This is a genomic window from Cellulosilyticum ruminicola JCM 14822, assembly GCF_001311925.1.
GTDB classification, from domain to species: domain Bacteria; phylum Bacillota; class Clostridia; order Lachnospirales; family Cellulosilyticaceae; genus Cellulosilyticum; species Cellulosilyticum ruminicola.
Genome location: NZ_BBCG01000009.1, coordinates 57148 through 98555, shown reverse-complemented (window position 1 = coordinate 98555; position 41408 = coordinate 57148). Strand labels below are relative to the sequence as shown.

The window sequence follows — 41408 nt, the reverse complement described above, 5'->3', positions numbered from 1 at the left end:
AATGCAATATTAAAGGCGAGAAATTGACTATAATTTCAAAATAATATATAATTTCAAAATAATAAGAAAAATTAATTATATATAAAATAAGGGGTGGTGAGGAATGAAGTCAATAATAGGGACATTAGGGCCAATGGGAACCTGTAGTGAGTATTGTGCAAATTATTTTATGAAACAAAATAATCTAGAGGGTGAATTAATTTTATATACTACATTTGAAGAGGCTGTTGAGAAATTAAAAGAGTCGGAAGTTCAATATGTGATTATTCCATCGGCGTATGTAAAGTTTGCGAATATATTATTTAGTAACTTAGATAAAGTTAAAATTACTAGTTCTTTTATATATAACACACCAGGTCTCGTAATTGCAGTAAAGGGAGAAGGAGAATCAGAAATCAAACGTGTTGCAACACATCCTTCACCAAGTAATTTGGTGAAAATTAGTTTTCCAGAAGCTGAGATTATTTATTCTACAAGTAATAGTAAATCTGCACAGATGTTAGTAGATGGAGAAGTGGATGCAGCATTAACTACAGAAATTTGCATGAATAATTATAAATTAAGATGTATCAAAAACTTTGGGGTAGTACCTATGAGTTGGAATGTATTAGAAAGGATAGATCAAAAGGTGAATTTGTTTAAATGTGTTTCGATAATTAAAAAGTTTGATAATGGAAATATACAAGAAATCGTTAAATTAGAAGATGATGAAATCATCATTAACAAAATAGGAGCAGATTCTAGATTTGCTGGTCATTCCCATTTAGAAGCACAAGTCGTGTATGGTTTAAAAGGGGCATTTATATTAGGGGTAGAAGATGAAAAAATTAATATAAGTGAAAATAGCATTTATTATGTAGGCAGCAATCAAAGGCATTCAGCAGATCCGTTTACAGAATTTTATTCTATTGATATCAAAGAAATGAAAGAGCAAGAAGCAAATATAACTACAGAAAAACAAGTTAGAGAAGATGAAACCGAAATAATAAAAACTTATGTAACAAATAAAATTATTACAAAGATACAACCTAAATTAGAGGTGGTAGATATTTTCTTGGAAAAGGGTGAGTATATTTTTTCATTAGGAAATATGGCTATTAGTGGGGAGAGTCAGCAGCTTTTGGATCCATTAAAGGTATATGTTTGTCCAAAGTCACAGTTCTACAAAGTGATTTGTGATCAGGCAGATTCCTCTCTCTATACAATTAGAGTTTTAGAAAGAGGTGAATAGCATGTCAGAATATGAAGTGACTGGAGGAGAATTGGTTATAAAGGAGCTTGTTAATTTAGGTATTACAGACATATTTGCACTTGTAGGAAATCAGGTATCACCTATATTAGTTAATGCGCAGCAATATGGGCTCAATGTGGTTTCAACTAGACATGAACAAGGCGCAGTACATATGGCAGATGGATGGGCTCAAGTGAAAAGGCAAACAGGGGTAGCAGTCGTAAGCGGCGGGCCAGGATTTACAAATACGATTACAGGAATTATGAAAGCGTATTATGCAAGGACTCCATTATTAGTTATTACTGGTGCGGTGGTTACAGCTAGCAAAGAACAAGGGGTATTACAAGATGTGGATCAGTTAGCAACTATAAGTAAATATACAAAGTGGAGTAAGACTGTTCCTACTACAGAACGTATCCCTGAATATATTTCTAGAGCCATACAAATGGCTAATACAGGTAGAAAAGGCCCAGTTGTTCTAGAAATTCCTATTCATATTTTAAAAAGAACTATTAATATATCAGATTTAGTGATGCCTAATGATTTTGCTAATCGTGGCGTAATGCAGGCTACAAATGAGCAAGTTTTACAATTATTAAAGTTAGTACAAGAAAGCAAGAGACCTGTTGCAATCATAGGGGATGAAGCTTACTATTCATACGCAAAAGAGGAAGTTATAGAATTTGTATATCAATTAGGCATTCCGACTTATACCATTAATAAGGCGAGGGGAATAATAGCTGATACGAATCCAGTTTGTATGGGGGCTGGACGTGTAATCGAAGGAGGACCACAGCTTCTAACTTATAAAAAAGCAGATTTGATTTTAGCAATAGGGGTTAATGTAGATTATCAAATGGGGCAATTTAGTCCATTATATTTTAACCCAGAATGTAAGTTTGTGTGTATGAATGAAGTAGAAGAAGAATATGCCATTACAGGAGCAAATGTAGATTTTGCTGTATTAGGAAATATTAAAGCGAATTTAGCATTAGCTAATAGAATAATAGATGCACACGAGATGACATTTGATTATGAAGGATGGCTAGCAGAAGTACAGTTAAGTAGAAAAATGTTTTTCCAAAACTTGGCTAAGGAAAAGAATGTAGATGTAGAAGGACATTTAAACGCGTTCAAAACTCTTCAATTCTTAAATCAGTACATGGCTGAAGATACAATCCTTGTCATTGATGGTTCTAACGCTATGTTTTGGGCTACATTAATGCTTAATTGCATAACAGAAGGTCAATTAATTATCGGACCAGATGGTCAATATGGACCTATGGGAACGGGGGTGGCTTTAGCTGTAGGGGCGAAGGTTGCTAATCCAGACAAAAATGTCATTTTATATACTGGTGATGGTTCATTTGGATTTAATCTAATCGAACTAGATACACTTAGAAGAACTGGTCTTACTATGAAGATCTTTGTTCATAATGATAGTACATGGGGATTATGTAAGAGTACACAAAAGTTACTTTATGATCATTTAGGTGCTACAGATATTCAAGATGTAAGATATGACTTAATTGTAGAAGCTTTAGGTGGTCAAGGCTTTACAATTGATAATCAGGAAGACTTTGAAAGTAAAGTAGCAGAAAACTATACCAATCAAGTAACAAGTTGTTTCAATTTAATAATGGATGAAGATGATTATAGCCCAGGTACAACATGTTTTAATGAAAGTTTAAGTAGGCAAAAATAGCGATTAAATTAGGTGAAAAAATGTTTATTTTTAATGATGAAGAAATGAATCTATATAAGCAGATTAAAGATGTAATAAATCAAAATTATGAAACATGGCAATCGTATAGTGGATGTTCCCAGCAAATTATGAGAACTTTTGCTAAAGAAGGGGTAAATGTAGCAGATTTTCAAAAAGTTATACAGCATAAGAAGCTTGATGTGATGGGCATGACAATTATGATTTATGAAATCGCTAAATTTAATCCTTCATTAGCACATAAAATAGCAACCACTAATTTTGGATTTTGTTATCCATTAATCAAGTATGGAACAGATGAGCAAATGAGTTTGTATTTGCCTTCAATAATAAGTGGGGAGCGCGAAGGTGTCTTAGGCTGTAATGAAAATGCTACAGATGTACGTTCTATTTTATATAAAAAAGAAGATGCATTCGTTGTGAAAGGTAGCAAGACAATGTTAACCAATGTTAGAGAAGCAGATTACGCACTGACGTTAGTAACAAGCGGAGAAGCTGCGAAGGATTTGGTGAGCAATACATCTAATATGAGTGTAGTTATTATAGAGATCAATCATCAAGCAGTAAATCTTGGAGAAACTGAAGTAACTATGGGTCTTAATAAGCTTAAGATTGCAGACATGGATATACGTGATTATCCTATAACACCAGTAAATATATTAAAAGCATTAGGAGAAGGTGGCAACATTATCATGGATACAACAAATCTTATGCGTCTTTCTAATGCAGCTATTAGTCTTGGCATTTGTGAAAATGCTTATAATACTGTGCATAAGTACTTTAAGGAATATGGCAAAGAAAAGTTAGAAAATTATGAGTTAATACAATATGAACTAGCCCAGATGAAAGCAGACATAGAGTGGCTAAGATTAGGCGTATTTTATTTAGCAAGATTATTTAGTGGTGATAAGAAGCGAGATTTATTACCTTGTAGTGTAGTTAAATTACAGGTTACTGAAAATGCTAAAAAGATATGTAATAAGTGCATTGAATTAGTAGGTAGGACAAGTTGTTATGATGAAAACATATTAAGTCAGGCATTTAGAGACATTCGAATTATGACAATCTTAGGTGGACATACAAGTAAGATTAAAAATTATATTAGTTTAAATTTTTATAGATAAATGGAGGGGAGAAGAAATGTATCAATTAAATGAAGAACAAAAAGAATTAAAGAAATTAACAAGTGAATTTGTTAAAAACGTAGTAGAAGATGGAGCCAATGAAAGAAATAATACAAATAGCTTCTCAGAAGAAATTTTTAAACAAATAGGGGAGATGGGATATCTCGGCGTTACAATACCTGCTGTATATGGTGGATGTGAAATGGATTATGTGGCTAGCACAATTATTATCAATGAAATTGCTAAATCTGATGCTTCATTAGCACACTTAGTATCTTGTTGCAACTATACATTGTACCCCTATTAATTTATTTGGTACAGAGGCACAAAAAGAAAAGTATATTAAAGCATGTGCAACAGGAGAAAAAATGGGGGCACTTGCATGTACAGAAGCAACTATAGAATGTCATACTACGGTTAAAATAGACGGCGACAAAGTTTATTTAAATGGTACAAAATCTTTTGTAACAGGCGGTAAATATGCAGATTATGCCATTGTTATGGCTACAACTTCAGAAGAAGGACCAGAGATGGAACGCTTAACATTTGTGATTGTGGATTTAAAGAATACATTAGGTGTAACTATTGGCCAAGAACAAACGACAATGGGATTAAATACAATTAGTTTAGTTGAAATCAACTTCAATAATGTAGAGTTAACAAAAGAAGATATTTTAGGACCGGTTAATGGCGGTGGAAAGGTTTTATTAACTTTTGGTACTTATATGAGACTTGGGGATTCTGCTATTGGATTAGGTCTTGCTGAAAGAGCATATAGTGAAGCATTAGAATATGTAAAAGTTAGAACTTTTATGAACCAACCTTTATTATATTTACAAACAGTACAACATCAACTTGCACAGATGAAAGCAGATTTAGAGATGATGAGATTAGCAGTATATTATGCTGCAGAAAAGGCATCAGAAGGTAATATGGCAGCAGGCTTATGACAACAATAACTAAACTTAATGTAACAGAAAAAGCAAATGAGATTTGTGATAAGTGTCTACAGTTATTTGGTGGCTATGGCTATGTAAAAGGTAATACAATAGAACGCTTATATCGTGATGTTAGAGGAATGACAATTACAGGTGGTCACTCAGAAAAAATGAAGATGGTTATTAGTAAATTTTTATAGGAGTTATTATCCTTAAGCCAAGAAATGAGGCTGAGTAAATCATCGGTAAAAGTAGAAAACTGCTTAGTTTGATAGGTTGTAACATTATTGGAGTTAGTAGTGGCAAGCGTAGCGACAACAAATTTTTTGTGAACGTCTATGCCACAACAGATAGGATATGCAATTTTAAGCATTTAAACACTCCTTTAGGCAAAAAAGTAAAGTAAACAATCATTGACTGAATACTTAATAATAAACAAGGCTTTGCTTATGCAAAGATTAGTGTACGTGCTTAATGGCACAATTATTTGTACTTGGATAAAGTATTCGGCACATGTTAAGATACGGGATTTCCCGTAGAAGAATCGTTAATTCTCCTCCCATGCCCTGTAGTATAATTGTTTACCTACTAAAAGTATTGCCAAAGGTATAGGGGCTTAAACATTTTTTATGAATTTTTGTGCCTTGAGCATAGCGAAAGGAATGATAGTTAAGATGAAAATAGAATTTAAAAAACATATGAGAGAGGAAACAGAAAGGTTATGTAGTCGTATAAAAACTGTAACAACACAATTATTAAAAAAAGATGGCGTTGTTGTAGGATTAAGTGGCGGTATTGACTCAGCGCTCACAGCTACATTATGTGTGAAGGCATTAGGGAAAGACAAGGTATTAGGTGTGATTTTACCAGAAAAGGATTCAAGCCCTGAAAGTAAGAAATTAGCTGCAGACCTTGCTGAAAAACTAGGGATTAAGTATGTTGTTAATGAAATTACACCTACATTAGAAGGGCTAAATATTTATAACAGCATTTTAGAAGTGATTAGAAAATATTATCCAGATTTCACAGAGGATATGAAATATAAGATTATATTACCTAATAAATTATTAACCAAACGTATGCTTAATCTATATGCACTTGTCATTGAGGATTCAGAGGGTAAAGAAATATGTAGGAAACGACTTGGTTATTATGATTACAAGAAAATTAGTGCTGCATTAAGTGTTAAGTTAAGGATTAGAATGGTCAATCTATACTATCAAGCCGAATCAGTAAACTATGCGGTAGCAGGAACTACCAATCGTTCAGAATATGAACTTGGGAATTTCTGTAAATATGGAGATGGCGGTGTAGACTTTGAAGTCATTGCACATTTGTATAAAACAGAAGTATATCAGATGTCAAAATATAATGAGATAGATCAGCGCATCATTGATAGACCACCATCACCAGATACGTGTAGCGCATTTGTAACAGATGAAGATTTCTTTTTCTCATTACCTTTAGAATTACTCGACAAATTACTATATGCATATAATCACTATTCAGTAGAAGAAACAGCACAGATATTAGAACTAGAAGTCGCTCAAGTAGAGAGTATCTTTAAGGATTTTACTAATAAGAAGAATAATACAAATTACTTAAAGGAAATGCCAATAGCATGCATTGAAATAGAAAATTGAGGTGATGAAATGGACAAGGATATTAAAGTCTGTAAGAAATGTGTATTAAATAGTAGCTTCCCAGGAATTAGTTTTTCAGAAGAAGGTGTATGTAATCATTGTAACTCACCTAGGAAAGAAAAAGAGAAAGTAGAAATGATTAGAGAAGATACAGAAGCTAAATTCTTAGAACTTATTAAGAAGTTAAAGCAAGATAGAAAAGATACAGGCTATGATTGCTTATTAGCTTTCAGTGGTGGGAAAGACAGTACATATACATTAAATCTTTTAAAGAATAAATACGGCTTAGAAATATTGACTTATACATTTGATAATGGTTTCTTATCAAATCAAGCTAAGGACAATATTAAAAATATATCAGAGAAGCTTGGCGTTGATAATATTATTTTTGAACCACGTATAGATTTATTAGGACAAATGTTTATTAATGCGATTAAAAATGAAAATATGTATTCTCAGGCCGCATTAATGCGTGCATCAGCAGTTTGTACAACCTGTATTAATTTTATTAGATATCATTTACTTAAAGTATGTATAGAGAAGGATATTCCGATGATGATTTTCGGTTGGGCACCAGGTCAAATCGATCAACGTTCAGTCATTATGCAACCTAATAAACGATTTTTACAAAAAGCTCAAGAAGTATTTACGAATGCCCATCAAACAGTTTTAGCTTCACATATGGATAAATATTTGTTAACAGCTAAGGCATATGATTCAGAAGATATAAGCATACCATACTTTGTAAATCCTTTGATGTTTAACGAATATGACTTTGACAAGGTACAAAAGACAATTCTTGAATTAGGCTGGAAATATCCAGATAACACAGATGCAAGTTCAACGAACTGTTTATTAAATACATTAGGTAATTATGTCCATGAAAAGAGATATGGTTATAATCCTTATAGTGAAGAAATTAGTGAACTCATAAGAGAAGGTAAGCTTACAAGAGAAGAAGGATTAGATAAATTAAATAAGCAAACGAATAGGCAAGTATTAGAAGCTTGTTTAACTAAGTTAGGAATAAAGGAGGATGACATATGCTAATACATGAAGTCTTAGAAGAAAGTGCTAGTATATTCAAAGATAAACCTTATATTGTGCAGAAGAATAATAGTTTGTCTTTTGAGGCTTTAAATGAAACAAGTAAATGTATTGCAAGTCGATTAAAAAAGGAACATGACCAGCAGTTAATGGGAATCTTTGCACCTAACTCAATCGCGTATATATGTTGCTATTATGGCATTATAAGAAGTCATAATATTGTAGTTGGTATTAATACAAGGAGTAAGGCCAATAATTTATGTGATTTTATTAAGCAAGGCATCACTACATTGTTTGTAAGTAAGAACTATTTACAAGAAGTTTATCATATTGAGCAAAGCGTATTAAATGATGTGGAAGTTTATGTGATTGATAGTGAAGAAACAGATAAAGATGGACCTATTGAAATCAAATCTTATAAAGCACTTTGTGAGCCACTTGAAAAAGATTATGAAGAAGGTGAAATGAGCCCAGAAGATACAGCACAAGTTATTTTTACATCAGGCACTAAGGGAACACCAAATGGAGTTTGCTTAAGTCATAATAACTTACTCGCCAATATGAAACAAATAGTATCTCGAATAGACATTAAAGAATCAGATAAGATGCTTGTAATCATTCCTTTTTATTATTCATATGGTAATTCACTTATTTTAAGTCATCTTGAAAGAGGTGCAAGCTTAGTTCTTAATGATAATTCTTTATTACCTTTATTTATACTAAATGATTTAAAAAATCATAAGTGTACAAGCATTGCAGGAGTAGCATCTAATTTCATTATGCTGCTTAAACGTTCTAAGTTCTTAGAAGAAGACATACCAAGTTTAAGATATGTCACTTTAGCAGGGGAACCTGTATCTGACTGGGTATTAAAACAACTTGATAAAAAAGAATTAGATATATATGTGATGTATGGTCAGACAGAAGCAACAGCACGTATTTCTATACTTAGAGCAAGTGAATATAGCAAGAAGCCAGGTTCTGTAGGCAAGCCATTAGATGGTGAGGTGATTCGCATTGTAGATTCAGATAATAATGTACTGCCAAGTGGGGAATTTGGTGAAGTCATTGTATCAGGACCTAACATTATGAAAGGCTATTTAAATGATCCAGAGTTTACAGCAGAAAAGATTAAAGATGGTTTCTTGTATACAGGTGATTTTGGGGCATTAGATGAAGAGGAATATCTTTATATTAAAGGTAGAAAAGATGAAATGATTAAAGTAGGGGGAGAACGCATCTTCCCAATTGAGATAGAAAAAGTCATTTTATCACTTGAAGGTGTAAAGGAAGTTGGCGTAATAGGTGTACAAGAAGCCAGTGAAGATAAATTAAGTCATTACTTAGGTGCATCTATTTATGCATTTGTAGTACCAGATAAAGAATTGCAAGAAAAGCAGGTCATTGATTACTGTAAAGAAAGATTAAGCATACATAAGGTGCCTCACAAAGTTGTTTTTGTTGAGAAACTTACAAGAACAGCTACTGGTAAGTTAAAGAGAAATCAATTAATGACGTTAATGAGTGGAGAATGATTATGGAAATTATAAAAGTACATGAATCAGAAATTGCGTTATGGTGTGAACTTTGGCATGTGCAGGAAATGGCATTGCATACACATTTTATACGTAGTATGTCCAATCAGTATTTTAAGGAAAGATATTTAAAGGCTGATTTGAAAGAAGGATACTGCATTAAGGTTGAAGGACGGATAGTAGGTTTCTTTGGCGTACAGCATGAGCAAATAGATGGGCATACAGCTCTCGTATTTAGTGATTTTATCATTGATCCTAAATATCGTATGAAAGGTTATTTAAAGGAGACAATTCAGTGTTTATTAGATGGTTTTTTTGAAAATATTGATCTTTTTATATTTTTCCCTATTAACCGTGAGGCAATGATTACTTGGAAGTTTGCATTAAGACCTAAAATAATTCAAAACATTAATAGTTGGTGCATTGCATTAAATAAGCGGGATAAGGAAGTAGACGTTTATTTAGAGGTTCAAGAGATAAGTCAGTGTAAGGATTTGTGGTTGTATAGTGAAGAAGAATATTATTGCAGGAAGATTGTAAGTCATAAGCAGCCAATGGGGGAGTTCATATATAGAGAAATAGTACATAATGGCAAAAAAGGGGCAGAAATAGTTCGTTTAAATAGTCTAGAAATAAATAGGATAGAGGAAGCATTGAATATCGTAAGTGCTTATTTATACGAAGAAGGTTATGAATATATGTTGATTAAGGTACATGAGGGTGCTAATGAGTATTTTGAAAAGTTACCTCAAAAGGATAAATACTTAGAGACTAAGTATATGTTTGTTATAGAAAATAATCAGGCACATCATGCAGAATTAGAAAAGTTATATGGTGCATTAGGTGAACCATATGATTTGCCAAGAACAGATGAAGTAATTAAAAAATTTTATAATGAGGAGTAATGAAATGGAGAATACTATAAATCAAATTATGGAATTTATTAAGGAACGTTTTTTAACAGAAGAGACAGCTAGTAAATTAACACCTGATACTTTGTTATTAGATGATCAAATTATCGATTCATCTGGAATTTTAGTTTTAATCATGTTCGTGGAGGAAACATTTAATATTCAAATAGATGATGTGGAATTAGTACCAGAATCATTTAATACCATTACAGCATTAGCCAATTTAGTAGAAAGCAAAAGAGGATGGTAATATGCAAGAAATAATTAATAAGGATATTTTGCCTTATATAAATAAAGAAAATTGTATGCAATCTATCTTTGAAGCATTAGGGAAAGATGATTTATTAGGTATTTCTAGTCGTGCATATAATAGACAAGATCAAGAACTTTTAGAAAAGCATAAAAAGATGATTAAAACTTTAACAAAAGTTAATCTAAGTGGCTTATTAGTAAGCTATTTAAGCCAAGGTTGGATTATTGAATGCTTACAGAGATTAAAGACCAATGATTATCATGAAAAAGCATTAGAACAATTAAAATCAGGTGAAAAAATAGGGGCATTCTCATTAACAGAGCCAGCTAATGGTTCAAGTTACAATAGTATGCAGACCACATCAACTGTAGATGAAGAAGGCAGATGGACCATAAGTGGTGCTAAGAACTATACAAGTAATGGCGGAATTGCAGATTACTTTTTATTAGCTACACGAACAGTACCAGATAATAGTATTAGTCTTTTTTTATTAGAAAGAGGTATGGATGGATTTAAGATTGAGAAGAAAAACAGTTTTTTAGGAAATCAAGTAGCTGAAATCTCATATTTAACTTTTGATTGTAAGCAAATTTCAGATAAATATTTGTTAGGGCGTAAAGGAAATGGATTATTTATGCTGCCTATGTGTTTGAAATTTGAACGTATTGATCTAGCATTATACGCGACATTATTAGCTGAAACGATTCTAGAAGATACTATTGCATTCTTAAGTCATAGAGGTAGTGTAGAACAAAGAATCTTAGATTACCAAGTTGTACGCCATAAATTAGTGGATATGCAAAGTAAGATTGTGATGATGAAACGATTTGTAGAAGGAACTATGAATCAAATTATGGCCAAGAAAGAATGTATGCAAGAAATTTTAATTTCTAAGATTAATGCCACTGAAATGGCACAAGATGTAATCTTGCAATGTGCTAAGTTATGTGGCGGCTATGGATTTACTGAGGAGAGTCATATAATTAGTAGCTTTAACGATATTGTAGGATTAACTATTGGTGGTGGCGCCAATGATGTACTTCGTAATGCACTATATAAATATATTGAACGTGTAGAGAAGAGTATAGGGGGGCAAAGAAATAATGAGTGCGAATTATAAAGTTGATTTTGATATTGCAACAAACTTTGATAAAGAAATGATTGATGTACTTGCTAAATATGATGCATTTAAATGGGTTTATGGAAAATTTAATAATGATATTGTAGGTGGAGGAAGACCATCTATTAGACTACCATTTATTTCATGGCAGGAGTTAGAAGAATATATTAATTATTGTCATGCACATAACATTAAGTTTAATTATTTATTAAATGCATTATGTTTAGGTGGCAAGGAATTTAATAAAGAATTCCATACGAGTGTTGTAGAACTATTAACAAAATTAGTTGAGATTCACATAGATGGTGTAACAGTTGCATCACCTTATTTATGTCAGATTGTAAAATCATATTTCCCAGATCTTTTCGTTTCTATTTCTGTATATAACAAAGTTGATAGTTTAAATCAATTAGAATACTGGAAAAACATTGGTGCGGATGAAGTAACATTAGATCAACGTGTAAATAGAGATTTTGGAAAATTAAAAGTGTTATTTGCTTATGCCAAGAAGCTTGATTTAAAATTACGTTTAATAGGTAATAATACATGTCTTCATGAATGTCCATTCCATGGCAATCATGCAGTAACACATAGTCATGGTTCAAAGAGTGATGAAAAGTCTCGTGTATTCCATTTAGATTATCAAGTTATGAACTGTAATTTAATTAAAATTAAAGATCCTAGTAAAATTATATCTTCAGATTGGATTAGACCAGAAGACCTTGTATATTATGAACAACTTTGTGAAGAAGTGGGATATGACAAGCTTTCTATTAAACTTACCGAAAGAGGAAGAACAACGCCTTGGCTTATCAGAGTGCTGAAGCTTATGCCAATAGACATTATGATGGCAATTTAATTGATATATTAAATTATGTAGGTAAAGGTAACATGTATGGTAAGTTACATGATGAACAGCTCAATGAAGAAATCGAAAAGGGTGGATACAATAAAGAACGTATCACCAATTATAGACAAGCTATTTTCTATGAATTACCGTACATTGATAATAATAAATTAGATGGATTCATAAAGAAATTCATTACTCATTATGATTGCAATGATAAGGTATGTAATCACACAGAAGATAGTGAAACGGCATGTACATATTGTAGTAAATGGGCGAATAAGACAGTAGTCTTCAATGAAGAGGCTAGAGAACGTGCAATTGTAAAAGCAGAACAAGCATTAAGTGACGTAAGTTCAAGTAGAATCTTTTTCAAGGAGGAAGAATAGTAGTATGAATATAGCATTTATAGGCATAGGTGGCGTTGGTGGATATTTTGGAGGTAAATTGTCACAAGTGACTGACAAGGAGACAAGAAAATTATACTTTATTGCAAGGGGAAATCATTTAAAAGCGATACAGGAAAAGGGATTATTATTAAAAACCAATAAAGAGGGAGATTTCAAGTGTGCGCCTTATTTGGCTACAGATCATATAGATGAATTACCTATGTTAGATCTTTGTTTTATATGTGTTAAAGGATATGACCTTGCTAATGTATTAGTACAGTTAAAAAATAAAGTAAATGAAAATACAATAATCATTCCGCTTTTAAATGGGGTAGATATTTATTCTAGGATTAGAAACGTTATTCAAACGGGAACTGTATTTCCTGCTTGTGTTTATGTAGGAACGCATATCAAGGAACCTGGCGTTGTTGAACAAAATGGCGGTGCATGCACAATCATTTTGGACCAGATCCAAAAAATCCTAAAGTAAATGGGGAAGAAGTGTGTAAATTATTAGATGAGGCACATATCAAATATAATTTTACTCAGGAACACATTAAGGAAATATGGCAAAAATACATATTTATCGCAGCATATGGTATGGTTACGGCAAGTGAAAATAAAACATTAGGTCAAGTATATGAAGATGCTTCAAGTAGTGAAAGAGTACGTGGCATTATGAAAGAGATTGTTACAATAGGTCAAAAGGAAGGGGTAGATTTAACGAATGATATGATTGAAACATCTTATCAAAAGGCAACTAACTTCCCTTATGAGACTAAAACTTCTTTCCAAAGAGATTATGAAGCAAAGAGACCTGATGAAAGAGAATTATTTGGTAAAACAATTATTGATTTAGCGCAGAAACATCAAATCGCAGCACCATTTATTACAGAGGTTTATAGTTTAATTAATAAAAATACAATATAGGAGCTGAAATAATGAAAAACGCATGGTCTGGTTTTAAAGGAAGATTTTGGGGAAAGGTATTTGCATCTCCTTCATTAAGATTTATATTTGGATTTTATATTTTTTCAAATAAACATACACGTATGATGAAAAAAGAAATCAAAGTAAACTTTAAAGGCAATACAACATTAGTTGATTTAGGCGCAGGTTCAGGATACTTCACATCAATAGCTGCTAAAACGAATCCTAATGGAAAAATTATTGCAGTTGATTTATCAGATATGATGATCAATCGTTTAAAAGAAAACTTAAATAAAAAAGGCTTAGGTGCTAATGTAACAATTAAGAAAGAACAGATTGAACATACAACGATAAAAGATAATTCAGCAGATGTGATTATTTTATCTAATGTACTTCATGAATTAATTGATCCTAAAAATATCGTAAATGAAATGAATCGTATCTTAAAGAAAGGTGGCATTATTTTAGCAAGTGAGTTTATAGATAATCCATTTGGTAGAAAGTTCTTAAGCCATCATGATAATGAAGTACATGGGCCTTATAGTGTAGAAGAAATCCAACATTATTTTGGGAAATGTGGCTATTTTAGAGAAGTTAAAATTGATACAGATACCAATAGAATCTTAGCAATTATTAAGAAATAAGGAGGGAATATTTTGAGCGAAGAAGTAGGTATTTCATATAGTGATTATTATTTACCTGAGCGATTTGTAAGTACATATGAATTTTATTCATCACTTGAGAATTTCGTCCTTCCTGAAGGATTCGAAGACTTAGAAGCTTATTGCAATAATTTTTATAAGCAAAGAAAGATTAAAGGGATTTACATTAATGATAAGAAAAACGAAGTTGACATTTTTGTGGACTTAATTAGTAAATTTTTTGAACAAACCAATGTAAAACCCGATGAAATTGATCTGATCATTTATACAAAGACTGTACAATTAGGTGAAAATAGTGTGAGCATTCCTTATTATATGCAGAAGAAGTTTGATATGGTGAGTGCGACTGTTTTTAATCTTGAACAAACTTGTGGTGCAGCGTTAACAAGTATGCAAGTTGCTGAAAGTATGATTCAATCAGGAAGGTATCGTTCAGCATTAATTTTATCATCTAGTATGGTAAAGAACATTGAAAAAAGAGATGTAAAATTAACTTTAATCAGTGATGGTGCAGGACTTGTTTATGTTGAGAAAAAACCAAAACGTTTTGTAATAGATGATTATTTATCTCACACAACAGGAAGCTATACCTATAGTATAGATAGCTTTACAAAGCGTGGAAATTATCGAGAACTTATGAAGTATTTAAATAATGGTGCAGAGACTATCAAACAATTAATCGCACAAAATCAATTAACAATGGATGATATTAAAGTTATATCACCTCAAAATACTACTTATTCAGGGTGGGAAATTTATGCAGCTTTATTAAAAGTACCTATGAGTAAGTTCTATTTAGATAACATACCAAGAGGTGCACATATTGGTGATGTAGATTCAATCAGAAATATTACAGATATCTATAATGAACATTTAATTGAAAAAGAGCAATACATGATTGCATATGGTATTGGTTGGGGAACGAGTTGGAATGCACTCTTATTAAGAGGAGTGAAATAAGGTGAAAATATTAGTTTATATACGAAAAGTAATAAATAGTGAAAAAAGTGTAGTTATTAATTCACAAGGTGAAGCATTTAGTAATCATGATGAACTAGAATATGAGGTTAATGCATATGATTTATATGCTATTGAAGAGGCCTTGAAGATTAAACAAGCTAAAGAAAATGTAGAAGTAGTGGGCATGATTATCGGTGATGACACTTGTAAAAAGGTAATCGATTATGCTTTGGCTATGGGAATGGATCGTATGGTTCAAGTGACGACTAACAAGTCTTATGTAACAATAGTTGAAGAAGTACAGTGTTTGAAACATTATTATTTTAATGAAACGTTTGATTTGATATTAACAGGACGCCAGCGCATTGATGATGGTGAATATGGCTTAGTATATTATTTAGGACAAGTTTTAGAATTACCTTGTATGAACTCAGTCATAAAACTTGATTTAGAAGAAGAAGTCTTTTATGCACAGCTTCTATTAGATAGTGGTAAAAGATTAAATACAAAAGAAAACTTACCAGCGGTATTAGGTTTAACTAAAGGGATTAATGAGCCACGATATCCTACATTAAGAGGAATCATGCTGGCTAAGAAGAAACAATGTGATCAAATAAGTATAGATGAGATTGTGGAACATTTAAATGACAGTATGCTAGAAAAACATGACTTAAAGGCTGTAGTAAATCATAAAGAATGTATCTTTATAGAACAGGATGCCAAAGAAGAACTAATTCAGGTTTTTAAAAGTATATAAATAGGATATTAGGATGATTAATATGATTAATATGATGGATAAGGTAATAGTTGTACTTGAAGGAAATCAAAAAGGATTGAGCAGCCAATCGGCTGAAATACTAAAATATTGCAAGGGTGTATTTGCTGCTGAGCATTTGACTGCAATAGTATTATGTCAAGATGAAGTGAATGAAGAAGTATTTAAGACAGAAATATTTAATGTGGCACAGATTTTTTATACCAATCTTTTTGATGGGACTTATTTAAATCAAGTGCTTACAGCAATACAAAGTGTAGTAGAAGCATTAAAATGTAAAACGATTATAGGTGTAGAAAATGATTATACAAAGCAGTTATTACCACAGTTAGCAGCTTTAAATAAAGGGCAAATCTTGGGGAATATTCTAACTTTTATTAAACAAGACAATCAGCTGATATGTAAGAAAGAAATACAATATGGTAAGGTAACTGCAATGTATAGTGTTCCTAAAGATAAGTTTGCGGCTATAACAATTGCTCAGCTTGAAAAGTGTACGAGTGAATTTAAGAGGCATGAAACGTTAACGCCTGAAGTGACACATTGGCAATTTGAGGCACAAGAAGGTTTAAGTGTGGATATCCAATCAGTGGTGGAACATAAAACACAAAAGGATATTATGACCAGCGATGTTGTCCTAGTCATTGGACGTGCCTTTAAAAACAAGGAACAGATTGATAAGGTCTATGAATTAGCGAAATTAATGAATGCAGCAGTAGGATGTACAAGACCACTTGTAGATCAGGGATTAATGGATATAAGTAGTCAAATAGGTCAGACGGGAAGAAGCATTGCACCGAAAGTGTACATAGGACTGGGTGTATCAGGTGCTACACAACATATTACAGGAATGATGAAGAGCGCTACAGTTATAGCCATTAATGAGCAGCAAGATGCACCGATATTTAAATATGCTAATTATGGTTATGTAGGAGATGTCTTTGAAACAGTAGATTTATTAATGACATATTTTAAAGAAAGAGAGGAATAGTACTTGAATTATTTTTTAACCGAAGAGCAACAGGCATTTAAAGAAGTAGTAAAAGAATTTGCAGAAAAAAATGTTAAACCGTATGTAAGAGAATTGGATGAAAAGCAACAAGTTCCAGTAGAAATAATTAATCAAATGTATGAACTTGGTTTAGGAAGTGTATTAATAGATGAAGCCTATGGCGGACTTGGTGGCAGCTTCATGGATTTTGCTATCATCGTTGAAGAACTGAGTAAAGTATGTGGTGCCATAGCATTAACTATTGCAGGGTCCATGTTAGGGGCTATTCCTATCATGAAGTATGGGAATGAAGTTCAAAAAGAAAAATACTTAAAAGCATTAGCTATAGGGGAGAAGATAGGTGCCTTTGCCATTAGTGAATGTAATGCTGGTAGTGATGTAGGAAGCATGGAGACAACAGCTGAAATTAAAGAAGATACGTTGGTATTAAACGGTAGAAAGTGTTGGATTACAAATGCACAAATAGCAGATATATATGTCATTATAGCAAAAGTTCTGAATGCCAGAAGAACACAGTTTGTTGCTGTATTGGTTGAAAAAGGGACAGAAGGATTTTCTTTTGGTAAGATTGAAGACAAAATGGGAATGCGTGCTTCAAAGACTGGTGAGTTAATATTTGATAAATGTGAAGTGTCTTTAAGTCAAGTATTAGGAAAAGTGGGCGATGGCATAAATATTGCCATGGAAACATTGAAATTATCTCGCCCTATTATAGGTGCACAGGCACTAGGTATAGCTGAAGGTGCATTTGAGGATGCTATGAAATATGCTAAAATTAGAAAACAATTCGGTGAGAAGATTTTTAATTTCCAAAGCATTCAACATATGTTATCAGATATGTATATGCAGGTTGAATATTCAAGACATCTTGTATATCATACATGTAAGCTAATTGATGAAGGTGAAAAGGACTTTATATTAGAGTCAGCTATGAGTAAGATTGTTGCTTCTGATACAGCTATGAAAGTTACAACAGATGCGGTACAGATTTTTGGAGGTTATGGCTGTGTCTGTGAATATCCAATGGAAAAACGTATGCGAGATGCTAAGATTACTCAGATTTATGAGGGAACCAATCAAATATTACGAAACGTAGTAGCTAAAGAATTAAGAAGAAAGTTTTAAGAAACATAAAAGCCTGTGATGATGAGAAAAAAATCTATTATCACAGGCTTTTATTAATTGACAGATGAATTCATTTTAGAGAGATATTTTATGAAGTGCTATAGAAAGTAATGATAAAGTATAAAAATTGTTGGGTTTTTATATGCTGAAAATTTTTTATAATAAGATTATAGTGCAAAATGCACAAAAAGTAGAAGCAGAGGAGAGAAAAATATGAAAAAAGTATAGTATATTTAATGTCTGTAGCTATGGCAATGACATCTATGATGGGAGTAACTGCACCAATATGTGCGGAGGATGTGAATGTTGCACAGGGAGCAGATGTAAATACCAGGCAAGCAGGAAGCGTAGTTTTAGAAGATATTTCTTCTTTAAAGGAGGTATATAAAGACTACTTTAAAATTGGAACTGCTATTTCTACACAAGATATTTCAGAGATTGATAAGGCAGCTATTATCAAACATTTTAATAGTTATACTTGTGGCAATGAAATGAAACCAGATTTTTTATTAGATTATGATGCTACAGTTGCTTATATGAATGCCAATAAAGGGGACAAAATTCATCCACAAATCAGCTTTAAAGCAACTGATTCGGCTTTAAAATTTGCAGCAAAAAAATAATGTAGTCGTTAGGGGACATGTTTTCACATGGCATTCTCAAACACCTAACTGGTTCTTCAAAGAAAACTTCTCTAAAGATCCAGCAGCACCTAATGCTTCAAAGGAAGTGATGTTACAAAGACTTGAAAATTATATTAAAAGCGTCTTTGAAACAGTACAAAAGGAGTACCTAGATGTAGAGTTTTATGCATGGGATATTGTAAATGAAGCCATTAATCCAGACACGCCAAATGGTATGTGTCTTCCAGCGGAAGTAGCCGGCATTACAAAAGATGATGGTAACAATGAAAATGAAGGTAAATCAATGTAGATGACAACTGTTGATTAACAACGATGAAAATGGTAATGGTGCAAGAGACAGCGTGGCTAACTGGAGTGACTTAACAGGTAATGGCTGGGCAAGCACAGAAAATTATGGCGCATTAAAGCTTAATAAATAAGCATAAATGATATATAGAAAACGAGGGGATTACAATGATACAAAGAGGACCAGTGGCACCTAAGGATCCAACAGAAAAACAAAAAGGCTTTTATATTTTATTAGATACAATCGTAGAAGCCTTAGAAAGAAAAGGACAAAGTCCAGCACAAGATATTTATTTAGACTGTGGCCGCTTAATGAACAATGCAAAAATTGTAGGCGATATTAAAGACCAAGAGATATTAGATTTACTTGATAAAACTAATGACTTTAGAAAGCTTGTTAAAAAGATTGGGGTAACAGTTTCAAGTAATGAAACCGAAAAAGTGAATTTCGTATTTCATAGTTATGGCAAAGTGGACCGCTATAATGGAGGAACACGCATTGAGATGACTTGTCCTTGCAATGGAGCAGAATATATGCTTGATTTAGAGGACTATGAATGGTCTGAAGATGATGATGTAGTAGGTATGATGGCTTTTGAGTTTCCAGAAGTAGGGATGACAGGTAAAGTAAGCGTGAAGCTTTATGTAGCAGATGGTTATGATATACCAGAAATCTCAGTAGACCCACCAGTGGCGTTTGAGAGTACAGCTTACAAAGAGATGATTGCAAAATCTTTAATGGATGAGGGTAATAATTATCGCTTAAAGAAATTCCTTGAAAAAGCTCAAAAAGGTGAAGAAGTCACTGTAGCGTATATTGGGGGTTCTATTACTCAAGGCGCTGGGGCGAAACCAATTCATTCTGAATGTTATGCAGCTAGATCTTATGAAGCCCTTAAAGAAAAGTTCACACCAAATCATGGTGCCAATATGCATTATATTAAAGCTGGTGTAGGTGGCACGCCTTCAGAGCTCGGTATGATTCGTTATGAACGCGATGTTTTAAGAGATGGAGCAGCGCAGCCGGATTTAGTAGTTATTGAATTTGCAGTCAATGATGAAGGGGATGAAACAAAAGGGGCATGTTTCGAAAGTTTAGTATTAAAATGCTTAACTTCACCAAATAAACCAGCTGTAGTGCTTCTATTTAGTGTATTCTCTGATGATTTCAATTTACAAGAACGTTTATCACCAATAGGAATGCATTATAATGTACCAATGGTCAGCGTAAAAGATGCAGTAACACCTCAGTTTGATTTAGTAAGAACTGAAGGCGGCGTTATTTCAAAAAGACAGTATTTCTATGATATATTCCATCCAACTAATGATGGGCATCAAGTCATGGCAGATTGTCTCATTTACTTATTTGAACAAGTAGCAGCTGCTGGCTGGGATGAAGAAATCACAGCTTATCCTACAGAGCCAGTAAAGGGAAATTCTTTCACAAATGTGCACTGTATTGATCGTCATTATACATTAGAAGGTACTGAAATTGTAGAAGGCGGCTTTACGGCTACAGATGAAGTGCTTCAATATGTAGAAATGAATGAAGATACTTGTGGTACACCACAGTTCCCATTTAACTGGCAGCATACGCCAGAATCAGGGTCAGAAAGCTTTAAAATCTCTATAGAGAGTAAAAACTTATTATTAGTTTTCAAAGATTCTGGGGATCCAAACTTTGGTAAAGCATGTATCTATGTAGATGGTAAATTAGCAAGAGAAGCAGAGCCTTACCTTAATGGTTGGAATCATTGTAATGCTATTATTTTATATGATGAAAAAGACTGTAAGAGACATGAAGTAGAAATTAAAATGGCAGAAGGTCATGAAGATAAATACTTTACAATTTTAGGATTTGGTTATACCCAAGATTAAGATAATATGGCAAAAAGGGTCAGCTGAGGGCGTGGAGGTTTAGAGGATATCTATGAAGTATCTCTAAATCTCCACACCCTCAGTGGGTATTTGGACACCTTACCAAGAATAAAAGAAAAAATAAAAAAGTATTGACATATAGAAAGCATTTATATATAATAATATATGTCAGATAAGGAAACAAATGCGGGAATGCTGGAATTGGCAGACAGGCTAGACTAAGGATCTAGTGATTGTATAATCGTGAGGGTTCAAGTCCCTTTTCCCGCATTATTAAAAAAAGAGGTTACATTCAGGATTGAGTGTAGCCTATTTTTTTTTGTTATTTATATAAAATTATTTAAAAAAGTTGATTGTAGGATTAAACCAGTTAGAATCAGTATTACAAATTACATTAAGTTCAGCTCAAAAAGAAGTGTTGCAGCAGATCAGGGCTTTAATTTAGCGGTGCAAAGGCTTTTTGCAGCGGAGATTGAACGGACAAATCATTGATTCTTATATTGGTGTAAAACCAGGTTCTTTAAGTAGGTTTCAAAAAAGCCTCAATAGTTAAGATGAAATTAATTTAAAAAACTCTTAAACGAAGTAAGACGTGTCCATTTATAAGTCAATGCCATATTATATATTAGAAAAATAAAGAAGTAGTGTATAGCCTATGCATGTTGGAGACATTGTGACACGTAAATCCTATGCTAATGCAAATAATAAATAAAATAAGTGGAAGCCTTACTTCTTTCTAAGATACCTGAGTTTTTTGCAAAAGGCAATGTGCGATGGTGAAGTGAAAAGTATTTATGCCAAATGTAAGTATAGAAAGATAAACAGATTGTAAAAATGAAACAAGGTATAAAGAGTTTATTTAAAAAGTCAAGCAGCGTAAAATCTGTATATAAGCTGAGTACCACAGCAGGTGTATCTGCCCAAGGCAGTGGTGCGCCACCAATATTGGAACCAATAATAATACTTACAAGAAGAGGAATGGTAGGTAAATCATATTCCATAGTCATATAAAGTGCCATATAAGGTAAAAAGTAAGACAACGGTTAGTTATTCATAAAAAGAGAAGTAAGATACATAAGTAGTGGAATAGTAATCATAATAAGAGTGCGATTACCCTTGGTGAGTTTGATAAAATAATGTCCAATATAGTCAATTAAAGATAAACGTTTAAAAACTTCTGTGAACAATGAAAGTACAATGATAAGTATAATAATTTCGGAAGGGAATTCCATAAAATCCAAATCGGCATCAAATAATCCCATTTCACTTCCTAATATAAGTAATAAACCAGAACCTATAAAAGTGATGGCGATACGATGGTTAGTAAAAAAATCATGAAGAGATAAATGTATAAAAAGATTATTACTAAGAGATAAAATATATATTGACATTGAGAAAATTTTGTAATAGAATCGAGAATGCAAATGGTTTGCAATTAAAGGTGGTTAAACGGAGGTGGATTGCATGAAAAAAAATAAAGTTATAGCATTAATTCTTGCTGTAGTTTTACTTGCAGGGCTTTTGTTTTCTACCATTTTTATCATCGAAAATTTTGGGCATAAATGTACTGGACATGACTGTCCTATTTGCCTAGAAATCAATCAGGCAGCACAATTTATTTCAAGTATAAAATTTATTCCTATATTGTCAGTGACACTGACAATTCTAAGTGTGTTCACACTAACAAGGGCAGTATTTAAAAGAGTATACGTTCATAAAAATACGCTCATTTCCCTAAAGGTAGAAATGCTGAATTGATCTTTTAATCATAAAACAAGCTAGACCTGGATATATTCAGGTTTATTTAGTATGCGTATTTATGATTAGGAGGTCTTTTTTGATGGAGAAAAAAATTTGTATAAATAAAATATTAGCTATAGTTTTAGTACTTGCAATGAGTGTTATGGTATTTGCTGGATGTGCTAATACAGCAAATACTAGTAGTGAGAATAAAAAGTATAGTATCGTATGTACCACATTTCCTCAATATGATTGGGTAAGAGAAATTATTGGCAGTCATAGTGAAGACTTTGAATTAACATTACTTCTTGATAATGGTGTAGATCTTCATAGTTATCAACCTACAGCAGAAGATATTTCAAAAATTGCATCTGCTGATATGTTCATTTATGTAGGCGGTGAATCTGATGGATGGGTTAAGGATGCTTTAAAAGAGGCAACGAATAAGAATGTGAAAGTCATTAATATGCTTGAATCACTTGGTAGTCAGGTGAAAGAGGAAGAAGTAGTAGAAGGTATGGAAGTAGAGGAAGGCGAAGAAGAAGCCCCAGAATATGATGAGCATGTATGGCTTTCAATAAAAAATGCAGCTGCGCTTACAGAAATGTTAGCAAAAGTCATAGAGGAAATAGATACCACTAATGCATCAGATTATACGGATAATGGGGCAAATTATATTACAAAACTTAATGCATTAGATAAGCAGTATGAGGAAACTGTAAATAGTGCAAGTAAAAAAACAGTTGTATTTGGAGACCGTTTCCCATTTCGTTATCTTGTAGATGACTATGGTATTAATTATTATGCAGCCTTTGTAGGATGCAGCGCAGAGACTAATGCCAGCTTCGAGACAATTACTTTCCTTGCAGGAAAGGTAGATGCATTAGGTCTATCATCAATTCTTGTGATTGAAAACTCTGACCAGAAAATAGCAGAGACAATTAAACAAAATACAAGTAATAAAGCGCAACAAATATTAGTAATGGATTCTCTTCAGTCTATCACCGATGATGAGCTAAGTGGTGGAACGACTTATTATTCTGTAATGCTACAGAATTTAGAGGTATTAAAGCAGGCACTTAAGTAGAGAAAACTGGAGGAGAAATGATGGCATACATGAGTTGCAAGGGTTTATCCCTTGGGTATGATGGCAAGAAAATAGCATCTCATATAAACTTTGAAATCAATAAAGGAGATTACCTTTGTATTGTTGGAGAAAATGGAGCAGGTAAAAGTACTTTAATCAAAACACTTTTACATTTACAAGATGCTATAGAGGGAGAAATAATAACTGGAGATGGTTTTAAAGCATATGAAATGGGTTATTTACCACAGCAGACTATGGTTCAAAAGGACTTTCCAGCTACTGTTTGGGAGGTGGTGTTATCTGGAAATATAGCGCATATGGGGAAGAAACCGTTTTATGGCAAAAAGGAGAAGCAATTAGCAGAAGAAAAGTTAAAAGAGCTTGGGATGTGGGAGTTTCGTAAAAAATGTTATCGTAACCTTTCAGGTGGACAGCAGCAAAGAACGCTCCTTGCAAGAGCATTGTGTGCTACAACGAAAATCATTTTATTAGATGAGCCAGTGACTGGACTTGACCCTAAAGTAACAGCAGCTTTTTATGAACTGATTAACAAACTCAATAAAAATGGGATCACAGTTATTATGGTATCTCATGATTTGCAAGCCTTATCTTATGCTTCACATATATTGCATATTACAAGGGATGAAAGTTTCTTTGGCACTAAGAAGCAGTATATGAAGCAAGAAATAGCGAAGCAATTTTTGAGCTTAGGGGGAGAAAAAAAATGGCAAATATTATAAGACAATTACAGTTTTATCTCACATACCCCTTTGTACAATATGCACTGATTGTAGGTGTTTTAATAGCTTTTTGTTCTTCACTCTTGGGTGTTACTCTTGTATTAAAGCGTTTTTCTTTTATTGGAGATGGATTGTCGCATGTAGCATTTGGTGCTATGGCGGTGGCTACACTTTTTAAGCTGACCAATAATACATTGTTCATCATGCCTGTTACAATTGCTGCTGCTATTTTATTACTTAGAACAGGGCAGAATACAAAGCTTAAAGGGGATGCAGCTATTGCTATGTTATCAGTAGGGGCATTGGCTATAGGATATCTTGTACTTAATATTTTTTCAACATCAGCTAATGTATCAGGGGATGTATGTTCAACTCTGTTTGGTTCTACATCTATTTTGACTTTGACAAATGATGAGGTGAAGCTCTGTATAAGCATGTCAATTGTAGTGGTGGCCTTCTTCTGTGTATTTTATAACAGAATATTTACAGTGACCTTTGATGAAAACTTTACCAAGGCTACAGGAAAATATGTGGCATTTTATAATTTAATGATTGCAATCATTACCGCTGTGATTATTGTGCTTGCAATGAATCTGGTAGGTTCATTACTTATTACGGCACTTTTAATATTCCCGGCTTTATCTGCAATGCGGATTATGTATAGCTTCAAAGGTGTAGTCATCTATTCAGCTATATTATCAGTAATGGGTGCATTAGTAGGCATGTTAATCTCCATTTTATTTTCAACACCTGTAGGATCTACTATTGTTGCTATAGATATCTTGATATTTTTAATGAACTGTTTAATGGGAAAATTAATGAGGAGATGACACAAATGAAGAAAGTGGAGAGCGTATTAATCATTGGAAGTTTAGCTATAGGAGGAATAATAGGCTTCATCAACACGCAGTTTAGTAATATGCAAAAGAGCCAGCATAAAGTAAGTAGCGGTAATAATATACAGCAAGTGATTAGTGCTCAAATGAACCAGTCTATTTTAAGCGAAGAAGGAAATGGTTATAAAGCACAAGAAAATCAAAAAGATAAAAAGGTAAATGAAACAGCAGATGAAATAGAGCAGGTAGAATCAGAGGATATAGATATTGACCTTACACAAATGAACAGTGATATGGTATATGCCACAGTCTATCAGTTTGTGATGGAACCGGAGTCATATATAGGGAAGAAGGTTAAGATGACAGGCACATATTATCCGGTCTTTGATGAATCCATCAAGAACCGTTATCACTGCTGTATGATTAAGGATGCTGCGGCCTGTTGCGCACAAGGCTTAGAATTCATATGGGATAAGGGCGAGCATGTATATCCTGATGAATATCCAAACAAAGGGAATAAAATTACAGTGATTGGTATATTTGAAACCTATCAAGAAGAGGGGAATACGGCGGTTTATTGTAGATTGAAGGATGCACAGTTAAATACATTTTGAAAATAAACTGTAGTATAGGAAAGGCTACATAAGGCATAGGATAAATATAGGGATTGAAAGATTCAACTGTTTTTAAATATTCAGCTGCTATTAAAAAGTTAGCTTTTACTACAAGTGAATGGGGCTGTGTGACAGTATATTTTGTAGTACCAGAAGAAGTATGTGGCGTGCCCTATGTGATTTATTATATTCATGGTGCAGGATAGGTATTTGGCAGTTTTCATATCCATGAGAAACTCGTAAGGGAACTAGCAGCTAGAACACACTGCATTGTAGTATTTCCTGAGTATTCGAGTTCACCAAAAGCAAAATATACTACAGCGATTAATCAGTGTTATGACATTTTGTGTCAATTGCTTTGTGTCCTTGATGAGGTAGGGCTTTGAGCTGCTTAACTGTAGTAAGAGATAGTGTGGGAGCAAATATGACAACGGTAATGACTATTTTTAGCCAAGCAGCAAAATGCTTCTCAAATTCATAAATAACTGCTGTATTATCCAGTCACAGATGCCGGTTTTAATACATGTTCATATCGTCAATTTGCCACAGATTATTATTTGTATCGCGCAGGTATGATGTGGTTTTGGAATCAATATGTACCCAATAAGAGGAATCGATGTGAAATTACAGCCTCACCTTTAAAAGCAACTAAAGAAGATTTAAAAGACCTTCTAGAGGCTATGATTTTAAATGGAGAAGCTGATGTGTTAAGAGATGAAGTGTAAAGTTTATGCAACTAGGCTAAGAGAAGCAGGAAATAAAGTGATTTCCATGTGTTTTCTTGACTATATAAACAATGATTACAGAAGAAACAATGGCCACAAGAAACTGGGAATGGAACAATGACTCTGTCACCTTTTTTAACTTTAGTAACCTCTTTGCCTATTTCTTCCATAATTCCCATTGTTTCATGGCCTAAGATAAAGCAGTGAGGGGTATTAGGAACAAGTCCATGTTACCAGATGTAAATCAGAACTACAAATAGCCGTAGAGGTGATGCGGACGACAATATCATCTGGTTTTTCAATGGTAGGATCATCTACCTTTTCTACTTCAACATGATTAATACCTTTATATACAATAGCTTTCATAACTTCTTCCTTTATAATCTACTTATTAGAGTAAGCAGCTATAAGGGAAAATATACAAAGCTTGCATCTTCTCTCTCTTTGATGCAAGCCTTTGTTATGTAATTTTATTTTTGACACATCTGGATAAATTTATTTTGCTCAAGAGTTGCCATGTAAGTAACTACACGGTCCAGCATTCTATCCTTTTCATGAGGGAAGTGTTGCTGCATAATTTGCACAATGTCATAAACTGTACGTTCATCATTCATACTTTGCCAAACCTTACTCCCGTAAGCATCTAAGGCAATATGACTAATACGTGGTTTATGGAAAAATTTCTGAGCGATTTTATTGTAAAATCCCTTGTGTTCTATATTGATTTCAACTATGCCATCTTTGCGCACATGCCAAGGGCGGTCAGCTTGTGGTATAGGAATTTGATCAAGATAATTTTGAGATATTTTTTGTTGTTTCATTGATTAAGCCTTTTTCTTAGTGTTTTTTGCAATGAAGAAAATCATAATAGCTACGAAGATAGCGAAGAAGACGCAGCCACCAGTGTTACCAAGATTAATGCCGTAGTTAGTTAAATTGATTTTTGAATCTAAACCGAAAACGGCAAAGAGTGCAAGAAGGATACCTACTAAACCTTCTCCAGCAATCATACCAGAAGAATAAAGAATACCATTACTAATGACATCTTCTTTTTTCTTCTCATTTTTAGCATGACGTTTTTCAAAGAATAATCTGATTAAACCACCTACCATAATTGGTATAGATAGGTGAATTGGTAAGTAAAGACCAATTGCAAATGGTAATACTGGAATACCAATGATTTCAATGAAGATTGCAATGAATACACCGATTAATACAAGCCCCCATGGAAGGTTTCCATTCATAACACCTTCAACTACCATTTTCATTAAAGTAGCTTGTGGTGCTGGAAGTTGAGAAGAACCATATGTCCAAGCGGCATTGAATAAATAAAGTACAAGACCGATTGTTAAACCTGAGCAAGTTACACCAATTAATTCACCGATTTGTTGACGGTATGGTGTAGAACCAATGATATAACCTGTTTTTAAGTCTTGAGAAGTATCCCCAGCAATAGCTGCAATGATACAGATAATTGTTCCAATACAGATAGCTGTAGTCATACCATTGATCCCTACATTACCTGTTGCTTTTAAGAATGTTGTTGCAATTAATAAAGTTGCAATAGCCATCCCAGATACGGGGTTGTTAGATGAACCTACAAGTCCAACCATACGTGCTGAAACAGTTGCAAAAAAGAAACCGAAAATAACGATTAATAAAGCTGCTACTGGTCCAATTGGAATAGATGGAACAAGGCATAATGCAAGAATAAGTACAGCAATACCGATGATTAAGTATTTCATAGGAAGGTCTTTAGCTGTGCGTTCATTACCACCAGCGTGTCCGAATCCTTTAATTGCTTTAGCAAAAGTAGATACGATAAGTGGGAGAGATTTAATCAAACTTAAAATTCCACCAGCTGCAACAGCACCAGCTCCAATATAACGCACATAACTTCCCCAAAGTGTCCATGGATCAAGTGTACTTAAAGCCTCAGTAGCTGGAAATAAGATGGTATTACCGCCGAATAAAACCATCATTGGCATGATTACGAACCAAGCAAGCATTGCGCCACCTAATAAGTAAGAAGAAACGCGAGCACCACAGATGTATCCTACACCAACTAAAGCAGGTAAAACATCCATCCCAATCCCAGAACCTTTGTAAGATTTAATAGTCCAGTCTACTTCACTTGGGAATAAGCAAAGACCATCAGCGATGAATTTGTAAACACTGGCAAAACCTAAACCTGTGAAAACAAGTTTGATTTTTCGCCGCCTTCTTCACCAGCTGCGAGAACTTCTGCACAAGCTGTCCCTTCTGGGAAAGGAAGAGTGCCATGTTCTTCAACGATTAATGCTGTACGAAGTGGAATCATAAATAAAATTCCAAGGAGCCCACCACAGATCGCAATGAATGTGATTGTTAAGAAAGAAGGTGCAGCAATACTGCTATCTTCCGCAGCCCACATGAATAAAACTGGTAATGTGAAAATAGCACCTGCGGCAACTGATTCACCAGCAGAACCAATTGTCTGAACCATGTTGTTTTCTAGAATTGAATCTCTCTTGAGAATAACGCGGATAAGCCCCATAGAGATAACTGCAGCTGGAATAGAAGCAGAAACTGTCATACCTACACGTAAACCAAGATAAGCATTAGCACCACCGAATACCACGGCAAGAATAATACCAAGAATTACAGATGTGACTGTGAATTCAGGGAGTATTTTATCCGCAGGAATAAACGGCTTGAAATCATTTTTATTTTCCTTCATAATCTAGCCCCTTTTAATATATTTATGTAATGTGATAATTCGCTCTAAATAATATGTTTCTTAGACATATACTTAGTTTTTCAATAAATATGTAAAAAATTAATATCTATAAAAAAAACGAATTACATAATATTATATCGAAATACATTTAGTTTGGCAATTGAAAGTTTACAATAATTATTAATCTTTTTTTAGAGCAGATATAATAAATTTTGAATATTGTAAATAGTAAATCGTTGATTATGTATGAGAAAAAAAGGGGAGAGGGAAAAATATTTTACAGATGTTATGTAAAAGTAATTAATATTTTAAATACTGGGCAAGTAGAGGTCAGAAGTAATAAAAATTGGATAGATTTTAGTATAAAATTATTTTAGAAACCCTCTAGTAATTTAAAATATTTTGAATATAATAAGTTGTAGAATCAAAAAAATACAGCTATGACACACATTTATAGGGGGAATATATGAGTACTAAAAATATGACAGATATGACTGTTGGAAGTCCTATTCAACACATCTTTAGATTCGCATGGCCATTACTTATTGGTAACTTATTTCAGCAACTTTATAACATGGTAGATTCGCTGATTGTAGGACGATTTGTAGGGGCAAATGCTTGGCAGCAGTAGGAACTTGTGGTTCGATGAATTTCCTATTCTTTTCACTAAGTTTAGGGCTTGGACTGGGGATTGGCATTCTCGTTTCCCAGTATTTCGGTGCAAAACAGCAAGATATGGTAGGTTCAATTATTGGTAATTCAATTTATGTATTGGGGAGTACAGCAATCATAGTTAGTATACTGGGCATTTTGAGTTCACCACAGCTATTAAGACTATTAGCTACGCCAGATAGTATTATTGGTGATTCAATCATTTATATGAGAATGACCTGCATAGGAATGCTTCCAATAGCAGTATATAATGGCGTCACTTGTATCATAAGAGCATTAGGGGATTCAAAGACACCCCTTTACTTTTTGATCCTATCAAGTATAGTAAATGTCATATTAGATTTAGTGTTTGTATTAACTTTAGGATGGGGCGTATTTGGTGTAGCCTTTGCCACAGTTATTGCCCAATGTGTGGCAGCCGTTACCAGTGTGATTTATGCTTACGTACGTATTCCTTATTTTCGTTTAAGCAAAGAACAAATGAAGCCTAGAATACCAATGATTATAAGTTCTATTAAGTTGGGTATACCAGTAGCCTTGCAAAATTCTATGATTGCCATCTCATGTATGGCCCTTCAAGGCATTGTTAATCAATATGGGGAAACAGTTATGGCGGCTTATACGATTACAGGGCGCATTGAGCAAATCGTACAGCAACCTTATGGTTCATTGGGGATGGCCCTTACAACTTATTCAGGACAAAATATGGGTGCAAGAAAGTTAGAACGTGTGAAACAGGGCTATAGGCAGGCTGTGATTATTGCTTTAGTTTTTAGCATATGTATGATTCCAGTTGCTTATTTATTTGGTAGACAAATTATAGAAGCCTTTGTAAAGGAACCTGAAGTTGTAGAAATAGGTATGACTGCACTACGTGTTACAAGCCTTTGTTACTTCGGGCTTGGAATGATTTATATTCCAAGGGCTGTACTAAATGGATGTGGTGACACTGGTTTTGCCATGCTCAATGGGATTACAGAAGTTGTCTGTCGTCTTGCGTATTCTCAATTCTTCACTAGAATCCCTGTACTTGGTTTTTGGGGTATTTGGGTCACAACAGGGGCAACATGGATTACAACGGCCGTTGTATGTGTCATTAGATATATGAGAGGACGATGGAAAGCAAAAGTCGTTGTCAAAGAAGGAAAAGTGCAGGTAGTGGGATAAGGCAGAAAGGAGTAAGATATGGAAAATGCCATTTGGAAAGGGCAGGGTCTCCTGACAGGAGAGGTTGCTAGAAGCTATGAAGTGGAAAAGATGGTTAGACAGGAAAGTGGACATAAAGAGCTATGCTGCACAGATCTAATGTGTTAAAGTCCTGTGCTGCGTTATTGTCATAGGGAAAAAAGAAGTTTATTTTGCCTATTTTAAATAATACAAATTGTGACTATGCCCAGTTTGATAAAGGTAATATACAGATTATAAGAAGTATTAAAAGAATGATTTTTTATCATTTGCAGTCACAAGGCTATAAAGTTTCATTAGAGGTTAAAACACCATTATACTTATCTTTTAATAGAAAAGTCAGATGGCAGTTTATTAGCCATTGAATTAGGTACTCAGTGTTTATCAGCTAATAAGATGGTAGTACTTACAAAGTTATATGAAGAAGCCAAAATCTCTGTGAAATGGTTAGTTGTAGGGAATACTGACACTATTGTAAGGGAAAATCAAACTTTGTTCTTAAAAATATATTTGTTTAATGAATCTAAAAACAGGGATTTAGTAGTGGTGAGCTGGGATGTGAGTGAAATCGCACGGTACAAAATAGATTCTAAAAGTTATCGCTATGAAGGAAAAATTTGGCACCTGAAAGTTATGATGAAGTGTATGTGAAAAATGCTTGAATTAGGTGAATTAACACTAAAAGGATTTAAGGAAAATTATAAAATGTGGTTAGAGGAAAAACAGGTGGTATATAAAGAATAAATTGCGCATAAAAGATATAATGAGCAAACGTGTCAAACACAAATGCTAGAAGCATTAAGTCAGGAAATGTTAAAAGTGCAGTGCTATAAAAAAATTCAAATACTCATGCCAAAAGAATCCGTAGCATCCATAGCCTCGATACCTGATATATCTCAGCAAAATGGGCACACAATGATTTGCAAGGTAGAAGATGTCTTATGTGTGAAGAATGTGGCATTGTAGATACTGGTGAGCATTTTATTTCTTATGGTGGCATCGGCCGCATAAATATAGAAATTTGCCAGGATTGTGGAGAAATATTGAAGAATAAATAGGGAATAAAAGAAAACCTTGAACTTATTATACTAAGTTTGAGGTTTTCTTTTGTAAATAGGTATAATATATAACATGTCTTAAGAATGATTGAAAATACTGAAAATTTAAATTATTTCAAGGTGGTAGTGTGATATAATTAAGAAAGAAATATATACGAATAAAGATAAACTAATAAAATTTAACACAGAAAGGGGGAATAAAATGAATAAGCAAACAGACATAGTAGCAGATTTTTTTATCAAAATGATGTGAAAGTTACAAAGGTAATCAGATGGATTATACTTGCGTTTCCAGTTTTAATCTTATTGTCAGTTGTTGGTATTTTTAGAATGAACTCAGAAGATCTCATTCCCATTACAGTGCTTGGTGTTATAGTAACATTAAGTCTTATAATTGCAGAACATTTAAATGTGCCATAGGGATATTAAAATATACGACTATTAGTAACATTACAGAACAAACGAATTTACTTGCTTTAAATGCATCAATAGAAGCAGCTCGTGCAGGGGAAATGGGAAGAGGTTTTAACGTAGTTGCTCAAGAAATCATGCACTTGGTAGATGATTCAAGAGATATATAGTTTACTTGAGGAAGTACATAAGGCAAATATGCAAAATGCAAATTATGTAGAAAAAGGAATTACACAGATTGTAGATTAAACTCAAGGTCAGAAAAAGGTTACTGAAAGGGTACAACATTCATTTAGACGTGTAGAAAGAGTATCCAACAACTTATTGGAAATAAGTAAGTGTAGAATAAATAGATCATAAAAGAGCGAGCGAGGTAAAATTATAATTTGCTCCGCTCGCTTTTTTAATGAGATAAATACTCTTTAAGAATTGCAATGCCAGCAGTAATTGTCTCTGGCGATAAGTGGCTATAACCTAGTATGATGCTGTTTTTAGGATAATCTTGTTGTTTAGAGTGATACCAAATAGGATGAATCTGAATGCCTTTGGTATATAGAAAATCAATAAGTTCCGAGGTGAAGATAACGTTTTTAAAAGAGGCAATTAAATGTAAGCCTGTGGCATCACCTTCTATGCAGACTGAATCTCCAAAGGATTGTTTGAGTGCATTAATAAGTGTATTACGTCTCTTAAGATAGATTTTTTGCATTTTGTTAATATGTTTTTCAAGATGCTTACCGTTTATAAAATCTGAAAGTACTAGTTGTGAAATAGTGTGGGTAAAGAAATCACACCTCTTTTTATAAGTACAAACTTTATCAGTTAATTCGAGTGGGACAATCATATAACCAATTCTTAATGTAGGACAAAGCACTTTGCTAAAGGTACCTATATAAATTACGTGTTTAGGTGACAAATCATAAAGAGTAGAAAGAGGTGGCGTTTTATAATGGAATTCACTGTCATAGTCATCCTCTATAATGTAACAATTTTTTTCGGTAGCATACTGGATAAGTTCAATACGGCGCTGGGCAGATAATAAGCCCCCCAAAGGATATTGGTGTGAAGGCGTTACAAATATAAAAGCTGGAGTAATATGTTGTGGTAATAAAGACGTCAATATACCCTGTTTGTCAGAAGGTACAATATGATAGTTATTACTAACAGTAGAAAAAGTTTGTCTAATATCGTTATGTAAAGGATCTTCCACAATATAACATGGATTTTCCTTAAGTAAAACGTGACTTAAGATAGAAAAGCTTTGAATAGAACTGTTAGTGATAATAATCTGTGAAGGTTCACATGTAATACCACGGGTTCTCTGTAAATAATCACATATAGCATAACGTAGTTCTAAAGTACCTTGAGATAAACCATAGCCCATAGCAGAGGGAGGAAGGTTGAATAATTTTTGTGCATATAATTGATGCCATTTCTTATTAGGTAATAAATCTAAAGCAGGAATACCTGAACGAAAATCAATTACTTGTTTTGCTGATGTTGAATCATCTAAAGTTGATAACGAAGATGCAGGGGCTTGTAAGTACGTAGTGTGTCTAGGTACCTCGGCAACAAATGTGCCTAAAGAAGGTTTTGTGATGATATAACCTTCTAGTAATAAGAGATGATATGCTTCTAAAACGACATTACGAGAAATATGCAGATGTTCAGAGAGATTTCGAGATGAAGGGAGTTTCGTATCAACTGATAATTCACCGTTTAAAATTTTGTCACGTATTTGTTTATAAATTTGTTTTGTCAGAGGAATGTTTTTATTTTTATCAATATTGAGCCAAATCATTATGTTCTCCTTATAAAAATAAAATAGTGGTACCATAAAAAAAATCATATTGTGGTACTAAAAACATTATAATATATGTGGTACATATATTATACAGAAAATTTGATAAAAAATTATATATAATTATTATTCTATATATTCAGAAAGAGGAGAAAAAATGAATAAAGAATTTGGAAACACAATTATAGACTATATTGGAAAAACACCATTAGTACAATTAAAAAATGTAGTAACAGAGGATATGGCAGATGTTTATGTAAAGCTTGAAGAATTTAATGCTGGAGGAAGCGTTAAGAGCAGAGTTGCTATTGAAATGATTAAACAAGCTCAAAGAAAAGGCATCTTAACACCATATTCTGGTCAGACACTTATAGAACCTACAGGGGGAAATACTGGAATCGGTTTAGCTATGGCAGCAAGTGTATTAGGGTATAAACTTATTTTGGTTATTCCAGATAATTATAGTAAAGAAAAAATTAAGATGTTAGAAGCCTATGGTGTTACAGTATATTTATCTGATAGTACAACAGGAAATGACTCTCATATTAGATTAGTAAGAGAAATTAAGAAAGAACATCCAGAATATGTATGGCTTGATCAATTAAGCAATATGGCTAATGTAGATGCCCATTATGAAGGAACTGGAAAAGAAATCGTAAGTGAATTAGATCAAATTGACTGTGTTGTAGCTGGAATGGGAAGCAGCGGCACAATAAGTGGTATAGGAAAAGCCGTTAAAGAAAGTTTTCCACAAGCAGAGGTTGTAGTCATTCAACCAAAAGGATGTCAATCATTAGAGGGAATTTCTGTACCACATAAGATACAAGGGCTTTCAATAGGAATGATTCCACCAATTTTACAAAGAGATGTAATAGATTGTGCTATGGATATGGATTATGAACAAGCACATGAAATGATGAAATTACTTGCATGTAAAGAAGGACTATTAGTAGGCATATCTTCAGGTGCTAATATTTGCGGAGCATTAAAATTAGCCAAAAAATTAGGTAAAGGAAAAGTAGTTGTAACAGTAGCACCTGATAGTGGAAGAAGTTATCTAGAACATTTCTAATATATCAGAGAAATATAGATAGATTGCACGTAGGGGGAAAGAGAATGGAAGATAACAATAACTTACAATATATTACAAGAAGTATTAAAGAACAGATTAGAGAATGCATTAACATATATATACCAAGAAATGAATGGGATGCTTTAAAGATGTCTTCACAGCTATTAGATGAACTAATACAAGAGATAGCAGTTTATATAGAAGAAGATTTAATGGCATTAAAAGAGAAGGATCCAGCTGCTGGTAAGTTAGAGTATGTATTTAAAGCTTATTTAAGCTTCAAGGCAGTGAGATATTATCGTATAGCTCATGCGATTTATTGTGAGCAGCGACTAGAAGTTAGTAGGAGAGAACAAATAGCACGTTTAATGTCAGAGAGAGTGAAAGTAGAAACAAAAATAGAAATTCACCCGGCATCTCAAATTGGAAAAAGATTTATCATTGACCATGGTGTAGGGGTAGTTATAGGAGAGACCGCTATTATAGGAGATGACTGCTATATTTTACAAGGAGTGATTATAGGGGCAAGGGGCATTGCCTATAATCAGCCAGGTAAGAGGCATCCAACAATAGGTAATAACGTGCAAATAGGTGGTGGAAGCAGATTGTTAGGCCCTATTAATATTGGTGATAATGTGATTATCAATCCAAACTGTGTAGTAACAAGTAATATTCCAAGAGATACTACAGTTTCTATATCCAATCAAATGCAGATTTCATATAACAAACAAAAAGAACGTATATTAATTTATGGTGTCATTCCAAAGCCTAATAATCAGATTGAAATATATGGAAAGAATTTATCAGATTTAACATTACATTTTATTGATGAAGAAACTAATATAATCGATGATATAGATATAGAAGTACTAAGCAGAGATGAAGAGAAGATTTGTGCACAGGTGTATTATTACAAAGAAAAAGTGAATTATCCTTATAAAAAGATAAATTTAAAAGCCGTTTTTGATAAGCAAACAGAAATCGTTATTATGGATGCAGTAGGGTTGGGTAAAAATCTACTAAGAAGTAGTTAGACGTGAGAGTGAGGGTTAAAATGGAAGCAAAGAAGTATAAAAACCAAATGTTTCTAAGAGGATTGAAAAAAGGAATACCAGTCTTAATAGGGTTTATACCCATTTCATTAGCTTTCTCAGTAATTGCAGTACAGACAGGATTAACTAAAGCTGAATGTATTATTATGTCTATTATGCTGCTAGCAGGGGCGAGTCAGTTAACAGCAGTTAATATGTTAGCAGTAGGTGCGGGAAGTGTAGAAATCATTATTGCCACACTCATTATTAATATTAGACATCTTATAATGAGTACGTATGTGATGAATAGACTTGAAAAAGTACCTAAATGGATGAAATGGATTTTAGCCTTTGGTGTAACTGATGAAACATTTGGCATCATATCTATGGAAGAAGATGAATATTGTAACCAGTACTTTTTTGGAGGTTTAGCACTTATTACTTATGGCTCTTGGATTGGGGGAACAGTACTTGGAACGATTATTATTGATATTATTCCAACAAGTATTTGTTCAAGTATGTCTATTGCATTATATGCCATGTTTATAGGACTACTCACACCAAGTATTCATAAAAATCATAAGGTGTTAAAAGTAGTTCTCGTGAGTATGTTCATTAATTATATTTTAGGAATGTGGATTAAATCAAGTTGGGCTATTGTAGCAGCTACTTTATTAGGTGGTATTATAGGGGCAAGAATATTAGAAGAAAAAGAAGCGCAGCCATAGTAAAAAAACAGGAAAGGGATTAAAATATGAGTGTAAATGAAAATATTCTTTTAATGATATTAGGAATGTCTGTTGTTACTTATATTCCTAGAGCACTGCCTGTAGCCATACTTAATAGGTTGAATTTATCAAAGCAAGTAGAAGGTGTTTTAAAAGCTATTCCATATGCAGCATTGGGCGCATTGATTTTTCCAGGGATTTTATCTGTAAATAGTCAAAAACTTATTGTAGGTGTAGTAGGCGGCACCGTAGCCGTCATCTTAGCTTATTTGAAACTCAATATAACATTTGTTATTTGTGGAGCTGTAGCAGCAGTTATTATGTTACAGGTATATATACTATAAGGAGCTTATAACATGAGAACAGAAAAATTATATTATGAGGATTATTTTTTAAAAGAATGTGAAGCAACAGTGATAGCAGTGGGAAAACAGGGCGTAGTATGTGATCAAACAGTAGCTTTTCCAGAAGGGGGAGGGCAAGAAGGAGATCGAGGCTTTTTGATCATTAATGAGAATGAAAAAATTGCATTTACAGATACTCAAAAAGGTGTAGGCGATGTTTTTTTAGAACAAGATTTTCCTACAATTAACGTGAATACGCCAATTTATCATTGCGTAGCAGAAGAAGCATTGGAGAAGTTTGAAGTAGGTATGAAAATAAAAGTATGTATTGATATAGAACGTAGAGCTAGACTAACAGTTTCTCATACGGCTATTCATCTTGTATTAATGGCAATTGAAAAGATACGAGGAGAAAAAGATATTATTAGATATGTAAAAGGTGCTGCAATTAAAGAAGAGGATGCAAGATTAGATTTCTTTTTCCGTGAGAAACTCAATGATGAACAGCTTGATAAAATCAATGAATACGTGAATCAAATTATAGCAGATGATTGCAAAATTGAACTTTATCCACATGCAAAACAAAAAGAAGCTGTTTATTGGAAATGCCTAGATTATATTTGTGCATGTGGCGGAACCCATTTACCATCAACGAAATATGTGGGAGCAGTAAGTGTTATTAAGAAAAGTAAAGGGAAAAATTTACAACGTATTACTGTAAAATTTCCAAATGTACAATTGCCCCTAGATTTATATCATGAAACAATGTCATTAAGTTAAGACATTGTTTCTAAGATTTCTTAAAATAACCAAGTACTTATTATAGGTACTTGGTTATTTTTGTGCGAAAAAAGCTTGACAAAGTATAGAAAATTTACGGCGAAGCCTCCTCGTTGAGGAGGTGTTGTGATGAATATACACGCAAATGAACTAAAAAATTGTTTAATAGAAATTATAAAAGAAATGAGTAGCAACCCTCAGAAATTTTCTACTCTGGAAAAAGGTTGTTTTATGCGTCAAAGAAAGTTTGACTTTGAAACACTTATACGTTTAATTTTATCTTTGGGAAGCAACAGGTAAAAGATTGCACTTTATTCATCGTATTAATCTAAAAAACTTCTACTTCTAATAGGTGTTTGTATACTGGCATTTATATTCATTAAAGTTTTTTAGAAGCTAAAGCTTAGACTTAGGGAGAAGCAAGAAAATACCGAAGAGCGCAGTGCAGATTTAGGGCAAACAAAGGTGCAGCTTTTCGAAGGCTTATGTATTGAAATCCCCTATCTGAATGAAATAGTGGGTGAGTATTAAGGTTGTTTTCTGTTGCTTTATAAGGTATTAAAGAACAATGCATTATTGTTACGGTCATTTATAACATAGGATACAATACATCTATCATATAGATTGAGTATGGCACTTAAATAAACTTTACGTTTCGCAATACCTACATAATAGTGAAATTCTGTTACATCTGTAAGCTATTTTTCATTTGGAGTATCTGCATTGAATTGACGATCTAGTATATTTTCAGCAATATATTGTGGTTGAATCACTTGTCTACCTAAAAGGGTGCATATCAGAGACTGAAAACGGTTTCAAGATAGCCCTTTTTATAAACTTTAGGGGATGAACCAGTTTTTAGAGATGCTTAGAATTCTGTGAGGTTATACGAAAATGGCGAGGTGTACAATGAAAATAGCCTTTAAAAAGGCGGTTGAAATAACTGACATTATCAAAGCCGCACATTAATGCAATGGTTGTAATGCTAAGGTTACTAGTTTCTAAAAGATGACAGGCTTGTCTTAGTCGATAATGATTAATATAAGTGATAATGCTCATAGTGGTCATATTTTTAAAAAAACGGCACAGATGCTGAGGTGTAATATAAACGGTTTTACTAATATCGGAAAGGGTGATTTTTTCGTGATAATGTAAGCTAATATAGGTGGTGATGACTTGTAAACGTTCGAAATTTTTAGAATTATTTTGAGGTATACTTAAATCTGCTTTATTCACGGATATGAACCTCCTTTATATGAGCCTAAAGTAATAAAGACTTATGTTAAAAATGTACAAGAAAATGTTTAGAATTGTCCGTATAATATATAAATATAGCGTAGGGGACTAAGTTATCCTAGGTGTAAAGTTTAAAATGTGTATATAAAGGAGGGGAGATGTATAGGTTTATAGAAGTAAATCAAGTAATTAAGCAAAAAATAAATAAAAATTAGGAGGAAGCAATATGGTAAAAAGTATGAGAAAATCAATATTTAGTGTTATAGCAACATGTTTATTTGCAATTCTTTTTTGTTTAACTTTATCACAAGAAACTTTTGCAGCAATTACGCCAGTAATACCACCAGCAGGATATGACAGCGTAAAAAATGTACCACATGGAACAATTAAAGAAATTTCATATTATTCAGCAGCTACAAAAAGCACACGTAAAGCCAAGATTTATTTACCAGCAGGTTATTCTAATAATGAGAAGTATAGTGTGCTTTATTTATTACATGGTATTGGTGGTAATGAAAGTGAATGGCCAAACAATGGTAAACCCAATGTGATTGCAGATAACTTAATTGCAGAAGGTAAAGTAAAACCATGTATCATTGTATTTCCAAATGGTAATGCCACAGGCGCAGGTATAAATGACGGATGGGAAAACTTCACAAAAGATTTAATTGGTTCATTAATTCCTTATGTAGAAAAGAATTATTCAGTATACACAGACCGTGAACATAGAGCACTTTCTGGTCTTTCTATGGGCGGTGGACAAACTTATAACATTGGTTTTACAAATCTTAATACATTTGCTTATATTGGTGGTTATTCAGCAGCCCCTAATACAAAATCAACAAATGTATTATTTCCTGATAATGGTGCAAAAGCAAAAAGTGATTTAAAACTTTTATTCATTTCTTGCGGTAGTACAGACTCATTAAAACAATTTGGCGATAGTGTACATAACTTCTGTCAATCTAGACAAATCAATCATACTTATTGGATTTTATCAGGTAGAGGTCATGACTGGAGCGTTTGGAGTCCAAGTTTATGGAACAACCTTCAAATGTTAGAAGAAGCAGGCTTCACAAAAGGTACAACAGGAACAACAACACCTTCACAAGAAGAAAAACCAGTTGTAAATGATAAATATGCTACATTACAAGATGGCTGGTACTATATTAAAGGTGTTGGCTCAAACAAATATCTTCAAGTAGCTAATAATAAAGGCGGAGATGGCGTAAACGTAGAAATCGGTACAGGCACAGGTGTAGCAGGACAAAAGTGGTATTTAACAAATATACAAGATGGTTATGTCACATTAAAGAATGGGCAAGGCTATACACTTGACGTTGTTTATGGTAAAGATGAAGATAACACAAACATTCAAACATATACAGCAAACGGTATGTCAGCACAAGAATTCAAAATCTTACCTACTTCAAAAGAAAATGTATATGGTATAGTAACAAGATGCTCAACAGATGCAAAAGGATTAGATGTTGAGAACAAAGGTACAACAGATGGTTCAAATGTCATGCAATATGCATACTATGGTGCAGCTAACCAAACATGGATTTTCGAAGCTTGCAATGCATCATCAGAATCT

48 protein-coding genes, 1 tRNA gene and 3 pseudogenes (1 of these 52 running past the window's edge) are annotated in these 41408 nt (G+C 33.3%); 45 read left to right on the top strand and 7 right to left on the bottom strand.

All coding sequences use genetic code 11. From position 1 onward, the window contains the following. Positions 1–103: 103 nt before the first annotated feature. The 26 genes from JCM14822_RS05250 (at position 104) to JCM14822_RS05135 (ending at position 21302) form a co-directional block, all read left to right on the top strand. Positions 104–1231, top strand: coding sequence for a prephenate dehydratase domain-containing protein (locus tag JCM14822_RS05250; RefSeq protein WP_054740302.1), 1128 nt, complete (start codon positions 104–106; stop codon positions 1229–1231). 1 nt (position 1232) lies between these two features. After that, positions 1233–2936: a thiamine pyrophosphate-binding protein gene (locus tag JCM14822_RS05245; RefSeq protein WP_054740300.1), complete on the top strand. Its 1704-nt coding sequence runs from the start codon at positions 1233–1235 to the stop codon at positions 2934–2936. A 20-nt stretch (positions 2937–2956) separates the two neighbouring features. Continuing rightward, entirely contained in the window at positions 2957–4078 is a 1122-nt protein-coding gene (locus JCM14822_RS05240; protein WP_054740298.1) for an acyl-CoA dehydrogenase family protein, read from the top strand. 16 nt (positions 4079–4094) lie between these two features. Next, positions 4095–4385 (top strand): acyl-CoA dehydrogenase family protein, encoded by a 291-nt coding sequence (locus JCM14822_RS05235; RefSeq protein WP_054740296.1) that lies wholly within the window; start codon positions 4095–4097, stop codon positions 4383–4385. A 61-nt stretch (positions 4386–4446) separates the two neighbouring features. Then, the gene (locus JCM14822_RS05230; protein ID WP_054740294.1) at positions 4447–5028 is read left to right on the top strand and encodes an acyl-CoA dehydrogenase; all 582 of its coding nucleotides are present in this window, start codon (positions 4447–4449) and stop codon (positions 5026–5028) included. Next, complete coding sequence (locus JCM14822_RS22475; protein ID WP_054740293.1) at positions 5025–5216, top strand: acyl-CoA dehydrogenase family protein; 192 nt, start codon at positions 5025–5027, stop codon at positions 5214–5216. The genes JCM14822_RS05230 and JCM14822_RS22475 overlap by 4 nt, the downstream gene beginning before the upstream one ends. Before the next feature lie 474 nt (positions 5217–5690). After that, positions 5691–6659, top strand: a complete 969-nt coding sequence (gene nadE / locus JCM14822_RS05220) for an NAD(+) synthase (RefSeq protein ID WP_172674772.1) — start codon at positions 5691–5693, stop codon at positions 6657–6659. A gap of 9 nt (positions 6660–6668) precedes the next feature. Next, entirely contained in the window at positions 6669–7709 is a 1041-nt protein-coding gene (locus tag JCM14822_RS05215; RefSeq protein WP_054740290.1) for an argininosuccinate synthase domain-containing protein, read from the top strand. Then, entirely contained in the window at positions 7703–9241 is a 1539-nt protein-coding gene (locus tag JCM14822_RS05210; RefSeq protein ID WP_054740289.1) for a class I adenylate-forming enzyme family protein, read from the top strand. Before JCM14822_RS05215 ends, JCM14822_RS05210 begins: the two co-directional genes overlap by 7 nt. Positions 9242–9243: 2 nt before the next feature. Next, a complete protein-coding gene (locus JCM14822_RS05205; RefSeq protein ID WP_054740288.1) occupies positions 9244–10146 on the top strand; it encodes a GNAT family N-acetyltransferase in 903 nt (300 codons plus the stop codon). Between the two features lie 4 nt (positions 10147–10150). Beyond that, entirely contained in the window at positions 10151–10402 is a 252-nt protein-coding gene (locus tag JCM14822_RS05200) for an acyl carrier protein (protein ID WP_054740287.1), read from the top strand. A gap of 1 nt (position 10403) precedes the next feature. Then, on the top strand, positions 10404–11525 hold the full coding sequence (locus tag JCM14822_RS05195) for an acyl-CoA dehydrogenase family protein (RefSeq protein ID WP_054740285.1): 1122 nt from the start codon (positions 10404–10406) through the stop codon (positions 11523–11525). After that, positions 11509–12384: a U32 family peptidase gene (locus JCM14822_RS05190; RefSeq protein ID WP_054740283.1), complete on the top strand. Its 876-nt coding sequence runs from the start codon at positions 11509–11511 to the stop codon at positions 12382–12384. Before JCM14822_RS05195 ends, JCM14822_RS05190 begins: the two co-directional genes overlap by 17 nt. Continuing rightward, positions 12330–12761: a hypothetical protein gene (locus JCM14822_RS05185; protein ID WP_054740281.1), complete on the top strand. Its 432-nt coding sequence runs from the start codon at positions 12330–12332 to the stop codon at positions 12759–12761. Before JCM14822_RS05190 ends, JCM14822_RS05185 begins: the two co-directional genes overlap by 55 nt. Before the next feature lie 4 nt (positions 12762–12765). Continuing rightward, positions 12766–13251, top strand: a complete 486-nt coding sequence (locus tag JCM14822_RS21590) for a ketopantoate reductase family protein (protein ID WP_242861406.1) — start codon at positions 12766–12768, stop codon at positions 13249–13251. Further along, positions 13209–13691, top strand: a complete 483-nt coding sequence (locus JCM14822_RS21585; RefSeq protein WP_242861405.1) for a ketopantoate reductase family protein — start codon at positions 13209–13211, stop codon at positions 13689–13691. Before JCM14822_RS21590 ends, JCM14822_RS21585 begins: the two co-directional genes overlap by 43 nt. An 11-nt stretch (positions 13692–13702) precedes the next feature. Then, a complete protein-coding gene (locus tag JCM14822_RS05175; RefSeq protein WP_054740279.1) occupies positions 13703–14335 on the top strand; it encodes a class I SAM-dependent methyltransferase in 633 nt (210 codons plus the stop codon). Positions 14336–14347: 12 nt separating this feature from the next. Then, positions 14348–15313 carry a 3-oxoacyl-[acyl-carrier-protein] synthase III C-terminal domain-containing protein gene (locus tag JCM14822_RS05170; RefSeq protein WP_054740277.1) on the top strand — a complete coding sequence of 322 codons (966 nt, stop codon included), beginning with the start codon at positions 14348–14350 and terminating at the stop codon, positions 15311–15313. 1 nt (position 15314) lies between these two features. Further along, a complete protein-coding gene (locus JCM14822_RS05165) occupies positions 15315–16070 on the top strand; it encodes an electron transfer flavoprotein subunit beta/FixA family protein (protein WP_054740275.1) in 756 nt (251 codons plus the stop codon). Positions 16071–16092: 22 nt separating this feature from the next. Then, complete coding sequence (locus tag JCM14822_RS05160; protein WP_054740273.1) at positions 16093–17079, top strand: electron transfer flavoprotein subunit alpha/FixB family protein; 987 nt, start codon at positions 16093–16095, stop codon at positions 17077–17079. Between the two features lie 3 nt (positions 17080–17082). Beyond that, a complete protein-coding gene (locus tag JCM14822_RS05155) occupies positions 17083–18225 on the top strand; it encodes an acyl-CoA dehydrogenase family protein (protein WP_054740271.1) in 1143 nt (380 codons plus the stop codon). 236 nt (positions 18226–18461) lie between these two features. Continuing rightward, the gene (locus tag JCM14822_RS05150; protein ID WP_054740269.1) at positions 18462–18848 is read left to right on the top strand and encodes an endo-1,4-beta-xylanase; all 387 of its coding nucleotides are present in this window, start codon (positions 18462–18464) and stop codon (positions 18846–18848) included. Next, a complete protein-coding gene (locus tag JCM14822_RS05145) occupies positions 18832–19158 on the top strand; it encodes an endo-1,4-beta-xylanase (RefSeq protein WP_054740268.1) in 327 nt (108 codons plus the stop codon). Before JCM14822_RS05150 ends, JCM14822_RS05145 begins: the two co-directional genes overlap by 17 nt. A gap of 10 nt (positions 19159–19168) precedes the next feature. After that, the gene (locus JCM14822_RS19140) at positions 19169–19288 is read left to right on the top strand and encodes a sugar-binding protein (RefSeq protein ID WP_172674771.1); all 120 of its coding nucleotides are present in this window, start codon (positions 19169–19171) and stop codon (positions 19286–19288) included. Positions 19289–19322: 34 nt separating this feature from the next. After that, positions 19323–21032: an SGNH/GDSL hydrolase family protein gene (locus tag JCM14822_RS05140; protein WP_054740266.1), complete on the top strand. Its 1710-nt coding sequence runs from the start codon at positions 19323–19325 to the stop codon at positions 21030–21032. A gap of 186 nt (positions 21033–21218) precedes the next feature. Next, positions 21219–21302 (top strand) — tRNA-Leu (locus tag JCM14822_RS05135). Between the two features lie 422 nt (positions 21303–21724). Here the strand turns inward: JCM14822_RS05135 and JCM14822_RS05130 are convergent. Beyond that, positions 21725–22072, bottom strand: coding sequence for a hypothetical protein (locus JCM14822_RS05130; protein ID WP_172674770.1), 348 nt, complete (start codon positions 22070–22072; stop codon positions 21725–21727). 424 nt (positions 22073–22496) lie between these two features. Here JCM14822_RS05130 and JCM14822_RS05120 point away from each other — a divergent pair, with 424 nt between their 5' ends. From JCM14822_RS05120 to JCM14822_RS21575, 7 genes and pseudogenes are all read left to right on the top strand, one after another. Next, entirely contained in the window at positions 22497–22790 is a 294-nt protein-coding gene (locus tag JCM14822_RS05120) for a hypothetical protein (protein ID WP_054740260.1), read from the top strand. Between the two features lie 82 nt (positions 22791–22872). After that, positions 22873–23859 (top strand): metal ABC transporter substrate-binding protein, encoded by a 987-nt coding sequence (locus tag JCM14822_RS05115; RefSeq protein ID WP_157047631.1) that lies wholly within the window; start codon positions 22873–22875, stop codon positions 23857–23859. 20 nt (positions 23860–23879) lie between these two features. Continuing rightward, positions 23880–24599: a metal ABC transporter ATP-binding protein gene (locus JCM14822_RS05110; RefSeq protein ID WP_054740258.1), complete on the top strand. Its 720-nt coding sequence runs from the start codon at positions 23880–23882 to the stop codon at positions 24597–24599. Further along, positions 24584–25429 carry a metal ABC transporter permease gene (locus JCM14822_RS05105; RefSeq protein WP_054740256.1) on the top strand — a complete coding sequence of 282 codons (846 nt, stop codon included), beginning with the start codon at positions 24584–24586 and terminating at the stop codon, positions 25427–25429. The genes JCM14822_RS05110 and JCM14822_RS05105 overlap by 16 nt, the downstream gene beginning before the upstream one ends. Before the next feature lie 5 nt (positions 25430–25434). After that, positions 25435–26049 (top strand): hypothetical protein, encoded by a 615-nt coding sequence (locus tag JCM14822_RS05100; RefSeq protein WP_054740254.1) that lies wholly within the window; start codon positions 25435–25437, stop codon positions 26047–26049. A 53-nt stretch (positions 26050–26102) separates the two neighbouring features. After that, positions 26103–26255 carry a hypothetical protein gene (locus tag JCM14822_RS21580; RefSeq protein WP_242861404.1) on the top strand — a complete coding sequence of 51 codons (153 nt, stop codon included), beginning with the start codon at positions 26103–26105 and terminating at the stop codon, positions 26253–26255. Positions 26256–26273: 18 nt separating this feature from the next. Further along, positions 26274–26774, top strand: a pseudogene (locus tag JCM14822_RS21575) (alpha/beta hydrolase fold domain-containing protein). A gap of 11 nt (positions 26775–26785) precedes the next feature. Here JCM14822_RS21575 and JCM14822_RS24425 read toward each other — a convergent pair. The 4 genes and pseudogenes from JCM14822_RS24425 to JCM14822_RS05090 form a co-directional block, all read right to left on the bottom strand. After that, positions 26786–26944 carry an alcohol dehydrogenase catalytic domain-containing protein gene (locus JCM14822_RS24425; RefSeq protein WP_334291644.1) on the bottom strand — a complete coding sequence of 53 codons (159 nt, stop codon included), beginning with the start codon at positions 26942–26944 and terminating at the stop codon, positions 26786–26788. A gap of 43 nt (positions 26945–26987) precedes the next feature. Continuing rightward, positions 26988–27140 carry an alanine acetyltransferase gene (locus tag JCM14822_RS23610; RefSeq protein WP_330377332.1) on the bottom strand — a complete coding sequence of 51 codons (153 nt, stop codon included), beginning with the start codon at positions 27138–27140 and terminating at the stop codon, positions 26988–26990. A 104-nt stretch (positions 27141–27244) separates the two neighbouring features. After that, entirely contained in the window at positions 27245–27595 is a 351-nt protein-coding gene (locus tag JCM14822_RS05095) for a PqqD family protein (RefSeq protein WP_054740252.1), read from the bottom strand. A 3-nt stretch (positions 27596–27598) separates the two neighbouring features. Next, positions 27599–29493: pseudogene (locus JCM14822_RS05090) on the bottom strand (OPT family oligopeptide transporter). A gap of 466 nt (positions 29494–29959) precedes the next feature. Here JCM14822_RS05090 and JCM14822_RS23035 point away from each other — a divergent pair. From JCM14822_RS23035 to JCM14822_RS19115, 5 genes and pseudogenes are all read left to right on the top strand, one after another. Continuing rightward, the gene (locus tag JCM14822_RS23035; RefSeq protein WP_306307291.1) at positions 29960–30124 is read left to right on the top strand and encodes an oligosaccharide flippase family protein; all 165 of its coding nucleotides are present in this window, start codon (positions 29960–29962) and stop codon (positions 30122–30124) included. Next, positions 30112–31332, top strand: a complete 1221-nt coding sequence (locus tag JCM14822_RS05085; protein WP_306307290.1) for an MATE family efflux transporter — start codon at positions 30112–30114, stop codon at positions 31330–31332. Before JCM14822_RS23035 ends, JCM14822_RS05085 begins: the two co-directional genes overlap by 13 nt. Positions 31333–31746: 414 nt before the next feature. Continuing rightward, positions 31747–32001: a hypothetical protein gene (locus JCM14822_RS05075; RefSeq protein WP_054740248.1), complete on the top strand. Its 255-nt coding sequence runs from the start codon at positions 31747–31749 to the stop codon at positions 31999–32001. Positions 32002–32657: 656 nt separating this feature from the next. Further along, positions 32658–32828 carry a hypothetical protein gene (locus JCM14822_RS20005; RefSeq protein WP_157047630.1) on the top strand — a complete coding sequence of 57 codons (171 nt, stop codon included), beginning with the start codon at positions 32658–32660 and terminating at the stop codon, positions 32826–32828. A gap of 17 nt (positions 32829–32845) precedes the next feature. Then, positions 32846–32983, top strand: a pseudogene (locus JCM14822_RS19115) (methyl-accepting chemotaxis protein); the annotation flags it as partial. A 239-nt stretch (positions 32984–33222) separates the two neighbouring features. Here JCM14822_RS19115 and pdxR read toward each other — a convergent pair. Further along, on the bottom strand, positions 33223–34620 hold the full coding sequence (pdxR, locus tag JCM14822_RS05070; protein ID WP_054740246.1) for a MocR-like pyridoxine biosynthesis transcription factor PdxR: 1398 nt from the start codon (positions 34618–34620) through the stop codon (positions 33223–33225). Between the two features lie 157 nt (positions 34621–34777). Here pdxR and JCM14822_RS05065 point away from each other — a divergent pair, with 157 nt between their 5' ends. The 6 genes from JCM14822_RS05065 (at position 34778) to JCM14822_RS20000 (ending at position 38875) form a co-directional block, all read left to right on the top strand. Continuing rightward, positions 34778–35692: a PLP-dependent cysteine synthase family protein gene (locus JCM14822_RS05065; RefSeq protein WP_054740244.1), complete on the top strand. Its 915-nt coding sequence runs from the start codon at positions 34778–34780 to the stop codon at positions 35690–35692. Between the two features lie 44 nt (positions 35693–35736). Further along, entirely contained in the window at positions 35737–36726 is a 990-nt protein-coding gene (locus JCM14822_RS05060; protein ID WP_054740243.1) for a serine O-acetyltransferase, read from the top strand. A gap of 20 nt (positions 36727–36746) precedes the next feature. Further along, on the top strand, positions 36747–37451 hold the full coding sequence (locus JCM14822_RS05055; RefSeq protein WP_054740241.1) for an AzlC family ABC transporter permease: 705 nt from the start codon (positions 36747–36749) through the stop codon (positions 37449–37451). Positions 37452–37477: 26 nt separating this feature from the next. Then, complete coding sequence (locus tag JCM14822_RS05050; protein ID WP_054740239.1) at positions 37478–37795, top strand: AzlD domain-containing protein; 318 nt, start codon at positions 37478–37480, stop codon at positions 37793–37795. Positions 37796–37807: 12 nt separating this feature from the next. Beyond that, a complete protein-coding gene (locus JCM14822_RS05045) occupies positions 37808–38575 on the top strand; it encodes an alanyl-tRNA editing protein (protein WP_054740235.1) in 768 nt (255 codons plus the stop codon). A 129-nt stretch (positions 38576–38704) separates the two neighbouring features. Continuing rightward, a complete protein-coding gene (locus tag JCM14822_RS20000) occupies positions 38705–38875 on the top strand; it encodes a hypothetical protein (RefSeq protein WP_157047629.1) in 171 nt (56 codons plus the stop codon). A 558-nt stretch (positions 38876–39433) separates the two neighbouring features. Here the strand turns inward: JCM14822_RS20000 and JCM14822_RS19110 are convergent. Continuing rightward, positions 39434–39811: a helix-turn-helix transcriptional regulator gene (locus tag JCM14822_RS19110; RefSeq protein WP_172674769.1), complete on the bottom strand. Its 378-nt coding sequence runs from the start codon at positions 39809–39811 to the stop codon at positions 39434–39436. A 226-nt stretch (positions 39812–40037) separates the two neighbouring features. Here JCM14822_RS19110 and JCM14822_RS19105 point away from each other — a divergent pair, with 226 nt between their 5' ends. Continuing rightward, positions 40038–41408, top strand: partial view of an RICIN domain-containing protein gene (locus JCM14822_RS19105; RefSeq protein WP_083461274.1) — the 5' portion only. The gene runs 330 nt beyond the window's last position; 1371 of the gene's 1701 nt are visible here — the first part of the coding sequence; its start codon is at positions 40038–40040; its stop codon lies beyond the right edge, outside the window.

Coding starts and splice junctions, on each gene's coding strand:
- JCM14822_RS05250 (WP_054740302.1), top strand. CDS start 104: ATGAAGTCAATAATAGGGACATTAGGGCCAATGGGAACCTGTAGTGAG.
- JCM14822_RS05245 (WP_054740300.1), top strand. CDS start 1,233: ATGTCAGAATATGAAGTGACTGGAGGAGAATTGGTTATAAAGGAGCTT.
- JCM14822_RS05240 (WP_054740298.1), top strand. CDS start 2,957: ATGTTTATTTTTAATGATGAAGAAATGAATCTATATAAGCAGATTAAA.
- JCM14822_RS05235 (WP_054740296.1), top strand. CDS start 4,095: ATGTATCAATTAAATGAAGAACAAAAAGAATTAAAGAAATTAACAAGT.
- JCM14822_RS05230 (WP_054740294.1), top strand. CDS start 4,447: ATGGGGGCACTTGCATGTACAGAAGCAACTATAGAATGTCATACTACG.
- JCM14822_RS22475 (WP_054740293.1), top strand. CDS start 5,025: ATGACAACAATAACTAAACTTAATGTAACAGAAAAAGCAAATGAGATT.
- nadE (WP_172674772.1), top strand. CDS start 5,691: ATGAAAATAGAATTTAAAAAACATATGAGAGAGGAAACAGAAAGGTTA.
- JCM14822_RS05215 (WP_054740290.1), top strand. CDS start 6,669: ATGGACAAGGATATTAAAGTCTGTAAGAAATGTGTATTAAATAGTAGC.
- JCM14822_RS05210 (WP_054740289.1), top strand. CDS start 7,703: ATGCTAATACATGAAGTCTTAGAAGAAAGTGCTAGTATATTCAAAGAT.
- JCM14822_RS05205 (WP_054740288.1), top strand. CDS start 9,244: ATGGAAATTATAAAAGTACATGAATCAGAAATTGCGTTATGGTGTGAA.
- JCM14822_RS05200 (WP_054740287.1), top strand. CDS start 10,151: ATGGAGAATACTATAAATCAAATTATGGAATTTATTAAGGAACGTTTT.
- JCM14822_RS05195 (WP_054740285.1), top strand. CDS start 10,404: ATGCAAGAAATAATTAATAAGGATATTTTGCCTTATATAAATAAAGAA.
- JCM14822_RS05190 (WP_054740283.1), top strand. CDS start 11,509: ATGAGTGCGAATTATAAAGTTGATTTTGATATTGCAACAAACTTTGAT.
- JCM14822_RS21590 (WP_242861406.1), top strand. CDS start 12,766: ATGAATATAGCATTTATAGGCATAGGTGGCGTTGGTGGATATTTTGGA.
- JCM14822_RS21585 (WP_242861405.1), top strand. CDS start 13,209: ATGCACAATCATTTTGGACCAGATCCAAAAAATCCTAAAGTAAATGGG.
- JCM14822_RS05175 (WP_054740279.1), top strand. CDS start 13,703: ATGAAAAACGCATGGTCTGGTTTTAAAGGAAGATTTTGGGGAAAGGTA.
- JCM14822_RS05160 (WP_054740273.1), top strand. CDS start 16,093: ATGATTAATATGATGGATAAGGTAATAGTTGTACTTGAAGGAAATCAA.
- JCM14822_RS05150 (WP_054740269.1), top strand. CDS start 18,462: ATGTCTGTAGCTATGGCAATGACATCTATGATGGGAGTAACTGCACCA.
- JCM14822_RS05140 (WP_054740266.1), top strand. CDS start 19,323: ATGATACAAAGAGGACCAGTGGCACCTAAGGATCCAACAGAAAAACAA.
- JCM14822_RS05120 (WP_054740260.1), top strand. CDS start 22,497: ATGAAAAAAAATAAAGTTATAGCATTAATTCTTGCTGTAGTTTTACTT.
- JCM14822_RS05115 (WP_157047631.1), top strand. CDS start 22,873: ATGGAGAAAAAAATTTGTATAAATAAAATATTAGCTATAGTTTTAGTA.
- JCM14822_RS05110 (WP_054740258.1), top strand. CDS start 23,880: ATGGCATACATGAGTTGCAAGGGTTTATCCCTTGGGTATGATGGCAAG.
- JCM14822_RS05105 (WP_054740256.1), top strand. CDS start 24,584: ATGGCAAATATTATAAGACAATTACAGTTTTATCTCACATACCCCTTT.
- JCM14822_RS05100 (WP_054740254.1), top strand. CDS start 25,435: ATGAAGAAAGTGGAGAGCGTATTAATCATTGGAAGTTTAGCTATAGGA.
- JCM14822_RS24425 (WP_334291644.1), bottom strand. CDS start 26,944: ATGGAAGAAATAGGCAAAGAGGTTACTAAAGTTAAAAAAGGTGACAGA.
- JCM14822_RS23610 (WP_330377332.1), bottom strand. CDS start 27,140: ATGAAAGCTATTGTATATAAAGGTATTAATCATGTTGAAGTAGAAAAG.
- JCM14822_RS05095 (WP_054740252.1), bottom strand. CDS start 27,595: ATGAAACAACAAAAAATATCTCAAAATTATCTTGATCAAATTCCTATA.
- JCM14822_RS23035 (WP_306307291.1), top strand. CDS start 29,960: ATGAGTACTAAAAATATGACAGATATGACTGTTGGAAGTCCTATTCAA.
- JCM14822_RS05075 (WP_054740248.1), top strand. CDS start 31,747: ATGGTAGTACTTACAAAGTTATATGAAGAAGCCAAAATCTCTGTGAAA.
- pdxR (WP_054740246.1), bottom strand. CDS start 34,620: ATGATTTGGCTCAATATTGATAAAAATAAAAACATTCCTCTGACAAAA.
- JCM14822_RS05065 (WP_054740244.1), top strand. CDS start 34,778: ATGAATAAAGAATTTGGAAACACAATTATAGACTATATTGGAAAAACA.
- JCM14822_RS05060 (WP_054740243.1), top strand. CDS start 35,737: ATGGAAGATAACAATAACTTACAATATATTACAAGAAGTATTAAAGAA.
- JCM14822_RS05055 (WP_054740241.1), top strand. CDS start 36,747: ATGGAAGCAAAGAAGTATAAAAACCAAATGTTTCTAAGAGGATTGAAA.
- JCM14822_RS05050 (WP_054740239.1), top strand. CDS start 37,478: ATGAGTGTAAATGAAAATATTCTTTTAATGATATTAGGAATGTCTGTT.
- JCM14822_RS05045 (WP_054740235.1), top strand. CDS start 37,808: ATGAGAACAGAAAAATTATATTATGAGGATTATTTTTTAAAAGAATGT.
- JCM14822_RS20000 (WP_157047629.1), top strand. CDS start 38,705: ATGAATATACACGCAAATGAACTAAAAAATTGTTTAATAGAAATTATA.